This is a genomic window from uncultured Streptococcus sp. (genome assembly GCF_902463925.1).
In the GTDB taxonomy this organism is placed as follows: Bacteria; Bacillota; Bacilli; order Lactobacillales; family Streptococcaceae; genus Streptococcus.
Map to the genome: position 1 here is coordinate 57672 of NZ_CABQHE010000003.1, position 57671 is coordinate 115342.

Here is a 57671-nt window from a genome sequence, read left to right on the forward strand (position 1 = left end):
TTTACCAAAGCAATCCAAGCGTCATAGGCCTGACGACCACGATCAACTGTATTTTCCTTGAAATCAGCATAAACTTCTTTTGGAACTTCAAATGGAGCATAGTTCCAACCCAAGTTTTCTCTTGCAGCTGCTGTTTCATCTGGTCCAAGAGGAGCACCGTGAACACCGTTGGTTCCTTGTTTATTAGGAGCACCATGACCAATAACAGTCTTAACCTCAATCAAAGATGGTTTACCACTTGCTTTTGCACTTTCAATAGCGGCGTTGATAGCTTCAACATCTGTTCCATCTTGAACAAATTCAGTATTCCAACCATAAGCTTCATAACGTGCACGTACGTCTTCAGTAAATGAATCTTTAGTTTCACCGTCAAGGTTGATATCATTTGAATCGTACAAGACAATCAATTTATCCAATTTTTGAAGACCAGCATAAGATGACGCTTCGCCAGAAACGCCTTCCATAAAGCAACCATCCCCCGCAATAACATAAGTATAATGGTCAAAGATTGGGAAACCTTCCTTGTTGTAACGAGAAGCCAAGAAACGTTCCGCTTGTGCCATACCAACAGCTGTAGCAATACCTTGCCCAAGTGGACCTGAGGTAGCATCTACACCAACTGTATGACCAAATTCTGGGTGACCAGGTGTCTTAGAACCCCATTGACGGAATTGTTTAAGCTCTTCAATACTCAAATCTTTAAATCCTGACAAATGAAGGAGCGCATAAAGAAGCATTGAACCATGACCTGCTGACAAAACAAAACGGTCACGATTAATCCAATTTGGAACTTCAGGATTGACATGAATTTGCTTAGTAAACAAAGTGTAACCCATTGGTGCTGCACCCATAACCACACCAGGGTGACCAGAGTTAGCTTGGTTAATCGCATCTACCCCTAGAAAACGGATAGCATTTACTGAAAGGTTAGACATAATTTCCTCCTTAATAATATCAAGACTCTTTTAGTTATATCAATACTCCCTTAATTATATCACAGAAATGTTTTCACAATAAAGTACTTTATTGAAAAATTCATACAAATATCATTCAAAAATTGGGAATAAAAAACTAAAAAAGCTCTGAAGATGCTATAGACATCTCAGAACTCTATCGTTTATTTAGAACTCACTGAAAGACAACTTCAAATCCATGGATTGTAAAAACGCCCATGGTTAAGATAAATCAACTCCAGACTAATTCCCAATAAAAGAGTAGCTGATACGATTACAAGATAATCTTGTTTAGTCAAGGATTTGTGCACATACCATGTACGTTTTTTGTATTGACCAAATCGACGTAATTCCATAGCCGTCGATACAGTATCAATACGTTCGAGTGACGAAAAAATCAGAGGGAGAACGATTTGTAGATTCCCACGAATACGTTTGACCAGTCCCGCCTTTTGTGACAAATCCAAACCACGCGCTTCTTGAGCCTTACGAATAGTAAAGAATTCTTCTTGAACATCTGGAATATAACGCAAGGTCAAACTGACGGAGTAAGCAAATTTATAGGGAATACCAATCTGATTAAGACTAGCCGCAAACTGACTGGGATGGGTCGTCATAAGAAAAAGGATGGCAAGAGGGACTGTTGAAAAATACTTAAGCAAAAGATTTGCAAGATAAAAGAGCTCCTGACTGGTTAAATAGAAACGCCCCCATCCTTCAATCAGAACTGTCTTAGCTCCATAAATTTCTTCACCATAGCCAGGTGCGAAAAGGTAGACCATAAGTAAATTAAAAAGGGCAATCGAGCCAATGATCTTCACAACAAAAGAAATATCCCTCCAACAAATGTTAGCCAAGTTAAAGAGATAAATCGAAAGTAGACCTACTGCTAGGATAAAGCGTGGATCATAGGTGGCCATACAAGCAACTGAAACCAGGATAAAGAATAGCATCTTACTCGCCCCAGACAAATCATAGAGGAAACCTCGACCTGGTTGATAACCTATTAAACGATTAGACATAAGGCCCTCCTTTTTCTATATAATACTGGGTTACTTTTACCGGATCACATAACAACTTCTGACCTAAGCTATAAAGAGATGTCTGCTTGAGATTAGCTGACTCAAGTAGGTCCTTCTGATTAAGAATGGTAACAGGATTATCATCTGCAATGATTTTACCTTCAACTACAACGAGACAACGATCGCTATATTCCAACATGAGCTGCATGTCATGGGTAATCATCACAATGGTATGACCTTGCTTCTGAAGACTGTCCAAGAAATTCATGATATCTGTGTAAGTCTTGTAATCTTGACCAGCCGTTGGCTCATCCAAGATAATGATTTCAGGTTTCAAAACCAAGATAGATGCAATGGTCACGCGCTTTTTCTGACCAAAGGAAAGCGCAGAAATGGGCCATTTACGAAAACTATAGAGGCCACAAGTCTTCAGGACCTCATGAACACGCTCTTCAACCTCAGTCTCTTCAATTCCTCGCAAGCGCAAACCAAGAGCCACCTCATCAAAAATCATAGTTTGGCTAATCATCTGATTTGGGTTTTGCAAAACAAAGCCTATACGTTCTGAACGCTCGGCAATGCTATCCTGACTAATATCCCGACCCTTGTAAATTAATTTCCCTTGACTAGGGACAAAACCACATAGAGCCTTAGCAAGCGTCGACTTCCCAGCCCCATTTTTACCGACAATCGCTAGTCGCTCTCCTTTCTTCAAGCTAAAGGACATATCCTCTATGACTGCTGGATTATCTCCATAGGAAACGCTAAGCCCCTCAACCTTCAAAATAGAATCGGTCGAAGCTTCCATTTTATCTCTCAAAACTCTATCTGGGATACCTAATCCAGACAAATCCAAAGCATCTAGTTGGCTAAGATTTTGTGCTCTAGTTGTATCAAATCCCAACTGACGTAAAACCGTCAGATACAGGGGGTCTCGAATCCCATTTTCCAACAAAAGTGTACTCGATAAAAGCTCATCTGGCCTACCGTTAAAGAGGAGCTCTCCTTTATTGACCAGTAAAATGCGGTCAACGGGACGATAAAGAACATCTTCTAGACGATGCTCAATAATAATCGTCGTAGCTCCCACCTCCTTGTGGATCTTATCAATTAGATTAATAGTCTCCTGTCCTGATTTAGGATCTAAATTTGCTAAAGGCTCATCAAATAAAAGAATGGGGCTCTCATCAATCAAGACACCAGCCAAACTGACCCGCTGTTTTTGCCCCCCCGATAAATCTTGAGGTCGATAATTCAAAAGGGAACCCAAATCCAAGCGTTCAGCCCAGAGGGCTACCTTATCTTTCATCTCACTTTGATCAGCACAATCATTCTCCAAAGCAAAAGCCAAATCCTCGGCTACTGTTAGGCCAATAAACTGACCATCTGGATCCTGCAATACCGTCGATACCAACTGTGACTTATCATAGATAGATTGCTTGAAAATATCCTGACCATCTATCCTTACCTGGCCTTGTGCCTGTCCTTTATGAATATTAGGTATGATACCATTGAGACACTGAGCTAGGGTCGACTTTCCACTACCAGAAGGACCTAAGATGAGGACTTTTTCGCCCTTGGCAATATCAAAGCTGATATCTTTAAGCGTCGCTTCTGCTTGCGCATCATATTGAAATGTAAAGTGATTAAAACTAATGTATTTATCCATGTTTCTACTAAAAAAGAGAGGAGGTATCAAAACAAACTGACAGTCCCACTCTCCTATAAGTCATGCTAGTCTTTGGTAAGACTACCAGATTGTGTACGTGAGCTAGCATAGATTGCAAGAAGGAGGGTTCCTCCAATTGCAATTGTAATAAAGTTAGCTACGCCAGCTACAAAACTTTGTGCATAAAGGTATGACCAGGCTTGTGCAAATTGGAGTCTATCACCAATAGGGGTAACAATACCATAGGCAACGAGAAGGGCCAATGCTTGTGCTAGGTTAAACCAAATCATATTCATCAAAGAAAACTTGCCAGTTGTCACATCATATTTTTTGTTGAAGAGACCAATTACAAGACCTGTAATAGCACTTGCAAGTACCCAAGCCCATGAGATATTTCCGTATTGGATGCCATCTTTAAGCGCATGGCCAATAAAGCCCATAAAGAAACCTGTAATAGGCCCATAAATCACTGAGAATAGGGCTTGAACAGCATACTGAAGTTGGATGCTAGTATTCCCAAAAATAGGGATATTAACAAACATACCAATGATAATAAAGAGTGCTGCACCAATACCTGTCGCAACTACTGTACGAATTGAATTATTTTTCATAATCTTACTTTAATCTCCTAAACGTTTAATTTCAATGTGCCAGTTAGACCCTACACCAACATTATAGGCCTTAGCAAAAGACCCTTGGTTAATGGCTAAGCCAACACGATAGAGGGAATTGATATAAATAATTGGCTGACCAATACGAACATCCGCAAAAGATTTCCCATAGGTAACTTGGTTTTGGTAGACCAACATATCATTGTTAAAGATGGTTACTTCGAATCGATCACCAAAGTTTGGTGCCAACGCGTAAAAGTCATCACGTGTGATAGAGGTCCAAAGAGAGCCGAAACGGACATCCAAAATGTCAATAGCCCCACGAACCAAATTATCCTCTATGATGGTTTCAACCACTGGAAGTTCTAAAATTTTGTCCACAGGTAACTCAGGACCAACTTCTTCAAAACTGATATGACCAGAAGCTAATTTGGCACCTGTATAGGCATAAACATCACGACCATGGAAGGTATAGGAAAGTTCTGTATTACTACGACGATTCTCAACCTCGGAAATCTCACGAACAGCCTCGATACCAACAACCTTCTTGATATAAGAAAGTGTCCCGTTATCTGGTGTGACGATATATTGCCCCGTCTTTGTTAAGGCAACTACACTTTTACGTGAGGAACCTACACCCGGATCAACTACCGAAACAAAGGTTGTCCCCTCTGGCCAGTATTCAACGGTCTGAAACAAACGATAAGAAGCCTCAAAAGTGTTGTAGGGAGTAATATCATGTGTCAGGTGATGAACTCCCAAACTAGGTTCTTCCTGAAGGGCCACACCAATCATGGCCGAAACAGCACCATCAACCAAACCAAAATCCGATTGAAGTACTAATAGGTTATTAGTCATAAGTATCTCACCTTTTTCTATTAGAGACGTTTATTTTATCACATTTTATAGATATTTTAAAGACGACAAATTCTTGAGCTAGTTATAGCCTTTACCTATGTTTCCCTCTAAAATCAAAAAGTCAGCCCAAGAGGCTGACCATGTAGTACTTATCTAAGATTTCTTCCAACGACTTTTTTCTGCTACTGCTGTAAAAAGAACATCTGTTGACGAGTTGAGAGCTGTTTCACAAGAGTCTTGGATGACACCGACGATAAAGCCGACACCAACAACTTGCATAGCTAAATCATTTGAGATCCCAAAGAGGCTACATGCTACGGGTACCAAGAGAAGGGAACCTCCTGCAATACCTGAGGCACCGCAAGCAGAAATAGCTGAAACCACACTAAGAATAAGGGCTGTTGCAAAATCAACCCCAATTCCCAAAGTAGTCACTGCAGCAAGCGTCAAAACATTGATTGTCACAGCCGCTCCTGCCATGTTAATAGTTGACCCTAGAGGGATAGAAACAGAATAGGTATCAGGATTCAAGCCAAGGTCCTCACACAATTGAAGGTTAACGGGAATATTAGCTGCTGACGAGCGAGTAAAGAAGGCTGTAATCCCTGAATCTTTCAAACAACGGAAAACTAGTGGGAAAGGATTTTTGCCCATCATCACAAAAGCAATGATTGGATTAACAACCAAGGCAACAAAGGCCATTGTTCCCACTAAAACAAGGATTAGGACACCATAATCTGCCAAAACACCGACACCATTCTCAGAAATAGTATTAAAGACTAGACCAAGGATACCAAATGGGGCCAAGTTAATAATCCAACGAACGATTTGCGAAGTCACTTCTGCCAAAGTATTAAGCAAATCTTTCGTGTGATTGCTAGCTGTTCGCATGGCAAAACCAAAGACAACTGCCCATACCAAAACACCAATATAGTTGGCTTGAGCCAAGGCATTGACAGGGTTATCCACCATCTTAAGCAATAAATCTTTAAAAACTTCTCCCACACCTTGAGGTGCCGTCGCTTTAGTCGCCGCCGCTGCTCCCAACTTCAGAGAAATTGGAAAAATATAGTGAGAAATAACAGCCGTCAAAGCAGCCGCAAAGGTCCCAAAGAGATAAAGAACAATAACTGTCTTCATGTTGCTTTGTTGACCTTCTCGCGTTTGGGAAAGGGCATTGGCAACCAGGGCAAAGACTAAAAGTGGAGCAATTGCCTTCAAACCACCAACAAACATGTCTCCCAAGAGACCAATAACCGTAAACTTAGGAATAAGTAAACCAAGCACAGCACCCACTACCACACCAATGGCAATGCGCTTAATTAGACTGGTTCTATTCCAAGTTGAAATAAAACGTTTCATAACTCATTAACTCCTTTTTGTGGTTATCACAACCACAAAGCATTCGATAGTTTCCATATTATGATAAATTACTGAAATCGTCAAGATATGAAAAAAGTCTGTGGTAAACAGGCTTTCAAATTCTATTTATGACTCAATTTGCGGGTTAAGAAATCACCGAGAAACTGAATAAGGAAAATCAAAATCAAAATCAAGAAGGTTGCCAAGATGGTAACTGATGTACTTGAACGATTGTATCCATAATATATGGCGATGTAACCAAGACCACCTGCACCAATAGCTCCAGCCATGGCAGTTTCACCCACAAGGGAAATCAAAGTCACTGTTGATACACGAACCAATTCTGGGAGTCCTTCGCCAAGATAAACCTTAATCGTGTCCCAAAGTGTTGCTCCACTAGCTTGTGCTGCTTCAATAACGCCACGGTCAAGATCCGCAAGTACCACCTGTACTTGACGTGCAAAGAATGGGAAGGTTGCAGCTGACAATGGAACCAAGGCCGCTGTCATACCAAGGTTAGTCCCCACGATAAAGTAAGTGAATCCTTTCAAAATCGCCAAGAGGATGATGAAAGGAATGGCACGGAAGATTGAAGTGATTTTATCCAAGATTTGGAAAATAAATTTATTTTCAATGACTCCACGAGGACCTGTCAATACCAAGAAGAGGCCCATAACAAGACCAAGAAGTCCCCCAATGATGAAAGAAATAACCGTCATGTAGAGTGTCGCGTAGATGGCATCTGGCCAAGAGTTAACCCCCTGCATACCGATACGATAAATATCTGGAAAGTTTTGTTGAATCCAATCTGCCATTATTGGGCTCCTTTCTTAAGTACTTGCAAGCTGACACCTGCATTTTCAATCGCTTTTTGAGCAGCAAGAACCTTATCTGCCTCACCATCCAAGACAACGACTAATTCACCAACAGGAGTGTCACCTAGAATCTCAACATTACCATAAAGAATGTTACTTGAAACTTCGTAATCTTTGAAAATTTCAGTCAAGAGTGGCTCATCTGTTGAAGAACCTACATATTTAAGCTGAACAAGAAGTGCAGATGCAGGTAAGTTTCTCACCAAAGGTTGTGCATTAATCTTAGTCAAGGCATCCTCAATCCCTGCTGCAGTTTCAATAAATTCTTGTGTCAAATCCTCTTGTGGATTTGAGAAGATATCAAGAACACTTCCTTCTTCCAAAAGTTGTCCATTTTGCATAACAGCCACACGGTTACAAATATCTTTGACGATTTGCATTTCGTGAGTAATCATAACCACTGTCAACCCAAGTTTTTTATTCAAATCTTGCAAAAGTGAAAGGATTTGTTTAGTTGTCTTAGGGTCTAGAGCTGATGTAGACTCATCTGAAATCAAGATTTCTGGATCGTTAGCCAAGGCACGCGCAATCGCTACACGTTGTTTTTGACCACCTGACAATTGTGCAGGATAGTTTTCGGCACGATCAGCCAAATCAACCAATTCCAAAAGACCACGAATTTTTTTGTCTTTCTCTTCATTGCTTAGTTTAGAATGACGAAGGGCAAAGGCTACATTTTCATAAGCCGTCTTTTGAGACATAAGGTTAAAGTGTTGGAAAATCATCCCAATCGTTTGACGTTTCTGACGCAATTCTTTTGTCGACAATTGGACCTTACCATCTGCAAAAGTCACATCTTTACCAATAGTGATTTTACCAGCTGTAGGCACTTGCAAAAGATTAATCGCACGCACAAGCGTAGATTTACCAGCTCCTGAATAACCAACGATTCCGTAAATATCACCTTTTTCAATCTGGATAGACACATCCTTAACCGCTTGAATGGTGCGGCGTTTCTGAGTAAAGGTGATATCAATATTTTTCAAATCAATAATGACATTACTCATAACTTGCAATTAACTCCTTAATTAGTTCAATGTGGGTGTAGTAATCTGCTAGGCTAACATTTTCATCCCCACCATGGTCACGACTGTTGGCATTTCCTATACCAAAGGCTGCCATCGGAACACCCAAAGCCTGATAAATCATATGCATAGGCCCTGTACCTGCTGCCGTTGGAAGTACAGCAACACCTTCTTCATAAAAGCCTTTTGCTAACTCAATAACATTGACAATAGCTGGATCAGACATATCACTTCGATAACTTTCTTCACCAAGAGTGAAGGTTACCTTGATACGGTCAAATCCTTCTTTTTTAAGGTGAGCCTTGATACAATCCAAAACATACTCAGGTGTCAAACCAGGGACCAAGCGCATCTCCATCTTAGCTTTGGCTTGAGCTGGCAGAATGGTCTTAACACCTTGCCCTTGATAACCTGTCGAAATCCCTTCAATGGAAAGGGCAGGCTCAAAATAATAAGTTTTTAAGAAAGCACGGCGGTCACTTTCTAAAATGGGTAGTTTTAAGCCGTAAATCTTACGAAGACTATCTGCATTTTCAATGGCATAAGTTTCAATAAGATCCATCTCTCGTTCGTTTGGTTGGACAATCTTTTCATAGATGCCGTCGATAAGGATACGTCCCTGATCATCTCTCATGCTTGAAATAGCATTAAGCAAATACCATGAAGCCGATTCAATCACGGCACCAAATTTAGAATGAATATCAACATCAGCACTCTCGACAGACAAATCAAAGGTAATAATTCCCTTGTTGCCACCTGTGATTTCCAATTGACCTTTACTATTTCGATTTCCTTGCTCCCAAACCAATAGGTCTGCTGGAAGAAGGTCATCTCGGTATTTTTCCAAATATTTTTCAAGGTCGGTTGAAGCAGATTCTTCAGCGCCCTCCATCATAAATGTAATGTTTACAGGAAGGTCACCAACCTCTCGAATATATTTCCGAAGGGCTGTCAAACGAGCTGTAATATGCCCCTTATCATCATCAACACCACGACCATACATGTAGCCCTTACGAACAGTCAGACAGAAAGGGTCATCTGTCCATGGCTGATCATTATCCGCAGGAACCGTATCATAGTGTTGATAGAAAATAATTGTTTTCGCATCTGGATTTGAACTCTTGAATTTTGCCAAGACAAAAGGTGCCGTATAGGTCTCGTCAATTGTCACCTCTGCGCCAACACCAGAGAAAATCTCACCAAGGTAAGCAGCCACATCATAGAGACCAATATTTTGAGCAAAAATAGATTTTTTAGAAATCAAAGTCCGCAAAACTTCAAAATAGTGTTGAGCAGTTTCGTCATTACGGAACTTTTGTAACTGTTCTTCTTCACTAGAAAATGCCATCAAATTCGTCTCCTTCATACAAGACAAAACGGCGTGTTCTCACACGCCCTTCCGCCCTTAGCTTATTTCTTTGAATTAGCTTTCAATTGATCTTGTGTTGGTGCACCTTTCCATGCTGGAAGGTCAACCTTGTTAGATGCATCATAGATGATTTGTGCTACTTCATCATTTTGGTAAGCTTTAATCAAAACTTTGATCGCATCAGCTTTATTTGATTTTTTCCAATCTTTATTAGCTGCAATGATGTTAACCCAATCTTTCAAATCTTGACTTGGATCTTCTTGGAAGAGAGTTGTATCATAGTTAACGTTTTGTTGTTGGGCGTATGAGTTATTAACAACCGCTGCATCTACTGATGAAAGCGTTTGGGCAGCTTGTTCAGCTGAGATTTCTTTGATGTCCAATTTCTTTGGATTTTCAGAAATGTTCTTGATAGTTGCCAATTCACCTTTTTTAACATCTAATTTAATCAAACCAGCTGTTTGAAGAAGAGTCAATGCACGGCTTTCATTTGTACCATCATTAGGTACTGAGATTGTAGCTCCTTCTGGAAGCTCTTTAACATCTTTATACTTAGCTTTTCCGTTTTCAGTACCTGAGAAAAGGTGGATTGGACTAAGAAGTGTGTCAGCTACCGAAACTACATCACCTTTATTTTCTTTGTTCCAGTTGTTCAAGAAATAAATGTGTTGGAAAGCATTAACATCGATTTCGCCATTTTTAAGGGCTTCATTTGGTTGGTTGTAGTCTGTGAACTCTTTCAACTCAATAGTAACACCCTTGTCTTTAGCCAATTCTTTGACTTTATCCCACAATGGCTCAGTTGTATCATCCAAAGTCATGATACCAACTGTCAAAGTTTTATCATCTTTAGCTGATTTATTACCACCAGCACCACAAGCAGCCAAAGCTACTGTTGAAGCGACTGCCAATCCTGTAATTCCGAGAATTTTTTTAAATTTCATAACGAACTCCCTTTAATTGTTTTAAGTGTAAAATTATTATCCCATAGGATGAGAATTGTAGCAAATTGTTTATAATTGTATATATCTATAGTTTTTAACTATAATGCGTCCTAGATTTTAATTATATGAAAAAGCTGAGAATCACTCCCAGCTCCTTTCTTATTTTTTGCTTGGAACTTTCAAAGCGTCTTTAGTTGGAATATAATCTTTATTTCCAAGGAATTTTTCAGCCAATTTAGCCAAAGTACCATCTTTTTGGAGTTCTTCCAAACGTTTGTTAACAAATTTTTGAAGGTCTTTTTGGTTATCTGCGAACAAGAAGTAGATGTATGGTTGTTGATCAGATTTAAGTTCAATAGTCTTCAAGTTACTCAATTTATTATTTTTAATGATTGCATTAACAGTTGGTGCATCAAAGATCTTGAAGTCGTACTTGCCTTCATTCAAACTTGTCAACATTTGTGTAATATTTTCATTAGTATAGTTGAGTTCAACTGGCTTATCTGAATGTTTATCATTGAATTCAGTCAATTGAGTAGCTGTTGATGTTCCTTGAACAACCTGTGTTGAGTGTCCAGCGATATCATCATATTTCTTAATATTACTATCTTTTGGAACAGTCAATACAGATGGTGTGGTACCAATTGGGTATGAGAAGAGGTATTTTTGGTCACGTTCTTCTGAGTAAGAGATGTTGTTACCAGCCATTTGGTATTTAGCTGCGTCAAGACCTGTAAATACTGAAGACCATTCTGTTTTTTGGAATTTCACTTCATATTTATCAGAGTCTTTAAAGACCGCTTTAGCCACTTCCACATCGTAACCAGTTAATTTACCATTTTCTTCATATGAGAATGGTGCCGTTGTCCCAACAGTAGCAAAGTTAATTGTTTCTTTGCCACCTGAAGATTTAGATGCTTCTTTTGATGATTTAGATGAACATGCAGCAAGCAAAGCTACTGAAGCGATGGCTACACCCGTAATTCCAAGAATTTTTTTAAGTTTCATAATATTCTCCTTTGAGATTGATTGTTTTTATTGTAACAGAATTCACTAAGCTTAACTAATACTTAAATATAATCAAGGTGATAAGAAAATACTATCACCTCAAAATTTCAATTGTTTGACAAAGAAAAAGTAGAAAACCAATAACGATTTTCTACTTATCCTTGTTAATAATGTGACAAACGCTCAATCACTTGCTGGTTATTGAGCACTTCCTGAGCAGGAAAGAAATCAGCTTTGCCATCTTCAAAAAGAAGAACATCAGCCTTTTCATGATGAAGGTGCTTAAAGTGATGAGCAGACATGATAATGGTTTTCCCAGCTGAATGAAGCTCATGTAGAAGCTCCCTAAAAAATTCTTCATATTCTTTAGAAAGATTATTGAAGGGTTCATCAAGAATATAGACATCTGGATTCGTTACCATGATACTGGCAAAGGCCACTTTCTTCTTTTCTCCACCAGACAGTTTATAGGGAACGCGATTCCTTAAATCTTCAATTTTCAGCAGGGATAGTGTATCTTGAACCCGCTGTGAGACTTCTTCTTCAATCAGACCTAGCTGACGAGGACCAAAAGCAATCTCATCATAGACAGTACTATTAAATAATTGACTATCCACATCCTGAAAGAGGATTCCGAGGCGGCTATAAAAATCTCGCTTTCGACGTTTGTCCTTCAACCATTCTTTGAGGTCCTTCCCTAAGAAAAGAATGCGACCAGATTCTTCCTGCTTGAAGCCAGTTAATAAACTGATAAGACTTGATTTCCCAGTCCCATTTTCCCCCATCAACATCACATATTGTCCTTGCCCAATCTCCAAATCAAGACCAGTAAAAACCTTTTTTTGTTCATAGGCACAGGCCACTTGTTTCAATTGAAACATCTCATCCTCCTAACAGAATCTGTCCTAAAATCACTGCTACTAGACCTATCAAGGCCAGCCAGTCCTTCCATGTGAATGACTGTGATGACTTGACATACTCACCAACAAAGCAACGTGCTTCCATAGCTTGAGTCAGTTCCTCACCATAGCGTATAGCTTTAAGGTATAAAATTCCCCAGATATTACTTCCAATCCGGAAACGATGATTGCCACCAAAGCTTCGCGCTTCAATCCCTTTGAGCAAATCCATTAATTGTTTTCCAAAGACATCAATATATTTTATGGTGATATCTAACTGGAGCAGAACAAGATCAGGAAAATGCAACCCTTTTAATGCCACTAACATCTCACTTATTGTACTCGTCTCTGAATAATAAGCAATGGCTACGGCAATCAAAGGAAGTCTAAAAAGAAAGAGCGATTGACCTCCACTAAGCAAGAGATGTGGTAGGTAAAGAATTAAAGGGAAAATTAGCAAGACAACGGTCTTTTTCAAAGTTCTTACTAAAACAGAATGTGGTAAAAAAGCCACTCCAGCTCCTAAAAACAAGGCTAGAATCCACAAAACTGTGAGATTTCGGCTAATTCCCACTGAAATAAGTAAGAAAAAGAGAAGTAAAACCTTAGCTGTTGGATGAAAGACTGATGCTACTTTTAAAGGATGCGTTTCAAACTTTTGAAGCAGAGCTTCCAGATGGTGACGATTTCGGATAAGAAAGTTATTTCTACCGACTTTAATGACTACCGGACGCTCTTCCGACATCCAATTTGGCAGAATCATTTTTTAACCTTTCTACCGAAAATCAAGCGATAGAGGATGAAGAAAATCAAAACAGCAGAGGCAGCGCTCAGGATATAACCCAAGACTTCTGGAATGCCTGCGATACTATAATCTGGGAAAAGGGCATTAAATGAGAAACCATTCAACATTCCTTTTGGTGCTTGGGCTTCCACATGATAATGAGCCAATTTTTCTACCAACTCTTTGACATCCCATTCCGCAAAAGCTGTTCCCGTCGCCAATAAACCAAGTGGCGTTAAGATAATCAAGGCTAGGATAAAGAGCAATAAAGGACGTAGTTTTTTAGTTGTTAGTTCCTGAGTATTATCAATATTCAAACGTTCAATGAATTCTTGAACACCTGCTGTGAAGAATCCTTCTACCAGACCGATGAGGAGGTGAGTCAAGCCCATTACTGGAAGCGTCACTCCCAAAGGGTATGGATTGTAAAGCGGATTACCACTACCATCTTTAAAGAGAATAGGTTGTATTCCTAGTAAAACCGCAACAGTCAGAGCTGCAGCTACAATCCCAATATAACCTCCAAAAAAGCTAGCAATTATCCTGTTCTTTGTCCACTTGTTCAAGAGTTTATAAACAGCATAACCTACAAATGGCATAACAATGGCCATACAAAAGGCATTAGCACCAAAGGCCAAGATTCCACCATCACCAAAGAGCAATGCCTGCATAGCCAGGGCTACACTAACTGCTAAACAGGAAGCCCAAGGTCCTAACAATATAGCAATTAGTACTGCCCCAACAGCATGGGCACTCGTTCCACCTGGGGCTGGAAGATTAAACATCATGATAAGGAAGGACAAGGAAGTCCCGATTCCCAACATAGGAATCGTTTTTTTATCAGTATCAACTTTAACCTTCACTTCCTTGACGGCCTTATACCAAATAGGCAACATAACTGCCCCCATTGCAGCACAAGTTGTAGGGCTTAGGTAATTTTCAGGAATATGCATTTTTTATCTCCTCATATCATTTTTTCTCAAATTCAAAGTGGTTAATCCATGTATTTCTTGTCTAAAATAGTCTGCACAGGCATAAATGACGCGACGATTATCCTCAGCAGTTTTTCCTAAGATACGTAACACCAGACCTGGAATATCTAAGGATGAAATAGCAAAATCAGACTCTAAATTCATATCTTCTAAGTGCTTCTGCAAAGCCTTAACAAAAGCCTCGTCAATATTTGGTGATACCATTACCAAACTATTGTAATTACGCCATCCTTCAAAATAACCAAGTTTAAACATATCTTGTTTCTGAGGCTCTAAGAGGGTCTGATCGCTATAAACAAGCTCATTCTCTTGGTAAATTTGTGTCAAATTACGAAAATAATGGTATTGAAATGGTAAATCCTCGTGAGACCAACCTGCCGTCACACCATCTGAATAAATCAAGTGGGCAGACTTATCCATATCAATCCGACTTGTTTGGAAATAGCGTGATTTTAAATAGGGAATGACTTCATCAGCCATGTACTCCAAATAACTATTTTCTTCAAGTGAGATGGACGTATGTTGTTGTGTCAACTGTCCTCTTTCACACTTGTAAACATAGGTAGGTGTTTGAGTTGTTACCAAGGCATGAGCATCTTTATTAACATCAATGGTCACTTGATACTGCTCACCCTCGACAAAGCCCCCACCCATATTAATGAGGAAATAGTAGGGAACCCCATTGGCATCTGAATTATCTGCTGATACTCGAGAGTTGCCTTCTTGGTATTTCTTGTGGGAAATTGTACGACCATTTCGATTTGAAAATCCAAGATGGACGAAGCCATCATATGCTTGCGTCATCTTACAAATCCTCTAACAAGAAATTCTTGCGAATCCATTCTTCCACTTCCTTAACATTATCATCATTATTCAAATTTGTGAAAATGAAAGAATCCTCATTACGGAAATGAAGGGTATCTTCACGCATACGGTCTAGGTTGGCTCCAACATAAGGTGCAAGGTCAGTCTTATTGATCAAGAACAAATCACTCTTAATCATCCCTTGACCAGCCTTACGTGGGATTTTTTCACCCTGAGCAACGTCAATAATATAAATCGTAAAATCAACCAAATCAGGACTGAAGGTCGCAGCCAAGTTATCACCACCACTTTCAAGGAAAATAACATCCAAGTCATGGTTAAAGCGCTCTTGAAGAGTTTCAATCGCTTCAAAGTTCATAGAAGCATCTTCACGAATAGCAGTATGAGGACATCCACCAGTTTCTACGCCAATGATACGGTCTTCATCTAAGCTTGAATTTTTAGCCAAGAAGAGAGCATCTTCTTTTGTATAGATATCGTTAGTAATAACTGCTAAATTTAAGTCGGACATACGTCGTGTAAGACGCTCAAGCAAAAGGGTTTTACCTGAACCAACAGGTCCACCAACTCCAATAATTACAGTACGTTTTGTCATTGTTTTTTCCTCTCAACCTTGTTGATATTTTAGGACATGAATAGGCGGAAGACCTGTGTTTCATGTTTCATCTGAGCTAATTCAAGACCAGGCGTATTGGCCCCAAGGTAGGACGCGTCTAGTTCTTGAATTTCTTGTGTCATTTTTTCTAATTGTGCAAAGCCACGTAAAACAATCTCCTGTCCAGCAAACTGTCCAAGGGGAATGGCACGAACAGCATTTTGAACCATCGTCGAAATTACGCTATAGCCATAAAGTGCAATGGCTTCACTACATCCCAAACCCTTGTTAAACACATAGAGTGCAAAGACAATAGCTGGATTGCCGAAAACCTCACCCTTACGTATTTTGGACTGATAGTCATCCAATACTGGAATAGCATGGAGCCTTTGAATGAGTCGAAGCATTTGCTTAGCAATCATTTTAGTCCCCTGTCTTGTTTCACGCGCTTGCGTCGAAACTGTCAAGACCTTATCATAATGCCAAACCTGCTCTAGATTGTCTGTAGCCATAGCATCATAAACCAGTTTGATTACAAGACCTTCACCATATTTAAACTGACTAGCTAAATAGGCTTCTTGCCACTCTTCGTAACCTTTATCATCTGTTACAGTGTCTTCGCGCAGATAATTTTCCATCCCAAAAGAGTGGTTAAATGATCCAATTGGAAAAGTTGAATCGACAATTTGTACAATTTCAAGATAATCTTGCAAAGACACATTCGCAAAGGGATTAATGTTCATGGGCAGTTAAATTCACATGACGTAGGGGTTTGTCAAGGACCACTTCTTCAATCGTATAGGCAATCTCTTTTTGAGTCAAGACTTGCTCTACAACTGGGTCAACCTCTAAATAAATCTTAGCATCTTTCACCTCAATCGGTTTATGAGTATTCCCAAGAATATGAGCTGTGATTCCCATTTCATCCATATCTTTAGGTGAAATGACAATCAAATCCTGTGACTCAACCCCAATAGCTAGGACATGGTGATCATCGATAAAAAAGGCAGAGCCATTTTGCAATTTTTGTCCCTTATCAAGACGAATACCAAATTCATTCCCGTGATCACTCTTCACACGAATAATTTTTTTGTTAAGGTCATCACTCGAAAGAATGACTGTTTCAATATGGTATTTGTCCACATCGATATCTTTAACAAGAGCATCTACTTTTGTAAAAATCATACTTTTTCCTTTTCTATTACATTTTAAAAATCTAGCATCAAACTCATATAGCAACTTAATAAAGCGCTAAAAACGTTATGGCTATAAAATACAAAAGAGGTTGGAGGAAAAATTCCAGCCTCATTTATATAGCGTCTTCCTTAGAACAAGAAATAACGTTGAGACAATGATGTCGTATGGATTGGCTCACAAGTGACCAGCTCATCATCAATAAAGACATCAAAGGTCTGTGGATCGATACGGATTGTTTTTGGAGCGTAGTCATTAAGCTTCATATCACGCTTAGTCAAGTTACGCGTATTCTTAACAGGAAGAACAATCTTATTCAAACCAATTTCTTCTTTGATACCGTGATCATAAGCGTATTGAGAGACAAATGTAAGATTTGTTTCATGAACCGCTTGACCGTAAGCACCATATAATTTACGCATGATACGTGGTTGAGGTGTTGGAAGACTTGAACCAGCGTCACCCATAACACCATAAGTTAACATACCACCCTTAAGCACCAACTTAGGTTTTGCACCAAATTGTGCTGGTTCCCAGATAACCAAATCTGCAAATTTACCAACTTCTACAGAACCGATATAGTCTGCAATACCGTTGGTGATAGCAGGGTTAATTGTATATTTAGCCACGTAACGTTTGATACGGTTATTATCGTTAAATTCTGAATCGCCTTCAAGCGGACCACGCTGAGCCTTCATCTTATCAGCTAGTTGCCAACAACGCATTGCTACTTCACCGACACGTCCCATAGCCATGGCATCTGAAGTCATGATACTAAGGGCACCCATATCGTGAAGAACGTCTTCCGCAGCCACTGTTTGTTTACGTACACGTGATTCAGCAAAAGAGACGTCTTCTGGAATTTTTGGATCCAAGTGGTGGCAAACCATAACCATATCTAACAACTCACCAATAGCATTTGTAGTGTAGGGGTTGGTTGGGTTAGTTGATGATGGCAAAATATTTTCCTTACCAGCAAAGACCATGATATCTGGAGCATGTCCACCACCTGAACCTTCGGTATGGAAGGTATGAACGGTACGACCTTGGAAGGATTCCAAAGTATTTTCCATAAATCCCCCCTCATTCAAAGAGTCAGTGTGGACCGCAAAGGAAACATCGTATTTATCCGCAACTTTAAGGGAATTATCAATTCCTGCGTAAGTCGCACCCCAGTCCTCGTGTGTCTTAATTCCTGCTGCACCAGCCTTAATTTGCTCTTCAACCACTTCAGTCTCAGAACCAACACCTTTGGCAAGGAAACCAAAGTTAGCAGGCATATCGTCAACAGCTTGCAACATACGAGTGATGTGAAATTTACCTGGTGTACATGTTGTTGCATTACTTCCGTCAGCTGGACCAGTACCACCACCAAAGAGGGTAGTGATCCCATTATCCAAACCAAATTCAGGAAGATCAGCAGAAATATAGTGTACGTGAAGGTCAATACCACCAGCAGTCACAATCAAACCTTCTGCCGCAATGGCTTCTGTACTAGCACCCACAACAAAGTCCACATTGTCCATTGTATCTGGGTTACCACCGCGACCGATAGCAACAATCTTACCATCACGAATACCGATATCTGCTTTAATAATACCTGTATAGTCAATGATGGTTGCACCTGTAATAATAGTATCAACAACTGATGGATTATCACGTGTTTCCGTAGCACTAACACCCATACCATCACGCAAAACTTTACCACCACCGAACTTAGATTCCTGTCCATAAACAGTAAAGTCTTTTTCAATGGCTGCAAAAAGATTGGTATCTCCAAGACGTACGCTATCACCTACAGTTGGTCCGTAGTGTTGAGCATACTCTTCACGATCCATTTTAAAACTCATCGATTTGTCCTCTTTCTAGTCTAAGAAACCATTGACCTTGTTATTGAAACCAAAAATACGACGTTTCCCTCCAAAGTCAATAAGTTGTACTGTTTTCGTTTCGCCTGGCTCAAAACGAATGGCTGTACCTGCTGGAATATCTAGACGTTTGCCTCTCGCCTTTTCACGATCAAATTGAAGACCAGCTTCGTTTGCTTCGTAAAAATGATAGTGAGAACCCACTTGAGCAGCACGGTCACCCACATTTTTCACTTCAAGACTAATGGCTTCGTAACCACCGTTATAATCAATTGGCTCACTCGCCACATGGTATTCACCTGGAATCATTACATTTTCTCCTTACTGAATAGGATCATGAACAGTAACCAATTTTGTACTGTCTGTAAAAGTAGCTTCAACTTGAATCATTGGAATCATTTCTGCAATTCCCTCCATAACATCTTCACGTGTTAAGAGATTACGGGCTTCATCCATCAATTGCGCAACCGTCTTACCTTCTCTTGCACCTTCAAGTACATAGTCTGTAATCAAAGCGACTGCTTCCGGGTGATTCAATTTAATTCCTTTATCTTTACGTCGTTGAGCAATCATAGCCGCAAGACTAATCATCATTTTTTCCTGCTCACGCATTGTTAATTGCATCGTTTTTCCTCCTTAAATCAATGCTTACCACTTGCCCCAAAGCATCAAAAGCCCTGGAATCCAAGCTGTTATAATTCCTTCGAAAATAGCTAGGTAAGGAACAAATTTCCCTAGGTTCTTCTTAAGGTTAATTTCAATAAAGGCAGTTAGCCATAGAACTCCCCACAAGAACCAAATAATACCATACCAAGCATTACCACCGTATCCAGATGTTAAGCAAAGAATCCCTGCTGGTAGCGTATTAATTGCCACAAATAAACTAAACCATCCATACAAACGTTGATCAAAATCGAAAATCGTATTGATAGCTGAGTAAAGGTAGGTGAAGGCAAATAAAAGACCAGTGGCGCTACCATAAAACCATTCAGCGCCTTGACCTGTACAAGCTCCATAAGCAATGACAATAATGTTGAGAATCAAACCCAAACCACCTGTAAAGATATTCATAACAACATTTGATTTGTCGGGAATACCTTCCAAGCGATGAAATCCATTACTCATTAAAACCATGCCAACATAGAGTAGGATGACACCTAACATAAGAACCTCCTAAATTTTTTTATGTTAATATCATACTATTTTGACAACACATGTCAACTAATTTTCAGAATTTTCGCAACATCAACATGATATCAATATCACATAAAATGTCAAAAATAGCGTCACTTTTGACAATCAAGCCGAATGGTCCCTTAAACTATTTCGGATGAAAGTTGACAAACCATTTATAAATTAGGCAAATGCTTTTTCGAATGAGAAAGATATTGGCAGTCATTAGCCAGATTCTATCATCCGGTGTGAGAAAAATTTTTATGGGGGCATTTTATTTCTTTCTACTTCTCTAGTTCTAAGTCCATAGAGCCATTTTTAGTAATTTTACAGTTATGTAACAATTATCTTCATTTTTATGATAACGTCTTCTTTTGAGTTAAAACCTAAAGGAGAATTATGATGGAAACAAATAACTACAACACCGATTTACAGATAGTCTCTCAGGAGTATCCCTACGAAGAGGAAAGTCTGCAAACCAAATTTTATAAAAAGACACTTAAACAAAAGCTTGATGAAGAAGTCAAACGTGAAGACCAACTATACAAACGAATGATTCTCATTAGTATTATCACTGCCTTGGTACTTACTGTATTTGCTGCTAACCAGCTTAGCCAGGTCTTGCCTTCTTTCGCTCAGCTATGGCAACAAGTCTTCCAAACACTTGCTTCCCTACTTAATTGCAATATCAATTTCGAAAACAGTGGATTATTTATATCTCGTTTAGTGATAAGTCTCCCACTTGCTCTAGGGCTTTTTTCCCAACTTGTAGCAGTCTATTTGGCAAATGACAAGCCACTCAGCCAAAAGCAGTTTAGGCCAGTCTCAAAAGACTCGTCTTTTCCCAAAAACGGCAGCCTATATTGTGCTCGGAAATCTATACTTCACTTATGCACTATTTATGCTAACTGCCACTAGGCAAATGAGTGAACTCCTTTCTCTCAATCAAGCTAACATTCCGGCCTGTCAAGCCTCACACATTGCTGTTCAAGATTTCTGGCAATTGGTTCGAGTCTCTATCCTTAACTTTGCTGTTCTAGTTGGACTTTACATTTTCTCAAAAGAAGACCTCTTCACCCACAAGGGGCTTCGTTTGATTAGTATGCTACTTTTTACTTTTGCTAGCCTCTTTACCCTCATCACTGATTAGAAACTCTTTAGTATCTATATCGCACTTTATGGTATTACACCACGACGATTATTGTCAGGATGGTTTGTGACCGTGCTCTTCGTTTGGTGTATCTTTACGCTCATTCGACTCTATAAACCCACTCAAACCACTCGTCTAGCCATCTTTTATGCGACTCTAGCTAGTCTCTTGAATAGCTTTATTTTATAAGAAAAAGGAGTGAAACTAAATTTTCTAGTCTCACCCCTTTTTTCATCGGAGTTATTTTGAATCTCTTGTGGGGAAGGCATACATCACCCAAAGAGCTACCGTTAAAGGAGTTGCCTTTAAAACTATCCAAGCAACATTAAAATCAGCATCGCGTAGACGACGAATCTGAATTGCAATCGTAGGAAGTGCCGTTGCTGCTATAAATAGAATGAAAGCCGTCAATGTAAATCCAGCAGCTTTTGTTTGCCCAAGCAAGTCCATCAGTAGAAAAACCAAGCTACCGATAACGCCATTAATCAGGACAACCCACCAATAGTCTGATCGTTTTGTACGACCATAAAAATCGAGATACCCTAACCAAAAATTTTTATATGCCTCTAACATGTTTACACCTCTTAATAGTATGCTACCAGTATACTATATTAAATAGATAGGTGCAAGATGTGAATATTTAGACTTCTTAAGTTTTCTACATAATATAATAGGAAGATTATTTTAAATAAACTGGAATGGATTGAAATTAGGACTGTCTGACTCAATCTGGCCACTCACCATGGTCACTACACGACTAACATGTTGACGGACACTATTGTGGTGAGCAATAAAAATCATTGTTCGTTTAATCTTAGCAAGATTAGCCATGACCCTGCTTTCAGTATCACTATCGAGACCACTGGTAGCTTCATCAAAAATCAAGATTGGTTGCTTGGACAAGAGGGCCCTCGCTATCGCCAATCGTTGTTTTTGACCACCAGATAGACCACCATCTTCAGATACTTGGGTCTGAAAACCTAGGGGCATCTTTTGAATATCAGCCAAAATATCAGCTTGTTCACAGGCTCTTAGAATAACCTGCTCATCAACTTCTCCTTCAAGGCCTAATAACAGATTTTCTAATATTGTTCCCGTAAACACATAGGTCTGTTGTGGAACATAGGTCACCAACTGGCGCAACTCTGCTTGGCTAATAGAACCTTTGTCTAGGCTTACATGACCACTAGATTTTGTGTAATAACCTGACAAAATCTTCGCTAAAGTCGTTTTCCCAGAACCACTCTGACCCATGAGGGCGATTTTCTCTCCCTTATTAATCGTCAAATCAATATTGTGAAGTGTCTCTTGTTGGTAGCTGAAACGATGACTAACACCTTTTAAGTCTAATTGTTTAAAGGATAAATCTTTGAGTTGACCTTTTTCTTCCTTATTCACAACATAAACTTCTTGAAGACGATTATTGGCTACCTTGGCTTGCTGAATCTTAGATTGAAGATTGATAATATTAATTAAAGGAGTCGTAAAATAATTAAGTAGCATATTATAGGTAATCAACTGACCTGAAGATAGTTGTCCTTCCATAACTAATTGTGCCCCGTACCATAAGATAAAAATATTGAAAACTAACTGGACCCCTGTTTTTAAGCCATCCTGGGTTAATTGCCACTTGGCCTTAGACAAGGATTTCTTCAAATAATCATGGAATTTCACCTCAATTTCCTGATAACGCCTCTCTTCAACTCTTAAAGATTTTAAAGTTTCAATGCCACGCAAATCATCAATAACAGCGGTATTGACCTGACTATTTGCCTCCATTAATTGATAATTTTCCTTCTCAAAAAGCTTATAAAAGGCCAGAATAATCAAAACATAAAGAGGAACTACCGTTAAGGTCATCAAAAAAAGAGAACGGTTTTGTAAAATAAGAGCCACAGCTAAAGTTATCACAATGGTCACATCTAGGAAAATCGATAAGATTGTTGAAGCTAGAGCATCGATAATGGTGTTGGCATCTCCAAAACGTGACGTAATTTCACCAGTACGACGTGAACTAAAGAAACTAATGGGCAAAGAAAGCACATGCTTGATATAAGGAAGGATGACCGCAATGGACAAGTAATTACCCAATCGATGCAATAGATAATCTTTGAAGAAAGTAAAAACTTGTTGAGCTAGATAAGCGATACACAGGCCTAGAGAAATCATAGTCAGAAGAGCATAGTCTTCTTGAGGAATCAAGCGGTCAATAATAGATTGCAAATAATAAGAACCAATAATATTAACAAGCGTCACTAGAAAACTCAGCAAAACAATGACTGCTATCAATCCCTTACGACGAAATAAAATTGGTAAAAACGAAAGAAGACCAGGTACCTCTTCCTTATATTTAATGTAGTTTTCTCCTGGTTCAAAAAATAGAGCAACCCCTGTCCATTCCTTGTCAAAATCCTCTAGGGACAGTTTAATGACCTTCTTGCTAGGATCTGGATCACCAATTACAACTTGCCCCTTGTCCTTACCAAACACTGTATAATAATGTTGAAGACCACCATCCTTAACCACATGTACAATAAAAGGGTAAGATAGGTTTTCTTGTTTAAACAAGTCTAAATCTGCACGAATGGCCTGAGTTTCAAACCCCAACTGCTTGCCCGCTTCAACTAAACCAAGCGCAGAAGTGCCTTCACGAGAAGTCTGAGCTAACTCCCGCAAATAAGCCAAACTATAGGATGAATCATAGTGCTTGAGAATCATAGCTAAGGTAGCTACCCCACAATCACGCTGATCAACCTGTGAAATATATGGATATTTTGACATGATGACTCCTTATTAAAGACATCCTGCAAAATAAGGCAAGATAGCAATAAGTAGTGAAAATAATACAAATATTTTTAGTGTTTTCAAAATATAACTCCTTTTAACTTTTATTTATGTTTCTATAGTAAACATTTAACCATTAAAAAAGTAGTGACATTTATGTCACCACCATTTCTATAAACCATCTGCCAATTTTCCTGCCTTTATACTTTCCTCTAAAACCGAGTCTTCCAAAACGGAAGCAAACATTATGGCCTTATCATAATTCTCTGCAGCCTCTTTCTTGTTTTCTTTATGCAGAAGTTCATATTTAGCCTTAAGTACAAAAACACTAGGCTTGTAGCTATATAATTGTGATTTTTCTATGACAGTTAATGCTTTATCTATAACTATTAAGAAGTCTGAGAAGGACTTATGAAAAATCTTTAAAGCAGCAATAGCCATCAAATCATTAAATAAAACAATATTGTAAACATCATCTGTCCAAATTTCCTGATTTAATACTCTCTTTACAATTCTTTCAAATAGTTTTTTGTCATACTGTTTTCTCCCATAAAGATGAAAGAAATAATAGTCAATGACTAATAAATCGTTAGTCGAGAACTTCCTCTTCTTTTTGACTTGTTCAAACAAGTCCTCGTATATTTCCTCAACCTTTGGACTCTCCTCCCAGCTAGTAAAACTCAATATATTTTCGAGAATGTCTAAAGTTAATAATTCTTCTTCTGGAAGAATATCAAAAAATTTCTCATAGACTTCCTCAATTAATGCAAGTTTAGACTTTATTCTTTCGGGGTTTCTGTACGTTGGAAACTTAATTAAACGATTCTTCATTTCATAATATTCGTCAGGAATGGTAATATTGTCTTGATCCAATAAATCTGTCATACTTTTTCCTAAACGTTTAGCAATATACGATAATTTATCTAAAGATGGGAGAGACTCCCCCTTTTCAATACGAATTAACTGGCGAACAGTCAATTCCGCACCATCTAAACATAGCACTTCACGTGACATCTGCTGGTATTCACGCTCAGTTTTGATTCTTAGTCCAATGCTGTCTTTTATGCTCAAGAGAATCTCCTTTATATCAAAATTTTACAATTATTATATCACAATTGTAATATATTTAATATGCAGTTGATACGATTTTAACAGAATATTAGTCATAAATATGATATTTTTATACAAAAATAACAAAAAAATGCAGTTAAGCACTGCATTTTTTTATTTCTGTTTACTTTGAAATCGCCATTCAAAGCGAATACGGTCATAAGTTGGATAGATAACATTAAGCAAGCCAAACGCTAGGGTAAAGCCAGCTAAAACATCTGTTGGATAATGAACACCCACATAAATACGCGAAAGTCCAACAAGGAAAATCAGAAGCCCAGTAATACCATAAACTGCTATTTTAGATTCTTTTTTCGCCAAACGCTGAGCAAGGACAATGGCAATTGCTCCAAGAATCATAAAAGTTCCCAAAGAGTGACCACTAGGGAAAGAATAACCACTAGCATGCACTAAATGCGTAATTGATGGGCGTTGACGCTGATAAATATACTTCAAACTTACAATCAAGATACTAGCGAGAAGCCCACTAGCACCTACAAAGATAGCTTCTACTTTATACTGACATAGATAAAGCCAGATTACAGCTACGATTGCAATAATAGCCTGCACGGGTGTATTTCCAAGTATGGTAATCGTTTTAAAAAATCGTGTCAATCCTGCTGGTAAGTCCCCTCGAACCCAAGTTTGAATGTTGCTATCAAATCCTGTTAAGGCTTCAGGGTAGAACTTAACCATATAACCGAGAGCAACAAATAACAATAAGGCAAAAGAAGCATAAATATAATGTGTGTGTTTGTGTTTCATATTTATAATTTTACTAGAATAGACTTAAGTGGAGCATAAATCAGAGCAAAGGCTACCGCAAAAATCAATCCTTGAAGTAAATTGAAAGGTACTACCATAGCGAAAAGGTATTTATAGAGACCTATGAATTGCGCAATATCAAAGTTGGCAAATTTAGCATAGAGTGGTACTGCATAAATATAGTTAAGAATAACCATAGCAACTGTAAGCAAGACAGTCCCTAAAACAGAACCAAGAATATAATTCTTGCTTGTTTGATTTTTCTTCCAAAAATAGCTTAGGCCCCAAACAAAGACTCCTAGAGCAACGAAATTCATGGGAAGTCCAATCATTGATCCTGGACCACCATTATTTAGCAAAAGCTTCAACAATGAACGAAGCAAGAGAACACCAATGGCACTCTTAAAATCAAAGATCACCAAGGCAATAAGAACAGGAAGGATTGAAAAATCAACCTTCAAAAAGTCTGCTGCTGGAATCAATGGAAATGAAAAATAAAGCAACAAGAATGAAACTGCGGATAAAATGGCAATGTAAGCCAATTTACGTGTGTTTGTCATAAAAAAATTCCTCCAAATTTTAACAATTTGAAAGAAGTTCCCAATGGATTTGCCTATGCCAAAAAAGCCTACGCAAAAAGACTGGTCTTCTTCCATCCAGACTGTACTGTCGGTTGAGGAGTCACACCTCATCAGCTTGCGCTCGCGGACTTATCTATAGAATCACCGCCGGTCGGGAGTTTCACCCTGCCCTGAAGACCTTTTAAGAATAACATAAAAAAACCTTAGTGACAAGGTTCTTAATTTATGGATTTCTAATCTATTGATAGTCAATAACTATAATTATTATTTTAAGACAAAATGAAGTATCTATTTTAATTTATCATGTTGGTAACGGTGACTCAGCTCTAACCCCACAAACTGTTGCTGGCGAAGTGCTTCGTAAACAATCATACAAACAGTATTTGAGACATTAAGACTACGGACATGTTCATCATTCATAGGAATACGGATAGCTTTTTCAGGATGCTCACGCATAAAGTCCTCAGGTAGGCCTGTATCCTCACGACCAAACATAAAATAGTGATCCTCACCATCAGCATAGGACTCTTCTGAATAAGTCTTATCCGCAAACTTCGTTACTAGATGCAAACGACCAGCATGATTTTTAGACATAAAATCAGCTAAATCATCATAATAAGTGATATCAAGCTTATCCCAATAGTCCAGGCCTGCTCGCTTCATCTTCTTGTCATCAATTGGAAATCCCATAGGTCGAATGATATGGAGGGGGCTATTGGTTGCTGCACAGGTACGTGCAATATTTCCAGTGTTTTGTGGAATACGAGGTTCAAACAAGACAATATGATTACGTGACATCTGACTTCTCCTAGACATAAAAAATACCATGTCGCCCGGAGTCAAGCTCAGCAGACGACATGGTTGTGGACATTCATTAGCTTAAATCATGACAGGTTAGATTTAAAATAACGAATCGTTGAGTATATTCTAGCACTTTGGCTGTAAAAGTCAACACTATTAGCAGAAAAAATTAATATTTTTGACGTCGTCACCTTTTTTACAGGAATAACCTACAAAGGTAGCTGAAAAGGATGATTTTTCGGCCAAAATAGAGTATCATAGTAGTGATTATTTGGAGGTAACTCATGCGTATTATTGTCGTAGGTGCTGGTAAAGTCGGTACAGCACTCTGTCGTTCTCTTGTTAGTGAGAAACACGACGTTATCTTAATTGAAGAAAAGGAAGAGGTCCTCAAACGCCTCAGTAAACGCTACGATGTTATGGGCTTTGCTGGAAACGGGGCAAATTTCAAGATTTTGGAACAAGCCGAGGTTAGTAACTGCGATGTCTTTATCGCTATGACTGATAAAGATGAAGTAAACATGATATCAGCAGTTCTGGCAAAACAAATGGGTGCTAAAGAAACCATCGTTCGTGTACGTAACCCAGAATATTCTAATGCTTATTTCAAAGACAAAAATTTCCTTGGATTCTCATTAGTAGTTAACCCTGAACTTTTAACAGCTCGCTATATTGCCAATACAGTTGAATTTCCAAACGCCCTATCAGTTGAAACTTTTGCAAATGGACGCGTTATTCTTATGGCATTTAAGGTCACTGAAACAAGCCAATTGTCTGGTATGACTATGGAACAATTTCGTAAGAAATTCGGTAACATCTTAGTTTGTACGATTGATCGTCAAGGAGACCTCATCATTCCTGACGGGAATGCTACCATGCAAGCTGGGGATAAGATTTATGTAACTGGTAAACGTGTTGATATGGCACTTTTCCACAGTTATATCAAACCCAAAAGTATCAAAAAACTTTTGTTGATTGGTGCTGGACGTATCTCCTACTACTTACTGAATATCTTGAAAAACAACCGTATTAAGGTCAAATTGATTGAACATAAAATGGACCGTGCGCAAACTTTTAGTCAAGTATTCCCTGAAGTTTCCGTTATCTTAGGTGATGGTACTGCTAAAGATCTTCTTCTTGAAGAAAGTGCAGCTAGTTATGATGCTGTTGCTACTCTAACTGGAGTAGATGAAGAAAATATTATCACCTCTATGTTCCTTGAAAGTATTGGTATTCACAAAAACATTACCAAGGTCAACCGTACCAGTCTTTTAGAGATTGTCGATACACGTGATACAACAACAATTGTCACACCTAAGAGTATTGCTGTTGATACCGTTATGCACTTTATTCGTGGTCGCTATAACGCCAAAGATTCTAGTCTCGATGCACTTCACCACGTAGCTAATGGCCGTATTGAGACCTTACAATTCCAAATTAAGGAAAACAACAAGATCGCTGGGAAGAAACTTTCTGAACTTAATTTTGCTCATGGTGTCCTTATTGCTGCTATCATCCGTAATGGAAAATCCATCTTCCCAACTGGAGAAGATACATTAGCAATTGGTGATAAAATCGTGGTCGTTACTCTCTTGCAAAACGTGACCCACATTTACGACTTGTTGAAGAGGTAAGCTGCCATGAATCGATCTATTGTCCGTTTTCTTATTGCCAAGCTCCTGCTTATTGAGGCTGCACTCCTAGTTGTACCACTTATCGTTGCCCTCATTTATCAAGAAGATACCAAAGTATTTGCCAGCATCTTGGGTACGATGGGGATTCTCCTCTTTCTCGGAGTACTTGGTACTATCTTTAAACCGAAGAACTACCATATTTACACCAAGGAAGGGATGCTTATTGTAGCTCTCTGTTGGGTGCTTTGGTCATTCTTTGGGGGATTACCATTTGTTTTTGCGGGGCAAATCCCAAGTGTCATCGATGCCTTCTTCGAGATGAGTTCTGGCTTTACAACCACGGGGGCTACTATTCTCACAGATACTGGAGTACTTACCCACTCCCTCCTCTTCTGGCGAAGCTTCGCCCACTTGATTGGGGGGATGGGGGTATTGGTCTTTGCCCTAGCCATCATGAACAACAGTAAAAATGGTCACCATGAGGTTATGCGTGCAGAGGTGCCTGGTCCAGTTTTTGGCAAGGTCGTTGCCAAGCTCAAAAATACAGCTCAGATTCTTTACATCATCTATCTGACTATGTTTGTTATTTTTGCTGCTATCCTATGGTTCTGTGGTATGCCACTCTTTGATAGTATTGTCATTGCTATGGGAGGTGCAGGTACTGGGGGATTTGCTGTCTATAATGACTCTATCTCCCACTACCACAGCGATCTGATTACCTATGTGGTTACTGTTGGTACCCTACTCTTTGGGGTTAACTTCAACCTTTACTTTTATATTCTACTTCGTAAAATCAAGTTTTTCTTCCAAGATGAAGAACTACGTACCTACTTTGCGATTGTGGCTATTTCAACAGGTTTGATTGTCCTCAACATTTTTGGGATCTACCACAATTTGGCTGACTCTTTCAAATACTCATTTTTCGAAGTGTCAACCATCATCACAACAACTGGTTTTGGTCTAACAGATATTACCAAATGGCCACTCTTTTCTCAGTATATCCTGCTCCTCCTGATGTTTATCGGGGGATCAGCGGGTTCTACAGCTGGTGGTTTCAAGGTTATCCGTGCTATGATTATTGCTAAGATTGCACGAAATCAGACCCTGGCTAGCCTCTATCCTAATCGTATCCTGTCACTTCATATTAATGGAAGTGTTCTCGATAAAGAAACGCAGCACAGTGTTCTTAAATATTTGGCTGTATATGTACTCATTATACTAAGTTTAGTCACTATTTTGTCACTGGATAATCAAGACCTCTTGATTGTGACAAGTGCTGCTGCTTCAACCTTTAACAATATTGGACCTTTACTTGGAACGAGTGATAGCTTTGCTATTTTCAGTCCTTTCTCTAAGCTTATCATGGGATTTGCTATGATTGCAGGACGTTTGGAAATCTATCCTTTACTACTCCTCTTCCTGCCAAAAACTTGGTCAAAAACTTAAGCATAGAAAAACTCCTTTGGATTCATTTATCCAAAGGAGTTTTATTACGTTTTAGGCTAAAATAATCTGGTACTGGATCATCACCAGTCTCTGATAGGGGATGGCATCTTAAGATACGGGCAATGCCCATAAGAACTCCCTTTAAGCCATGCTTTTCTATTGCTTGGATCATATAAACCGAACAAGTTGGACGAAAACGACAAGACGGTGGAAATAGGGGAGAAATCCATCTCTGATAAGCCCTGACCAAGGCAATCAGAAATCTTTTCATTATTTAACCTTATTGACAGCAGCGTTATGAAGCTGGCTGATTTCTTTCTTATTTAGACGGCGTGATTCACCTGGACGAAGCCCTGTCAAATCAAGAGTCCCAAAACGTGTACGAGACAACTTATCAACGAGCAAGCCCACTGATTCAAACATTTTCTTAACCTGATGGTTACGCCCTTCATGAATCGTCAACTCAACGACTGATCTGTTCTTTTCATGATCCACCTTGATAATATTGTAACGTGCTGGCTTGGTTTTCTTGCCATCAATGACTACACCACGAGTCAAAGGACGAAGATTCTCCTTGGTCGCAATACCTTTGACACGCGCCAAATAAACCTTATCAATCTCATTACGTGGGTGAATCATTTTATCGGTAAAGTCACCATCATTAGTCAAAATAAGAAGACCAGTCGTATCCCAGTCAAGACGACCAACAGGATAGATACGTTCCTTAACGTGGGGCATGAGGTCAATCACCGTCTTACGATTTTTCTCATCAGATACCGAAGAAATAACCCCTCGCGGTTTATTAAGAAGATAATAGACCTTCTCTTCATTATAAATTGGACTACCATTTACCTCAACAATGTCACCATTTTTGACAATGGTTGCCAATTCCGTAACGGTCTTACCATTTAAAGTCACACGGCCTTCTTTAATCAATTCCTCAGCTTTACGACGACTAGCCACACCAGCGTGGGCAATATATTTATTAATTCGCATTCTTTTACTACAGCTTAAGCTGTATCCTTTCTACCTAGCATCTCTGCTATGTTTCTTTATTTTTTAATGATTAGTTTCAACAAGGTTTACTCTTAATTGTCCAAGGCCTCAAGCTCTTCTGAAGCATCTTCCCTAAAGAGACTCGTTTCCTGCTCTTCAAGCTCTAGTTGATCAATGGCCACAAGTTCGTCTAAACTGTTAATTCCCATATAGTCCAAGAAATAATCAGTAGTAGCATATAAGTTAGGACGACCGACAGCATCTTTTTTACCAGCTTCTTGAATGAGATCAAAGGCTTGAAGTTTAGCAATAGCACCACTAGAATTAACACCTCTAATGTCATCGACTTCAGCACGTGTAATAGGCTGTTTATAAGCAACTATAGAGAGGACCTCAAGACTCGCTCGGGATAGACTTTGGTTAATAGGCGTTTTAGAATAGTCACGAAGAAGACTTGCAAAATCTGGCTTAGTCACCAGCTTATAGGTATTTGACGATTCCAATAAACACAGAGCTGAATCCTCATCTGCCTCGTACTTGGCTTGCAATTTCTCCAAAGACTGAGTCAGACCCGTCACTGGCATTTCCAAAAGCTGTGCCATAGTACGTAGACTAAGACCATCTTCACCAGCCACAAAAAGTAGGGCTTCTAATCGTGCTAAGTGACTACTCATTCGTCCATTCCTTTCTTAATGTGATTGTTCCAAAAATTGTTTCCTGTTGTACCGATATGCGATGTACCTTAATCAATTCAAGAGTTGCCAAAAAGAGGGTGATTACTTGATTCATATCTTTAGCATCGGTGAAAAGTTCATCTAAATGTAGCTCATTTTTTGAGCCAAATGCTTCCTCAATAATCAGCATCATATCTTCAATTTTATAATCGTCACGTGCAATAGTCGTGTGATTTCGGCGAATTTCTTCCTGCTTTTCAGTCATGATTTTTGAAAAAGTCAAGAAAATGTCTTGAATAGTCTTATCCTGATTCAGCGTCACATCTTCATAAAACAATTCTACTTTTGGTTTTGAAAAATACTGAGCTCGTACCTCATGCTGCTTAGCCAACTCTTGACTAGCTGCTTTGAAGCGTGCATATTCTTCCAATTGACTCAAGAGCTCTAGTTCTGGATCATCTACTTCAGGCTCAGCTTCCACCACTGTGGGCAGAAGCTTACGACTCTTAATCAGCATAAGCTGACTAGCCATAAGCATATATTCCCCAGCAACTTCAAGCTTCATGGCTTGCAAGGTTGCCAAATAAGCCAAGTATTGCTCGATAACCTCAACAATGGGAACATCGTAAATATCTACCTCATACTTAGAAACCAGATGGAGCAACAAATCCAGTGGCCCCTCAAAATCTTTTAACTTAATATCCATTAGGTTTTATAGTATTTCTCCAAGGTCACTGGACTTTTTAGTCCCAGTAAACGAGCAAGTTCAAAGGCGCCCATTCCCTTTTCAATCTGTCTAAGAATAAATTGTTGACGCAAGACTTGAGCGGTTACATTCGATAAACCACAGTCACTAACATAAGTCTGGATTTGCTTATACAGCCATTGTCGGGTATAGACCTTACCCAAAAGCAAGCCCTGGCTGTTCGCATCCTTAATAGCCAACAAATACTGCTTCACATCTACTTCAAGTCTGAGAACACGCTTAGTGGTTGCCTTGGTCACAGTTACAACACCAAAATTCAAGTCAATATCGGCCCAGTCTAACTCCAAAATCTCTGAAGGTAAGAGCCCCAACTCTAGAATCAGCAGACAAGCCAGCTTACCAACCCCCTCACGCCCCTCGTAAAGCGATGAAAGATCCAGTATTCGCAACTGATCCTCCTGAGAAGGTAGTGTAACCGTCTCTGATAGTTTGAAAAATTTCTCTAATTCACCCTTTTGATAGAGGTATAGCAAAAATTGATTGACCGCAGAGCGCTTACGCTTTTGTACGGATGGTTTCCATTCCTTCAGTTGGTTCTCATATAGCTTAAGACTCGTTTGATCAATTTGTCCTGAAATCGACGTTGCAAACTGCCTAAGATCATAAGCATAAGCTTGCTTTGAACTCTCCGAAATGACCTTAGTAGCCAGAAAATCAGTGATCTGAGTTGTCAGTTGTTTTTGGAATGATGATATAGTCATGTGTAAAGTCATGTAAGAGGCTATTAACCGCCTTTAGAATCGATTTTCGTGTGATAATTCCTTTGAAAATACCTTGGCTGTCAACCACAGGAAGAAAAGGATTATTAACTAGCTTATGCATTACCTCATTTAGATTGGCATTATCTGTCACTGTTTCCACGACATCTGATGTCATCGGCCCGATATCACGGTTAACCATCTCCCACTCTTGCAAGTTATGTTCATCTTGATAACGCTTAATATCCGTCAAAGATATGGTCCCAAGATAATGCTTATCCTTAGTCAAAACGGGAACGCGCGAATAACCATTGCTTGTCAAAAGCAAGACCACATGATCAGCGTTGTGACTATCAATAAAAATAGCAACCTGATCTGATGGAATTAAATAATTATCTAAATGAGCCAACAAAAAATCTTCAAATTCTTTAGCAATCATCGTTCAAATTCCTGTGTAAGTTCAGAATAAAGTTCATGGTCACGTGTGTAATATTCTACACGAATTTTTGCACTGTTTATAATCACCTTAGCATAAAGTTTCTCATGGATAGGTCCACGTGGCTGTGAAACAGATCCTGGGTTGATAAACACTGTCTTACCATTTCGCCAAGCTGCTGCCGCATGCAAGTGGCCATAGAGACAAATATCTGCATCCTCTTGTTGCGCCCAAAGATCTAACTTGTCCCAGGTAAAATTAATGCCATAAAGATGACCATGTGTTTGTGCAATAATCACATCACCAAGTTTTACGACCAAACGTTCTGGATAACCTGAATCATAATCACAGTTGCCACGAACCACATGGATACCTTCCCAAACAGGATCACTTGATTCTAACTCAGAATCTCCGTTGTGGAAAATAGCATCTACCTTCCCCTGATAACGATTTTTTATATCTACTACAATGTCACGTTCTCCATGGGAGTCGCTCATTACGATTATTGTTTGTTCTGCCATGCTGGGAAGACCTCCATAAGTTTCTTAACAGCTTGTCCACGGTGAGATTGTTCATTTTTCTCTTCTGCAGAAAGCTCTGCTGCCGTTTTACCCGTATTACCAACTAAAAAGAGTGGATCATAACCAAAACCATTGTCACCTTTAGGTTCTCGGCCAATATAGCCTTTCCAGTCTGCATCAACAACCAAACTATCACGTCCAGGTGCTGCAACAACTAAAGTTGTATGGAACTGGGCTGAGCGTTTGCTATCATCAAGTACCATGGCAAGTTCATGCAGTAACTTAGCATTATTTTCAGCATCTGTGGCATCAGACCCTGCAAAGCGTGCAGACCAAACGCCTGGTAAACCTCCAAGAACATCTACCTGCAAACCAGAGTCATCTGAGAGGACCATTTTACCAGTTAATTCAGAAATAGTTTCCGCCTTCAAGCGTGCATTTTCTTCAAAGGTCATACCTGTTTCAGCAACTTCAGGAAGGTCTGGATAATCATTAAGATTCTCTACCTTAATGCCTAATTTTCCAAATAGTTTACGAAATTCCTTGGTTTTTCCTTCGTTGCGTGTCGCAATCAACAAAACATCGCCAAAGTCTGATTTATTGTCAGAACCAAAGAAATCATCCAAGGAGATACCTTCTCTAGGTACGTGGACATAGAGAAGCTTATCCCCTTCACTTACAAGCAAAGTCCCTTGATGTTGCGTAACAACCAAGTCTCGACCAAGCTCCTCTTTCAAACAATCCAAGATAAAAGACACTAAGCGAAGATCCGAAGAGTGTTTAACAACATGTAACTGAAAGCCACTAACAGCCAAGGTGTTAGTCAAGCCCTGAAAAAAGTCAACATATTGTTCATAGGCCTTATCACCGCCAAAACATGTTAAGTGATTATAGCTTCCAAAACTAGCCAAGTACCAGTCTTGATCATCCTTATATTCAAAAATTGATTTAGTCATTTTCTAACTCCTTGTCCAAATCGACATGTTGGACAGCAACTTCTTCACCTAGCCACTGTTCAGCAATTTCTTTAAAACCAAGCACACTAGCTGTGGTGTAGTATTCTTCCGTCTTTTCTTCGGCCTCACGACTACGGTTAATCTCAAAGTAATTGAGCAAGACAGAAACATCACGAACAGTTTCAGCCCCGCTATCAATTAGCTTGACACTTGGCCCCATAACGTTTTGGATAATAGGGCGTAAAAGTGGGTAATGGGTGCAGCCCAGAACCAAGGTATCTACCTTACCGACTAACGGTGCCATGCTCTCATAGACAATCTTTTTAGCCACACTTGAATTAATTTCATTAGATTCAACTATTGGGGCAAAACGGGGACAGGACAAACTCAGGACATTCATTTGTGGCGCCAGACGCTTAATTTTTTGCTCATAGATATTAGACGCAATTGTCATAGGAGTACCAATGACACCAATTTGACCAGACTGGCTAGACTTAATGGCAGCACTAGAACCAGGCAAAACCACACCTAGCACTGGAATGTCCAAAGCCTCTTTAATTTCCTCCCAAACCACTGCTGTCGCTGTATTACAAGCAATAACAATCATCTTTACGTCTTTAGTCAGGAGAAATTTAACCAACTGCCATGTATATTCTCTGATTTGTCCTGCTGGTCTAGGACCATATGGAGCCCTAGCAGAATCACCAATATAAACAATAGACTCGTGAGGCAACTGACGTTTAAGCTCACGTACTACCGTCAGGCCTCCGACACCAGAATCCAAAAATCCTATAGGTCGATTATCCATCTTGCCTCCTTATCCCCTTACATTACATGTAAAAAGCTGAGATTCACGTCCCAGCTCCCCACCATTATTTTTTCTTGCTATCTGCAAGTGCTTGTTTTTGTTGTTTAATAATCTGATTATATGTTTGACGTACTTTGGCTTCATTAGGCTTTTGGCCTGCTGCTGACATCATTGTACGAACAGCGTCCACATTCAAACGAGGATTTTCAGCTAATTCTTTCTCAATTTGTTTGCGGGCAAAGTATGCGCCTCCATAAAAACCACCCAAAAGGGCTACAAAAACAAGAATAATCCAAAGGACGGTGTTCATAAATTTAATTCTCCTATAACGTTGATTTACCTTATATTATAGCAAAAATAGGCCTTACTGACAAATAAGACGTTGGTTTCTTAACGAGTCCGCAAAAAAATTACTTCTCTAAAATACTGATAAAATGAGAGTTTCAGCTTCTTTTACTTACAACTGCGAAATACTTGTCAGATTTTCGGGAAAAATTAGGTTTTTATATAAGTCTTGAAATTATTATGTTTATATAAAGGGGGGGTATTTATGCTACAGGAATCAACTATTTCCGAACAAAAAAATTGTCAATGCATTTACTAAACTCTTAGAAGAGAGTTCACTCGAACAACTCAGCATCACAGACATCATCAAAAAGGTAAATCTCAGCAGAACAACCTTCTACTACTATTCAAATCAAGATGACTTGGTTGAAACCACCTTCTCTAAAATTTCAAGTATTCTGCAAAAGGATATGACCTATCAAGAAGGTGTTCTAACCGATATGCTACGATATCTTAAGGGAAATCATAAGCTCTCTCATATTAATGACACACATTCCAAATAGCAATAGATTAACTCGTAAGTTCATTACCGAGACCATCCTTAACTCTGATACTGAAATTGTCACAGAACTTATGGAAAAAAACTATCATATCCCAATCGAGTATTCTTTGGAAGTATACGATTAGTACCATTATCACCATTTTGACACTCTAGCTCAAGGAAGACTGTATTGAATCTCCAGAAGAGATGGCTAATATAATTCTTGAAGCAGTTATCATTATAGCAAAATAAGCTAGACCTCCTGGGTCTAGCCTATTTGTTAAATTTCAAAATCAAATCCGTCAAGTGTCGCAAAATAATCATTCATAGTCTCTGCACGGCGAATCATTCGCGCTGTTCCATCTTCTTGATAGAGGATTTCTGCCGAACGAAGACGACCATTATAGTTATAACCCATTGAAAAACCATGGGCACCAGTATCATGGATAACCAAGGTATCTCCAATACGAGCCTCAGGCAATTCACGGTTCTTAGCAAACTTGTCATTGTTTTCACAAAGCGAACCTGTGACATCAACCACTTGAATATCACCATTTGGATTAGTCATATTAGTAATGTGGTGGTAGGCATCATACATTGCTGGGCGAAGCAAGTTAACTGCAGAAGCATCAACACCAACATAACGTCGATAAGTATCCTTAATATGGAGAACCTTAGTAACAACGAGTCCGTGTGGCGCTGTCATGAAACGACCAAGTTCAGTGTAAATACTGATGTCCCCGAGATCATTTGGAACAAGGATTTCATCAAATTTAGTATGAACACCTTCACCGATAGCAGCAATATCGTTTTGCTTGTTCGCTGGCGTGTAATCTACCCCAACACCACCTGATAAGTTGATAAAGTCAAGACTGACACCAAGCTCATTCTTAATTTCTACAGCCAATTCAAAGAGTTGAGCAGCCAAGGTTGGATAGTACTCATTCGTTACTGTATTTGACGCCAAGAAGGCATGCAAACCGAATGATTTCACCCCTTTTTCTTTAAGGTAGGCATAACCTTTGAAAAGTTGCTCCTTAGTCATCCCAAATTTAGATTCTTCAGGATGATCCATAATATCTGTACCAAGTGAAAAGACACCACCTGGGTTAAAGCGTAAAGAAAGCGTTTCAGGAAGCCCTGCAGCCTCTTCCAAGAAGAAGATATCTTCGTAAGCATCAAGGTTAATTGTCGCATTAATATCACGTGCGTAAACAAATTCTTCTGCACGTGTATCATTAGACGTAAAACTAATAGCAGTGCTATCAAAACCAATTTTGTTACTCATGACAAGCTCTGTATCAGTCGCACAATCTACACCGCACCCTTCTTCCTTCAAGATTTTGAGGATTGCTGGATTAGGTGTTGCCTTTACAGCAAAGAATTCTTTAAAACCAGGATTCCATGAAAAGGCTGCATTAACTGCACGCGCTGTTTCACGAATACCTTTTTCATCGTAAAGGTGGAAAGGTGTTGGAAATTCTGCAGTGATTTGATCAAGTTTATCAGGCGTAATAAAGGGTGTTTTTGTCATTTTATTCTCCATTTTTTACAATAGTAACCTTATTATAGCATAAGAAAAGGCTTGAAACCCAAATTTCTAATAATCTCAAGGGATATTTCATAATACAATAGACGTATAACCTTAATAAAATAATGGGGATTATTTATAAAAAAATATCTTTATTCTGGGGCGATTTCTCTAATAGCCGTCTTTACATTGTCAGCATGTGCCAAACAAAAACTCGATGCTAAGCTTTCTGTTAACGACATTGTCTATATGTCTAGAAGAGGCCTCAAACTTAAAGTTGATCAAACCTTGGTTGAAGCCTCATTCAAACTTGAGAATATTTCTGAAGATATGAAAAATGAGCTAAAAACATCTGCTAAAGAATTTTTCCTCAAAGATGAGGATGGTAAAAAAGTCACAGCAAGTAAGATTGACAAAGATGACCTACCTATTCTCTTCAACAAAAATAATAACGTAGAAAGTGCTACGGATGACTTTGGAAAAGTTGAAGCTAATGACTACAAGACTGTCTCTCTTTTTCGAAGTGAACAACGATACAAAATATAAACTCTATTTTGAATCAAAAGATGAAAAGACAGAGGGGCAGACTGTTTCTACTAGTCCAAAAAATTTCGATGGTCAAACAACTACCAATGTAAAAAAATGTTGATACTTATTTCAACACAGTTCCTCTAAGTGGAGAAAGTAAAAATTACAATAAATTTGTTTCTAATGACTTAGATAAGGCTAAGAGTGAACTTAGTCAATATTTCTCAGATAGTTTTCAATATAGCTATGATGAAACTGATAATGTCAAACCAACTGGAGATGAAGTTCCAAAAGTTGCCGGATCGGTTTAAACCGATAACCGTGAACATGGTAGTTACGCTGTTGATAACATTATCATTACTAAAGATAAAACTGAGTTTAACGTTGACATGTCAACTATCAGTATGAAAGTTGCAGACCATGCATATGCGACTAACCATCCAAGTCTTACTGACGATCTAAAAAAAACACCTACAAAGCAATGGCACTAACGCTGGAAATATCGACCAATTGACTCGACAATACTACATGGAAACTTATTTACCTAATTCAATCAAAAAAGTAAGTCCATCAGTACCAAAGACAGACGAAACAAATATATTTAAGGATTACTCAGTTGAACTCACTAAGAAAGACGATAAGTGGGCCTTTTCCGACAAAGATAACTATGTCGAAAGATCGGATTACTATCTACTCTCCTACACCTATACAGGTCAACAAGAAACAATTACAAAAAATGTTAAACACAAAAAAATCAGCCGAACGGCTGATTTTTTAACTAGTCACGACTTGCAAAGATTCGCAAGATATTCAAGAACAAGTTAATAAAATCCAAGTAGAGACTGAGCGCCATAGAAACCGCCCATCCATCTGTAACTTGACCATTAGTACTATAATAAATCTTTTTAATTAACTGATTGTCATAAGCAATTAAGCCAGAGAAAATGAGAACTGATACAATACTAATCACAAAACTCATCGTGCTACTTGCAAAGAAAATATTAACTAAGCTAGCCACAATGATTCCAATCAAAGCTGCCATAAGGAATTTGACTATTCCTGACAAATCACGCTTAATAGAAACTCCGATAAGTGCCATGACAAAAAAGACAATGGCAGTACTAATAAAAGCTTGGAAAACATTAGCCTGAGTGTATTGAACAATGATAAAACTTAATGTAAAACCATTCAAGGCTGAATAAACTAAGAATAAGGGCAGAGCCACAGGTGTGTTCTTTCGTGCAGCACCACTAGCCAAAAAAACCAAAGCTAACTCAACAAAAATAGCTGCCGTATAAACCCAAGAATAATTCATCAAAATATTAACAAAAAGATGAGAGAGAGGGAATAACATCAGATAAGAAATGACTGCTGAAATCCCTACCCCAATACCAACAAGACCATAAATCTTCCCGAAAAAGCGATTTAAGCCTGCATCACTAGTTGTATAAATTACATTTGATTCCATAAATATCTCCTACGTTTAATAAATTAATGGTGATGACTTTGTAGAGTCTTGCGACGGAAAAACTTACGATTTTTAATGCGATTTCGTAAAGGTGTCACTGCTTCTTTAACAGCCCAGTACTTATCCACCATGGTAACGATATAAGATTCCTTATACTTTGGCGGTGCAATAGTTGCTCCCCACATATGTTTGAGGATGATATCCTCTTCTTTTTTGTTTAAATTAACAAGCTTTCTGGCATTACGAACAGCAATCCGTGGGTGCACCCAAGCATGACTCTTATTAAATTTGGTTACTCGCCAATCATAATAGAAAAAGTCATGCAAGAGGCCACCTCGAGCAGTGCTCTTAGCATCCCAGCCAAATTTTTTAGCAATCTTGTAGCTAGTATAACTAACATTAACCGAGTGTTCCAAACGTGTCGAATGATGGTGTTGGACAATCCCAGCCAATTTTTGAAAACGTGGGTGTGAAATCAAATGTCCAACAACTTCCATGAATTCTTTATCATCTTCTGGTCGCTTCATAATAATACCTCATTAATGTTTCTAACGCTTCTTCATTATACCACTAGAGCTTAAATTTATTTTAAAAGGCGAATATTTTCCAATAAAATCAGCCTTAGGACCTAGAGACTAAACATGATAATCCCTGCAGCAACAGCAACATTGAGACTCTCTGCCTGGCCCGGCATGTTAATATGTACCAGTTGATCAGCGGACTCAGCCATCTCCTTACTGATTCCCTGACCTTCATTTCCCATCACTAGGGCAAAATTACCGTCTGTCTTAACTGCTTTATAGTCAACGGAAACCTCCGAGAGAGTCGTTGCCAAGACTGTTAAATCATGTTTTTTACAAGTTTCAACCATCTCAAGAATCGGTCCACGGTAGATTGGCAGATGAAAATGACTTCCCTGCATAGAACGTAAGGTCTTCTGATTATAAATATCAGCTGATTTATCTGATAAAAAGACCCCATCATAACCTGCAGCATCCGCTGTTCGAATCATTGTCCCAACGTTACCAGGATCCTGAACATCCTCCAAGAGAAGGTACTTACCTGAAAGAGAGTTTGGCAAAGCTTGAGTTTGTTTAGCAACTTCTGCAACAATCCCTTGAGGCGTCTGAGTTTCACAGAGCTCCTTAAGCACCTCCGGACTAACCAACTTAACCTTAGACATATTAGCTACACGGTCAGCCATTTCCTCAAGCACGAAAACTTGCAGAATATCCGCACCACTTGCCTTTGCTTCCTCAAAAAGATGCCATCCTTCTAAAAGATAACTAGTTTTACGGTGCTTGCGCTGCAATAATTTTCTAGCAGACTTAATGCTAGCATTTTGCTTTGATTGAATGATTTCCATACACTCATTATAGCAGAAATTCCTTGATAAATCTTGGACTTGACCCACTTTATAGTAAGGATTATACTGAAAGAAAGAGGTTTCAAAAGGAGGTCATGGGCCATGCAAAAAGTAAGATTATTAGTCTCAGGAAGAGTCCAAGGTGTTGGTTTTCGTTATTCAACCTATGCATTAGCACTCGAAATTGGAGATATTTACGGTCGAGTCTGGAACAACGATAATGGAACTGTTGAAATTCTAGCACAATCAGATAAGCCTGCTAAGTTAGCTAAGTTTATCCAAGAAGTTCGAAAAGGGCCTTCAAAATGGTCTAATGTAACCTATGTCGATGTAACTATGGCAAACTTCTCAAATTACAGTGATTTTCGCATTGCAAATTAAGATGATGCCTCCGTTTTTAGCTTGTTCTCTTCCTTAAAAAAGGGTAAAATAGACAAGTATAACTAAAAAACAAAAGGAATGATATTGTGAATAAAAATCAAAAACGTCTAGCCCTGATGGGGCTTGCTGCCAGCATGCTTTTCTTCCTATCAGGATGTGTGAGCCTTGATAAGTCTGGTAATCCCACTGGTTGGGTCTGGAACCTACTTGGTCGTCCTATGAGCCACGTCATCACCTACTTCGCAAATAATCTTGGTCTGGGATTTGGGCTTGGTATTATCTTCGTAACCATCATTGTTCGTTTGATTATCTTACCACTTGGTCTTCACCAATCTCGTAGTGCAGCCTACCAATCAGCAAAACGTGAGTACCTTGCTCCTATCTTGGAACCAATCAACGAACGTTTGCGTAACGCTGAAACTCAAGAAGAAAAAATGGCTGCTCAGTCTGAACTCATGCAAGCTCAGCGTGAAAACGGTCTTAGTTTGATGGGGGGTGTTGGATGTCTTCCTCTATTGATTCAGTTTCCATTCTTCTCAGCGCTTTACTACGCAGCTCGTTACACTCCTGGTGTACTCAAGGATGACTTCCTCTGGTTTAACCTCGGTCATCGTGACTTCCCATTGATTATCATCATTGCCGCTCTGTACTATTTCCAATCTTGGTTGTCTATTCAACAAGTTCCTGAGGAGCAACGTAAGCAAATGGCGGCGACTATGTACAGCATGCCAATCATGATGATTTTCTTTGGTATTAGCTCACCTGCAGCCGTAATCCTTTACTGGTTCGTTGGTGGTATCTTCTCTATTATCCAGCAGTTGATTACTAACTATATCATCAAACCTCGCTTAAAAGAGAAAGTTGCTGAAGAGTTCAAAAAGAATCCTCCAAAAGCCCCTCGTACAACACCAAACAAGCGTAAAGATGTTACTCCAAAAAATACCCAAGCAATTGCAGATAAACCCCAAAAAAATCGTAACGCTGGTAAACAAAATCGTAAATAAGCTACAAAGCACTCTTGGCAAATGCCAAGAGTGCTTTTCTCATAGATTAATTCAGACCAGCCTAACTCCTAATATCCCTGGTAACTAAAAAAGGAGTAAGACAGAACAAACGTTCTGCCTCACTCCCACAAGGATCAAACAACTACTACATCATGTAGGTATTTCGATGTTTGTTCAAATACTGGACAATTTTGTCCTAACATTTGCTTAGGCTGTTTTTTCTACACTAAGGATTTCAACAGAGTAGCTACCTGCTGGTGATTCGATAGCTACTTTATCTCCAACTTTCTTACCAATCAAGGCTTGAGCAATTGGGCTTTCATTTGAAATTTTACCTGAGAAAATATCAGCACCGGCTGCACCAACGATATGGTAAGTATCTTTGTCGCTTGTACCAACTTCTTGCACAACAACTGTTTTACCAATCGCAACTTCGTCATTAGCAACAGCATCACTATCAACGATTTCTGCGTAACGAATCTTTGTTTCAAGAATTTGAATTTGACCTTCAACAAAGGCTTGCTCATCTTTAGCCGCCTCATACTCAGAGTTTTCTGAAAGGTCACCATAAGAACGGGCAATCTTGATTCGTTCTACAACTTCTGGACGACGTACGAGTTTGTACTCCTCCAATTCTGCTTCAAGTTGTTCTTTTTCTGCTAGGGTCATTACATATGTTTTTTCTGCCATTTTTTTCTCTTTCCTATTTTTTAGCCAGTCGGTTTAAAATCAAACTCAGTAGTCAGTTACAAAATTTTAATTAACCAATCAGACTATTTATCTTTTAGTTTGCTATTAATATAAGTTTCAACATTGTGCTGGTGCTCTTCATAGCTCTCAGCAAAATAGACATTACCAGTGGATACATCCGCCACAAAGTACATGTACTTGGTAGAAGATGGATTGATAACCGCTTCTATTGCCGACAGACTAGGACTATCTACAGGACCAGGCATCAACCCTTTATGAACATAATCATTATAAAGGGAGTCAATATTCGTATCAATCGTTACATCTTCTTTCAAGGTCGTTTCTTGACCAAGTTTTCCAAGAGCATAAAGAACTGCGATATTACTTTGCAAGGCCATGTCTGAATCAAGACGATTATAGAAAACGCTAGCAATGTTTTTACGGTCATCGTCAGTTGCTCCCTCTTTTTCAACAAGAGAAGCTAAAGTCAAGATCTCATTAACATTGTGGTTACTTGATGAGATTGTTGCATAGTATGGTGATAGGTAGGTGTCCATCGTAGAGAGCATTTCCTCTGCCAAAGATTCCACCGTCGTATCGTCATGAATGTTATAAGTCGCTGGGAACAGATAACCCTCTAGGACATACTTAGCATCTGTATCCTTCGGAAGGTTTGCCAACAAGGTTGGGTACTTCGCTTTCATCTTAGTAAGAAAAACATCATCCTTCATAAGTTTCAAGAAATCTTTTGCCTTAAGTCCAGTAGATGAATGTTTACCTTTTTTAGCTGATGAATTAACTTCAATCGCCTTGGCGATTTGCTCAATGGTGTATCCTTCTTTAACCAAGACTGTACCCAGAGATGGTTCCTGAGGCTTATCACTTCCTTTTTTCTGAAGTGCCTCAATAATTTCATCCATAGTCATACTAGGCTGAAGGTTATAGTAACCACTTTTTAGATTTGAAATGTTCTTAAATTTGGTATAGTAATTAAAGACTTTACCAGATTTAATGACACCAGCTGATTCCAACAACTGACCGATGTAACTGCTACCTGAATTTTCAGGAATTTCAACACTAATAAACTTAGTCGACTTGACATCTTTTGCACCAACTGCATCACTAACATATCGATAACCAAAGAATCCAGCTAATGATAAGATAAGAATCAAGAAGACAATGATGTTTCTTGCAATTCGTCCTGCACGACGATTATTTTTATTGCGTTTTTGATTTCGGTTGGAGCGTGAAATTGGTTCTTCGTCGATGATTTCGTCCTGTTTAACATCTTTTGGCGAAGACTTTTTCTTCTTCACTTTCTTACGTTTCTTTTTGTTAGCTTTTCCAGAGGCTGCTAAAGCAATACTCTCATCACCCTCATTGTCATCAGTTACTAGGTCTGACTGAACTCTTACTGGTTCAGAGTGATTACTTGCTGTATGATGTTCCTGCAAAAATGCTTTTTTTTGACGTTCTGATGTCATCTTGGACACCAATTCTTTAGGATCCGTGTAGATAGATTCTTTAGCCTTAGCTTCAATGAGCTCCTTAGCAACATATGCAGGAATATATTCTTCCTCTAATTCCGCGTTAAGACTAGTTTCCCAAACTGGACGTTTAAAACGACGTTTCGACAATTCAGTCTCCTGAGGAATAATTAAATTTTTCTCCTTATCAACTTGTTCTTTAGGACTTGATATTACGTTTGAATGGACATCAGGAGCTAAAGAGTCAGCTTGAGAATTAGAAGACAAGTCAACACTATCTTGAAAATCTCGAGCCGTCTCAGAAGTCATAGTTTTAGCTATAGCACTATGAGCAACAGAATGAGAACTCAAATTTTGGTTACTTACTTTATTTGACGCTGATCCAGAATCGATTGCATGGCTATCAGCTGACATTGAAAGTGGTGTCTCGGGCATAGTTGCACTTTTTTTATACTCCTCCTCACGAAGAGAACGGAGCCGTGTCGCTTCTTGTAAATCTCGAAGAAGCTGATTTTTAAAGCTTAGGCTATCTTCAGCAGATTCAGAGTGTTCGTTATACTTGTCCGTCAAGGCATACCTCCTCTATAGTAACAAACGCCATTATATCTTAAAAAGTCAGTTAATGCAAATCAATTGGTTCTTTGTCACAGTAACGTAACACTGGCATTACTAGCCTTCTGGGTTCTCCCAGACCATATTATACCAGATGCTACCGCCATGGTTTGATTTGGATTCTCCTTCGTCAATGAAACCATTCATCTCATAGTAGGTAATCAGGTAATCATGACAAGTCAAGCTAATCCCTTGACGTTTTTGAGCAATAGCTAGGTCTTTAAGAGCTGCAATCAAGGATGTTCCAACACCTTGCCCTTTAAAGTCTTTGGAGATAGATAAACTAGTAACTGCGATATAGCCTCCTTGACTAGCATTAGGAGCCACTTTATGGAACAGGTCATCTGTGAGATAACGTTCCGCAATCACAGGTCCTTCTATATAACCAGCTACAATTCCATCAATTTCAGCAATTAGGAAGGTATCGCAAATTGTCTCTAAACGCTCTGCAATAGCCTCTGGTGTAGCAGCCTCTTCAGGCGAAAAATTATCTTGTTCGATACGAACAACATCAGTCCAATCATTCGTTCTAGCGTGTCGAATAATCATCTAAAATCCCTTTCTATCCAAGAGAAAGAGCTGAGCGAAATCGCTACAGCCCTAATATATTACATGTGGGTTTGCAAGCTTGCTAGGAGCTCTTCAAATGAACGTTCATAAAGTTGGATGTCTCCAGCTCCCATAAAGACATAGACAGCATTGTCATGGTCAAGGAGAGGTGAGACATTTTCAACTGTAACCACTTTGGCAGGTTTATTGATCTTAGCAGCAAGATCTTCAACCTTAACATCACCATGGTCAACCTCACGCGCTGAACCGTAAATTTGTGCCAAATAAACAGCATCTGCTTCGTTCAAAGCTTCAGCAAATTCATCAAGAAGGGCGATGGTACGTGTGAAGGTATGTGGTTGGAAAATAGCAACAATCTCTTTAGATGGGTACTTTTGACGTGCTGCATCTAGCGTTGCAATAATTTCAGTTGGGTGGTGAGCAAAGTCATCGATGATAACAGTATCACTAATAATTTTCTCTGTGAAACGGCGTTTAACCCCAGAGAAAGTTTTTAGATGTTCCGCAACTAAGGCCATGTCAAAACCAGCTACATACAAGTTAGCAATAACCGCAGTTGCATTCAAGATATTGTGACGACCATAAGCTGGCACATGGAATTCCCCTATAATGTGTCCATCATGTTTCACCTTGAAGTTAGACCCCGTCGTTGTACGAACAATCTCTGCTGCCATGAAGTCATCATTTTCTTCAAAGCCATAATAATAGATTGGTGCATTGGATGTAATTTTACGGAGGTTAGAATCCTCACCGTAAACAAAGAGCCCTTTTTGTACTTGCTTTGCATAATCATCGAATGCTGAGAAAACATCATCAATACTTGTAAAGTAATCTGGATGGTCAAAGTCAATGTTCGTGATAATTGAGTAAGCAGGATGGTACGGCATGAAATGACGTTCATATTCATCTGCTTCAAAGACAAAGTATTGTGCATTGGCAGAACCATGTCCTGTTCCATCACCAATAAGGTATGACGTATCTGTGATGTTTTTCATAGCGTGTGACAAGAGTCCTGTCGTAGAGGTCTTACCATGTGCACCAGCCACACCAAAGCTAGTGAACTGATTCATGAAATGACCCAAAAATTCATGGTAACGCTTAAACTTATAACCATTTTTAATGGCATAAGCAATTTCAACGTTGTTATCTTCACGAAAAGCATTCCCAGCAATCAATTCAACATCTTCAGTGATGTTTTTTTCATCGAAAGGAAGGATTGGAATACCCGCTTGCTCAAGACCACGTTGGGTGAAGTAGTATTTTTCCACATCGGAGCCTTGAACCTTGTGTCCCATTTGATGAAGCATCAAAGCCAAAGCCGACATACCAGATCCTTTAATTCCAATAAAATGATAAGTTTTTGACATAGTTTCTCCTTGCAATTAAACTGCGATTAATTTGCATCTTCTAAATGCGTCAAATTTAGTTCTTGAGCAATTCGGTGTTCACGGTGAGCTTGACGTTCTGGGTAATTATAAACCTGGCTACGTTTCAAGAAGTCATAGCTATTTTTCTTAACGTTCTTACGAGATGGGTTACTAGGTTGTTGATAAGTTGGAGCCACTTCTGCCAAGATATAAGTATCCTGTTTCAGACGATTTGCCAAGTGATGGATTTTTGAGTGTTTCCCATTAGGTGCTAATGTTCTCTTAATAGCACTCACAGGAGCTTCCAAGATAGACGCCGTCACTGGCTCCTTATCCGTTGTTACAGCAACCGCCTCAACAGTAGCCTCAAAGCTTGGTTTATTTTCTACCTTAGGCTTAGCAGCTAGTGAACGGATATTCGTAGATTTAGTTGATTGAACTTCTTGGCGTAGATATTTTTGGCGTTTATCACGTACGTCACGTTTCGCCTTTTCACGGGCTTCTTCAGCATAAGTCATTCCATCCTCTTGTGTTTCAGCTCGGTTTGGAGCCTGCTTACGTTTATGAGCCTTAGCTGACAAGAATTCATGGTCCAGCAAGAAATCGTTATAGTCCTTATCCTGATAAGGACCACGGATATTAGTGATTAAATCTTCATTTTCATATAGACGCATAGAGATAGGTTCTTGCAAGCAAGATTCTCCGTCCGGAATCAGCGGAAATTGTCGTCTTTGGCGATGCATAAAAGACTTCCTTTCGTTTTCGAGATGATGCGTATCTTAATATAAACAATCGGGAATGGGGAGATACGTCTTGCAATATTCTATTATAGCCTAATTCAAAAGATTTGCCTAGTGTCATTTTTATATTTTAGTATTCCAATATTAAATATAACAGATTAAGATATTGCAATACCAAGAATTTCTTTAATATCCTCAACTGTCATGCTAGCACGGCTTTCATTGCCATCTAATACTGTTGTAACGAGATTTTTCTTACCTTCTTGAAGCTCAAGAATCTTCTCTTCGATAGTACCTCTTGTAATCAAACGGAAAACTTCGACATTTTGTTCCTGACCTATACGATGAGCACGACTAATAGCCTGCATTTCCACCGCTGGATTCCACCAAAGGTCAATCAGAATAACTGTATCAGCACCAGTCAAGTTGAGCCCCACACCCCCTGCTTTTAAAGAAATCAAAAAGGCATCTCGACTCCCCTGATTGAAGGCTCTGGTCATCTCCTGACGACTATCAGATGGGGTAGACCCCGTTAATTTATAAGAGGAAATACCCAATTCTTCCAAAAGGCCTTCTGTAATATCTAACATCCCACGAAATTGTGAAAAAATAAGGACACGATGGTCTGATTCCTTAATTTGACTAAGTAGGTCTCTAAGACTATCTAATTTCCCACTATCACCAGCGTAATCCATAAAGAGGGCTGGGGTATCACAGATTTGTCGTAAGCGGGTAATTCCTGACAAGATTTCCACCTTATGACGGTTGATTTCCTGATCACTTGCCGAAATTAATCCTTGTTGCATCTGTTGCAATTGTGCTAAATAGATAGCCTTTTGAGCATCTGACAATTCACTTTGGTGAGTGATTTCAATCAAATCTGGTAGATCAGGAAGAACCTCTTCTTTTTTACGTCTTAGAATAAAGGGAGAAATATACCTAGCCACTTCCTTAGGTGTTAACTTAAGAAACGTTTTCTTAGCTGGTAAAAGTCCTGGTAGAATAATCTGGAAAATAGACCAAATCTCCAACAAATGATTTTCAATAGGCGTTCCAGATAGTGCTAAGCAATGTGGAACAGAAAAATCACGTAGATATTGGGCAATCTTTGTCTGTGTATTCTTCATGACCTGAGCCTCATCGAGAATGAGATAGTCATATTTGCCAGCCTTATAAGCATCAAAATCCTGACGGAAGGAAGCGTAGCTTGTAATGATAATCTGGTGGTCTTCGGCAATGATGTCATCACGTTTTGGCTTGAGTCCATAAGAAACCTCCACATCTAACTGAGGAGCGAACTTTTTAAACTCATCCTGCCAATTGTAAATCAGGCTTGATGGTGACAAAACCAAAACTCGTTGTCCTTCTTCTAAATGTGCAGAGAGATAGGCAATAGTTTGCAAAGTTTTCCCCAACCCCATATCATCGGCTAAGATACCCCCAAAACCATAGTGATGCAACATAGATAGCCACTGAACACCTTTTTCCTGGTAGGGACGAAGACCAGCTTCTACCTTATAGGTTGGCAAATCAAAGGTCTCTGGCTTACTCAAATGTTGCGTTAAGAGTTGGAAATCTTTTGAAAAACGAACAGAATCACTTTCTGAAAGAGCATCCATCAATTGATAGGCAGTTAATTGATGGAGTTCTAGGTGACCTTTTCCTGAATAACGAGCTCTCAGAGTTTTGAGACTCTCACTAATACGATGCGTCGCTTCGTCAAAAACAATCAACTGACCACTACGATTGATAAAATAGGGCGAGCTTTCCATCAAGGCTGCTAAAGCATGATCCACATCTTCGTCGTCAAGACTTGAAAAATCAAAGGAAATATCTAATAAATTTCCCTGACGCTCTACCTGAACCTGTGGACTCTGCTCAACCCGTAAGTCACGTAACTCTTGTCCAATCAGAACCGTTCCTGCATTTTCAAAATCTGGTAGAGTATTCGCAAAGAAATCATAGAGCTCTTGACTGCTACTTAATCGTTTAGATGACTGAAAATCAGGGGTGAATCCATGCTTAGACATCAAACGAAAAACAGCCTGCTCATGACGATAGTTACTAGTAAATCCTAAACGGCTCAACTCTTGGCGATCATGTACCAAAAAACCATCAAAATCAAAGGCTAATGTAAGAATAACCTCACTGTCACCTTTCAGATTAAAGCGAAACCTCGGTGTAAAATCCTTGATATTAAAAGCTTTTGGTGCCTTAACCGGCCCCATAGTCTTAAAATCAAAAAGACTAGCAGCCAAGATAGCTTGTTCATCGAGATTAAAGCTGACGTGCTTATTCAAATCGCTTCCGATTGGAAGAGAGCGTAAGCCAACCAAAAGTTTTTGTTGTTTTCTATTCAGACGATAAAAAACACCTTGATAAAAGAGAATACGATTATTAAAAAAGGCCTGACTATTCTTCTCAGCGACAGTCAATTCAATCATCTTGGGCTCGACACAAATATCAAACGAGAAGAGATTGGCATCAGCAGTCAAATCCTCGACCAAAAGTTGGCGGTATTCAGTTCCTTCCCATTCAAACCTAAAGCCATCCAAATCTTGCATCCGTCTCAAACCTTCCTCAAAAAAACCGTAGGGGAGACAAAGGTGACGTGCATTATTCGGTAAAATAAAGTCTAAATTAGTCTTGGCTTCATCCGGAATCATCCGTCCTAGGTAGTTTAAAAATGCCTGTGAAGCCTGGTCAAATTGAATAAGTGATAGGGGTTCATAGTAGTTCTTACCTATCTGATAATAACCCTCAGCCTCTACAAGTTTGAGAAAGGCAGGAATATCTCGAATAACATAAGAACGTTCATCTGGTAAGCGACGTAAACGTATACTCCACCAAATTTCTGAACCAAAGGTAGACTCCTCTCCCTCTACCATCAAGCTATATCTAACGGTATCATCTTCATTCAGGGAAATCCCTTCTAAAAATAAACCACCAAAAGAGTGACCTCGCTCTTGACCTTGAGAGGACTCTTGTTCCTCTTCCAGTTCTGCCAAGAGGTGCTGGCCTTCTTTATCATTTTTTAGATAATACTCAACCGCCGCCAAATGGGGACAATAGCCTTTTTGAGCGAAATAATCACAGTCACACGTGATTTCAGAATCATCAAGCGCATAAATTAAATGATGTTGGCCAACTGTCGTGTCCAACTGAGTTTCTGAGACCTGATGAATGGCAATTAGACCCTTTTCAAAAAGTTTAATCCCCTCATTACGGACCCTACCCGGCATCAATTTCGCCATAGTATTCACCCCTATCTTATCCCTCTATTATAGCACAAAATTCTTATAAACTCGGCCTTCACCAAGATAAAACAAAAAACACTCCCTAGGGAGTGTCATCGATTATTATTAATAATCAAGTTTATCTGAGTGACCTGAACCATTACCAACATAGTAACCTGTCTTACAGTTGATACTAAAGAGATAAGTTCCATCTGGAAGGTACATGTTGTAGTAACCATTTCCGTTGATGATGTTGACTGGCTCAAGGATAAAGTTATCTCCTGAGAAGTACCCGCGTGAGTGAGATGTTGCAATAATCTTATCAAGAACACCATTAGCCCAAGTCCAAGCTGGATTACTTGTATCCGCTACTACGTTTGCATTATAAGGCACACGAGAGCGATCACGTTGAAGGATAGATGGATTGTAATTTACGATGCCTCGTGTCACAACTGTTGAAGTTGCAGCTGTACCACCAGTAGTTCCTCCAGTCGCACCAGTTGAACCAGTTGCACCTGAGTTAGCTGATCCAGATGTGTTATCTCCCGAAGGAGTAGCAGTATTAACACTTTCAGAAGCTGTCGCTGCAGACGTTGCACTTGCAGCTTTAGCCTTTTCTTCAATCTGTGTTTTACCGCCCTTAATGGCTTCTTGGATAGTGCTATCAAGACTAGCATTGCCAGTATTTGTTACACGTTCTGAAAGATCATTAAAGTTTGCATCAGATTTAACTGAGATAGAGGCATTATAGCTACCGTCTACAAGAGCATCTGATTCATACTTACTATTGACTTTTTCAATAGCTTCGATTTGTTTCTTCAAGTTATCGTATTTGGCCTTAGCTGCATCATAATACTTGGTTTTTTCCAATTTTTTAAGTAGTTTTTCCAAGTCTGATAGCTTACCAAATTGATCATTAGCTAGTTTTGTCTGCTCATCATCTGTGAAGAAATTCTTATACATGTCTTCGAAGGCTTTATTATCAGAAGTTGATGCATCCTTGCTTGATGATGGTATTACTGCTGAAGAAGCAGTGCTTGTAGTTTTCGCAGATTGGCTATGTGTTCCTTTATAAAGAGCATAGCCACCACCAATTATAGCTAGAGCAAGAACCGTGAGAGCAGCGATAACAACACCCTTACGGCGATAAAGTGGAATATCACCATCAAAGAAACCCTTATGAGATGGAGAATTAGACCCTGAAGAGATTCTATCTTCTTCTGATGGATGATTAACTGTCATAGACACTTTTGGTGTCGCTTTTGCTTCATCAGCTTTAACTCCTGTTACACCAGCAACTGTTGTGGCAATAGCTTCTAAGTCGATTGTTTCTGAGACTTCGACATCTTCCAACAGAGGTTTAGAGTCTTGTGGCTCAGAAGCCTTGTCATCAGCAGGTAAGGTACTTCCTGGTTCCGAATCATCAATATTGTCTACCATATCAGCGTTATCAACTTGTTGATTAGTTGATCTAGCCGTTGCAGCAAGGGCTTCACCAAGATCGAATTTTTCTGCTTCTGACGTGATAAAACGATCAGCATTAGTTGATGTTATTATGGTTTCAGAGCTTTGACTTTCTGGTTTCACAGTGATTTCAGGTTCAACAGAAGCTTGAGTATCATCTTCCTTAGCGTCAGTTGTGCCCGAACCAAAAGTCATAGGTGTTACTGTTTCATCAGCAGTCGTTGAGTTGGTTGCCTCATTAGCCATTGATTGAGCAATCAGACCTGAATCAGCAAATTCCTGACGTTGCTTTTGAATGAAGGCATACAAGGGTGATGTATCGCCATCTGCTTCAATTTTCTTTGAAAATTTTTGTGAGGTAACTTCCTCACGATGTTGCTTAATATACTTATCCAAAATACTATCTGTTTCGGTTACACCAGCATTAATCTCAGCTTCTTTGCGGACAGCCTCACCGACTGTCATTTCCTTGGCATCTTGGAAATCTAACTCTTGGCTTTCTTCATAGCCATCTTGTGTTTTATCTTCTGACACGTTTAATTTACCTTTCTAGCCTCAGAACGGCGAACACGCTCTCCAAAATATTGATACAAATCAACGCGAAGAGTCCCGTTATAAAGCTTACGTTTTTTATCAGCTTTCATGCCGTATTTACTTTCAAATTGTTCATCACTGGTCAAGATAAACTTGCTCCACGTTTTAAGCGGCACAAAAGTTTGACCCATTTCATTATACAAGATATCCACAGCCTTGTCATCCAACAAGCGCTCCCCATAAGGAGGATTTGAAATAATGACACCGTTGATTTTATCTGTTTTCAAGTCCTGTAAACGCATTTGTTTCAATTTAACAACATCTTCAAGTCCAGCTTCGCGAGCATTAGCCTTAGCAATCTCAACCATACGGCTATCAATATCACAACCCATAATGTCTAATTCAACATCGTAATTTGCCTTGTTGTCTGCTTCATCACGTACCGACTGTACTAAATCTTTATCTACCCAATTCCATGCTTCAAAGGCAAAATCACGATTAAATCCTGGTGCAATGTTCATACCAATCATTGCAGCCTCAATACAGAAGGTCCCTGAACCACAAGTCGGGTCAATCAACGGTTTATCCGGATACCAGTTACTAAGTTCAAGGATAGCAGCCGCCATATTTTCCTTAATAGGTGCCCCACCTTTATCAGTACGGTAGCCACGCTTAAAGAGACTAGCACCTGTGGTATCAATCAAAACCGTAGCCTTATCCTTTAAAATAGAAACTTCAATCTTAAATTCCGCTCCTGTTTCTTGAAGAGGCACTCCTTCCGGACGGTGGAAATACTTCTGTAATTTTTTAACGACAGCTTTTTTTGAAATTGCCTGAACAGACGGCTCATTATGGAGCTTTGATTTAACACATTTAGCTTTTGAAATTGGGAACTTTGCACCTAAGGGAAGATAATTTTCCCAGTCCAAGGCATAAACTCCTTGAAAAAGCTCCTCAAAAGTACGTGCTGGAAACTCTCCCACCACAATCTTGATACGGTCTGCAGCTCTCAACCAAAGGTTAGTTTCAGCAATTGCACGAACATCTCCTTGGAAACGCACCTTACCATTTTCAACCTGAGTCTCATACCCCAACTCACGTAGTTCTCGTCCAACCACAGCTTCAAGTCCGGCTGCAGCAGTTGCTACTAATGTAAATGTTTCTTTCATTGTCATCCTGTTACCTAACTATTACAAGTACAAACTCCCCTAAACTATAGCTTATTGTTCACTCTTGCCCTTAGTTGGTAGACGCAAAAGAGACGTTTCTTGCTAAAAGAAGGCTGAGACATTTGCCCCAGCCTCACCTATATGCAATTTTCTATAAGCCATGTTTTGTTCCAGAAGTGACTAGGTACCACTTCCTTCGATAATCATCTGTCTACTGCATAGCAGTCAGAATGGTCCGTTCGTTTCCAGCCATCCCATGCCCCTACCAAAGTTTGGGTTGCTAGCTTGAGGGGTTTACCGCGTTCCACTTTTTAGGTTTCCCTAAAAACTCCGTCACTGTGGCACTTTCAGAGCTACTAAAACTTATCCTAAGACTTAGCTAGTTCGCTCGCCGTAACTTGAAAATCAAGTCCCTAGGCTTATTGATTCACCTAGCACAAACACTACTGGCATCACAGCCAGTGCTAGCATGGACTTTCCTCATGGAAGACTAGCAACCATGCGATTATCCAAAAATTGCACAAAACCATTTTTATTCGACGATTTGTTTTCCAAAGACCTCTTTTTCCAAGCGACTGATACGTTTTAAGATATCATAGTTTGAAGCCGAAGCAATATTGGCAGTGGCATATGGTGGTTCACTTGTCGCACTTGCATATGCGGGACGTCTTGCAGGAGCTGATGTCTCCTTAGCCTTCAGTTTTGCATTTTCCTCTTGCAATTCTTTAACTAGAGCAATGTAGACACCGTAATCTTTGATCACATCATCTAAAAACTCATCAACTTCTGTTTTATCATATCCACGCATGCTTGTTTTAAATTCTTGTTCGTAGATTTTCTTGGGCGTTAAATTAATCTTAGCCATTATTCTTCTCCAATACTTATCTTATCTAACTTACTAATACTTTACAGTCTAATGCTTTCATGATACAGAAAAAAATATAAAAATGCAAGTTTAAAACTCAATTATGTCCTATTCCGACATGACTTCATTGAGGTCATCAAAAGTCAATCGAAATAAGGGATAATCGCTTGCATCTATTATCATATTGTAAAAATATTTCAAATTTGTTTCATTTTCAGGCTCATAAAATAAATAAGCTTGGTCTGTATTATCGATGAGAAACTGGTTAAATTGTTTGAACTGAGCTGGCGATTGATAAGCTGGAAAACTATACTTTACGAAATCAACTTGTTTAAAGGTTGCCAATTTTGCTTGGTTAGCTTCATTCCAATTCTGACCGTGTGTTTCAAATGGAAATAATGTCGCTAACCTCAAAGGATAGTCTTTCTGAAGTTCCTTAGCCACTTCCAGCGCCCAAAATTCAAAACCAAGGTTCCCAGTAAAAATCATCCAATCCACACCTTCATCTAAAAAACGTTTAAGATCACGTTTGATTGCCTTCTTAATGATGTTTACCTTAGGGTCCTTGTCTTTAAAAATACCAAGTTCAAAGCTCTTATAGCCTGTTATGAGTAGTGATGTCATTTATTGTTTTCCTCGTTCATTTTATGGTATAATGAAATAGTCTTTATGCATATCTTATAAAGAGGAAGGGAAAGAAATGGTAAACTATCCCCATCAGATATCTCGTAAGATAGCACAAGTACGTACTAAAAAATCGAATAGAGTTGACTTTGCCAATCGGGGAATGAACTTTGAATCTGCTATTAATGCGACTAATGATTACTATTTGTCGCGTGGCTTAGCTGTTATTCATAAGAAACCTACACCTATTCAGATCGTCAAAGTCGATTATCCAAAACGCTCACGAGCAAAGATTGTAGAAGCTTACTTTAGGCAAGCCTCAACTACCGACTACTCTGGTGTCTACAAAGGATACTATATTGATTTTGAAGCCAAAGAGACACGGCAAAAGACATCTATGCCTATGAAAAACTTTCATGCGCATCAAATTGAGCACATGTCTCAGGTCATCAATCAAGATGGAATCTGCTTCGTGCTACTTCACTTTTCAACGCTTAAGGAAACCTACCTTCTGCCTGCCAAAGACTTAATCGCTTTTTATCGAATTGATAAGGGGACAAAATCAATGCCTCTTGATTATATCAAAAAAAGAGGTTATGCAATCGCAGAGGCAGCTTATCCTCAAGTTCCTTATTTAGAAATCATTGAAAAATTATTAGGTGGTAACACATAATGGCTAAATTTAATTTCAGCAACTTTAAAGAATCACTTAACGGTTTAACTAAACGTGCTAAACACACACAGGTTAAACGTTCAGATTCTTCTCGCTATAGCAAAGGAAAACGCTCAGCTGCTTCAGATCAAAGTTTAGGATGGCGTATTGTAAAATACGGTTTTATTGGACTACTGACTTTCTTTGTAATCTGTGTCATTGCTGGTGGTGGACTCTTTGCTTACTATGTTAGCAGTGTTCCTAAACTTACCGAGAATAAGTTGCAATCAACAAACTCAAGTAAGATTTACGATGGTAATGGTAGTCTTATTGCTGACTTGGGATCCGAAAAACGTGAAAGTGCATCAACAGATGAGATTCCTACAACCCTAGTCAATGCAATTA

The 57671-nt window shown here is 39.1% G+C and carries 62 protein-coding genes, 1 other RNA gene and 1 riboswitch (2 of these 64 cut by a window edge); of the genes, 10 read left to right on the plus strand and 53 right to left on the minus strand.

Annotated features, from left to right (window positions below):
* The 22 genes from tkt to RDY04_RS03270 all read right to left on the minus strand — a co-directional run.
* Nucleotides 1-935, minus strand: the 5' portion of a protein-coding gene (gene tkt, locus RDY04_RS03165) for a transketolase (protein WP_303952032.1). Its footprint begins 1042 nt before the window's first position; 935 of the gene's 1977 nt are visible here — the first part of the coding sequence; the start codon lies at nucleotides 933-935; its stop codon lies beyond the left edge, outside the window.
* A gap of 209 nt (nucleotides 936-1144) precedes the next feature.
* Complete coding sequence (locus RDY04_RS03170) at nucleotides 1145-1975, minus strand: energy-coupling factor transporter transmembrane protein EcfT (RefSeq protein ID WP_303952034.1); 831 nt, start codon at nucleotides 1973-1975, stop codon at nucleotides 1145-1147.
* Nucleotides 1968-3644 (minus strand): ABC transporter ATP-binding protein, encoded by a 1677-nt coding sequence (locus RDY04_RS03175; protein ID WP_303952036.1) that lies wholly within the window; start codon nucleotides 3642-3644, stop codon nucleotides 1968-1970. Before RDY04_RS03175 ends, RDY04_RS03170 begins: the two co-directional genes overlap by 8 nt.
* Nucleotides 3645-3709: 65 nt before the next feature.
* Nucleotides 3710-4255, minus strand: a complete 546-nt coding sequence (locus tag RDY04_RS03180) for an ECF-type riboflavin transporter substrate-binding protein (protein WP_303952037.1) — start codon at nucleotides 4253-4255, stop codon at nucleotides 3710-3712.
* A gap of 9 nt (nucleotides 4256-4264) precedes the next feature.
* A complete protein-coding gene (locus tag RDY04_RS03185; protein ID WP_295493013.1) occupies nucleotides 4265-5113 on the minus strand; it encodes an S-adenosyl-l-methionine hydroxide adenosyltransferase family protein in 849 nt (282 codons plus the stop codon).
* 153 nt (nucleotides 5114-5266) lie between these two features.
* Entirely contained in the window at nucleotides 5267-6475 is a 1209-nt protein-coding gene (gene sstT / locus RDY04_RS03190) for a serine/threonine transporter SstT (protein WP_303952040.1), read from the minus strand.
* Between the two features lie 122 nt (nucleotides 6476-6597).
* Complete coding sequence (locus RDY04_RS03195; protein WP_303952041.1) at nucleotides 6598-7290, minus strand: methionine ABC transporter permease; 693 nt, start codon at nucleotides 7288-7290, stop codon at nucleotides 6598-6600.
* Nucleotides 7290-8357, minus strand: coding sequence for a methionine ABC transporter ATP-binding protein (locus tag RDY04_RS03200; protein ID WP_303952043.1), 1068 nt, complete (start codon nucleotides 8355-8357; stop codon nucleotides 7290-7292). Before RDY04_RS03200 ends, RDY04_RS03195 begins: the two co-directional genes overlap by 1 nt.
* Complete coding sequence (locus RDY04_RS03205; protein ID WP_303952045.1) at nucleotides 8350-9723, minus strand: M20/M25/M40 family metallo-hydrolase; 1374 nt, start codon at nucleotides 9721-9723, stop codon at nucleotides 8350-8352. The genes RDY04_RS03200 and RDY04_RS03205 overlap by 8 nt, the downstream gene beginning before the upstream one ends.
* A gap of 62 nt (nucleotides 9724-9785) precedes the next feature.
* Nucleotides 9786-10688: a MetQ/NlpA family ABC transporter substrate-binding protein gene (locus tag RDY04_RS03210; protein WP_303952046.1), complete on the minus strand. Its 903-nt coding sequence runs from the start codon at nucleotides 10686-10688 to the stop codon at nucleotides 9786-9788.
* 159 nt (nucleotides 10689-10847) lie between these two features.
* Nucleotides 10848-11696 carry an amino acid ABC transporter substrate-binding protein gene (locus RDY04_RS03215; protein ID WP_303952047.1) on the minus strand — a complete coding sequence of 283 codons (849 nt, stop codon included), beginning with the start codon at nucleotides 11694-11696 and terminating at the stop codon, nucleotides 10848-10850.
* Nucleotides 11697-11860: 164 nt separating this feature from the next.
* Entirely contained in the window at nucleotides 11861-12577 is a 717-nt protein-coding gene (locus tag RDY04_RS03220; RefSeq protein ID WP_303952049.1) for an ABC transporter ATP-binding protein, read from the minus strand.
* Between the two features lies 1 nt (nucleotide 12578).
* Nucleotides 12579-13358, minus strand: a complete 780-nt coding sequence (locus tag RDY04_RS03225; protein WP_303952051.1) for an energy-coupling factor transporter transmembrane component T — start codon at nucleotides 13356-13358, stop codon at nucleotides 12579-12581.
* A complete protein-coding gene (cbiM, locus tag RDY04_RS03230; RefSeq protein ID WP_303952053.1) occupies nucleotides 13355-14332 on the minus strand; it encodes a cobalt transporter CbiM in 978 nt (325 codons plus the stop codon). Before cbiM ends, RDY04_RS03225 begins: the two co-directional genes overlap by 4 nt.
* A gap of 3 nt (nucleotides 14333-14335) precedes the next feature.
* Nucleotides 14336-15175, minus strand: a complete 840-nt coding sequence (locus RDY04_RS03235) for an urease accessory protein UreD (protein WP_303952055.1) — start codon at nucleotides 15173-15175, stop codon at nucleotides 14336-14338.
* A gap of 1 nt (nucleotide 15176) precedes the next feature.
* Nucleotides 15177-15791 carry an urease accessory protein UreG gene (gene ureG / locus RDY04_RS03240; RefSeq protein ID WP_002889928.1) on the minus strand — a complete coding sequence of 205 codons (615 nt, stop codon included), beginning with the start codon at nucleotides 15789-15791 and terminating at the stop codon, nucleotides 15177-15179.
* A gap of 29 nt (nucleotides 15792-15820) precedes the next feature.
* Nucleotides 15821-16534, minus strand: coding sequence for an urease accessory protein UreF (locus RDY04_RS03245; RefSeq protein ID WP_303952070.1), 714 nt, complete (start codon nucleotides 16532-16534; stop codon nucleotides 15821-15823).
* Entirely contained in the window at nucleotides 16524-16976 is a 453-nt protein-coding gene (gene ureE / locus RDY04_RS03250) for an urease accessory protein UreE (RefSeq protein WP_002949549.1), read from the minus strand. Before ureE ends, RDY04_RS03245 begins: the two co-directional genes overlap by 11 nt.
* Before the next feature lie 140 nt (nucleotides 16977-17116).
* Nucleotides 17117-18835 (minus strand): urease subunit alpha, encoded by a 1719-nt coding sequence (gene ureC / locus RDY04_RS03255; protein ID WP_002886560.1) that lies wholly within the window; start codon nucleotides 18833-18835, stop codon nucleotides 17117-17119.
* A gap of 15 nt (nucleotides 18836-18850) precedes the next feature.
* Complete coding sequence (locus RDY04_RS03260) at nucleotides 18851-19162, minus strand: urease subunit beta (RefSeq protein WP_002886559.1); 312 nt, start codon at nucleotides 19160-19162, stop codon at nucleotides 18851-18853.
* Nucleotides 19163-19174: 12 nt separating this feature from the next.
* Complete coding sequence (locus RDY04_RS03265; protein ID WP_002886558.1) at nucleotides 19175-19477, minus strand: urease subunit gamma; 303 nt, start codon at nucleotides 19475-19477, stop codon at nucleotides 19175-19177.
* A 24-nt stretch (nucleotides 19478-19501) separates the two neighbouring features.
* Entirely contained in the window at nucleotides 19502-20017 is a 516-nt protein-coding gene (locus tag RDY04_RS03270) for an AmiS/UreI family transporter (RefSeq protein ID WP_295493065.1), read from the minus strand.
* 408 nt (nucleotides 20018-20425) lie between these two features.
* Between RDY04_RS03270 and RDY04_RS03275 the strand changes: the two genes are divergently transcribed.
* Entirely contained in the window at nucleotides 20426-20944 is a 519-nt protein-coding gene (locus RDY04_RS03275) for a hypothetical protein (protein WP_303952076.1), read from the plus strand.
* A 4-nt stretch (nucleotides 20945-20948) separates the two neighbouring features.
* Nucleotides 20949-21176 carry an ure cluster protein gene (locus RDY04_RS03280; RefSeq protein ID WP_303952078.1) on the plus strand — a complete coding sequence of 76 codons (228 nt, stop codon included), beginning with the start codon at nucleotides 20949-20951 and terminating at the stop codon, nucleotides 21174-21176.
* Between the two features lie 240 nt (nucleotides 21177-21416).
* On the opposite strand, the gene RDY04_RS03285 is transcribed toward RDY04_RS03280, so the two are convergent.
* The 6 genes from RDY04_RS03285 to RDY04_RS03310 all read right to left on the minus strand — a co-directional run bounded on the left by RDY04_RS03285 (nucleotide 21417) and on the right by RDY04_RS03310 (nucleotide 27244).
* Nucleotides 21417-21749, minus strand: a complete 333-nt coding sequence (locus RDY04_RS03285) for a DUF805 domain-containing protein (RefSeq protein WP_303952079.1) — start codon at nucleotides 21747-21749, stop codon at nucleotides 21417-21419.
* A gap of 111 nt (nucleotides 21750-21860) precedes the next feature.
* Nucleotides 21861-23957 (minus strand): peptide cleavage/export ABC transporter, encoded by a 2097-nt coding sequence (locus tag RDY04_RS03290; RefSeq protein ID WP_303952081.1) that lies wholly within the window; start codon nucleotides 23955-23957, stop codon nucleotides 21861-21863.
* Nucleotides 23958-24131: 174 nt separating this feature from the next.
* Nucleotides 24132-25031, minus strand: a complete 900-nt coding sequence (locus tag RDY04_RS03295) for a helix-turn-helix transcriptional regulator (protein WP_154864193.1) — start codon at nucleotides 25029-25031, stop codon at nucleotides 24132-24134.
* Nucleotides 25032-25184: 153 nt separating this feature from the next.
* On the minus strand, nucleotides 25185-25835 hold the full coding sequence (locus tag RDY04_RS03300) for a phosphatase PAP2 family protein (protein ID WP_303952083.1): 651 nt from the start codon (nucleotides 25833-25835) through the stop codon (nucleotides 25185-25187).
* Between the two features lie 2 nt (nucleotides 25836-25837).
* The gene (locus RDY04_RS03305; protein WP_303952085.1) at nucleotides 25838-26395 is read right to left on the minus strand and encodes an ECF transporter S component; all 558 of its coding nucleotides are present in this window, start codon (nucleotides 26393-26395) and stop codon (nucleotides 25838-25840) included.
* An 80-nt stretch (nucleotides 26396-26475) separates the two neighbouring features.
* Nucleotides 26476-26598: riboswitch (FMN riboswitch) on the minus strand.
* A gap of 106 nt (nucleotides 26599-26704) precedes the next feature.
* On the minus strand, nucleotides 26705-27244 hold the full coding sequence (locus tag RDY04_RS03310) for a tRNA (cytidine(34)-2'-O)-methyltransferase (RefSeq protein WP_374110360.1): 540 nt from the start codon (nucleotides 27242-27244) through the stop codon (nucleotides 26705-26707).
* Between the two features lie 257 nt (nucleotides 27245-27501).
* Between RDY04_RS03310 and trkA the strand changes: the two genes are divergently transcribed.
* A complete protein-coding gene (gene trkA, locus RDY04_RS03315) occupies nucleotides 27502-28851 on the plus strand; it encodes a Trk system potassium transporter TrkA (protein WP_303952087.1) in 1350 nt (449 codons plus the stop codon).
* 6 nt (nucleotides 28852-28857) lie between these two features.
* On the plus strand, nucleotides 28858-30297 hold the full coding sequence (locus tag RDY04_RS03320) for a TrkH family potassium uptake protein (RefSeq protein WP_303952089.1): 1440 nt from the start codon (nucleotides 28858-28860) through the stop codon (nucleotides 30295-30297).
* 22 nt (nucleotides 30298-30319) lie between these two features.
* Here the strand turns inward: RDY04_RS03320 and yidD are convergent, their stop codons facing one another.
* The 10 genes from yidD to RDY04_RS03370 all read right to left on the minus strand — a co-directional run bounded on the left by yidD (nucleotide 30320) and on the right by RDY04_RS03370 (nucleotide 36462).
* A complete protein-coding gene (gene yidD, locus RDY04_RS03325; protein WP_013990033.1) occupies nucleotides 30320-30568 on the minus strand; it encodes a membrane protein insertion efficiency factor YidD in 249 nt (82 codons plus the stop codon).
* The gene (locus RDY04_RS03330) at nucleotides 30568-31293 is read right to left on the minus strand and encodes a pseudouridine synthase (protein ID WP_002883686.1); all 726 of its coding nucleotides are present in this window, start codon (nucleotides 31291-31293) and stop codon (nucleotides 30568-30570) included. Before RDY04_RS03330 ends, yidD begins: the two co-directional genes overlap by 1 nt.
* 92 nt (nucleotides 31294-31385) lie before the next feature.
* Nucleotides 31386-31967, minus strand: coding sequence for an SMC-Scp complex subunit ScpB (gene scpB, locus RDY04_RS03335; RefSeq protein WP_303952093.1), 582 nt, complete (start codon nucleotides 31965-31967; stop codon nucleotides 31386-31388).
* On the minus strand, nucleotides 31960-32673 hold the full coding sequence (locus tag RDY04_RS03340) for a segregation/condensation protein A (RefSeq protein ID WP_303952095.1): 714 nt from the start codon (nucleotides 32671-32673) through the stop codon (nucleotides 31960-31962). The genes scpB and RDY04_RS03340 overlap by 8 nt, the downstream gene beginning before the upstream one ends.
* Nucleotides 32673-33434: a site-specific tyrosine recombinase XerD gene (gene xerD / locus RDY04_RS03345; RefSeq protein WP_303952097.1), complete on the minus strand. Its 762-nt coding sequence runs from the start codon at nucleotides 33432-33434 to the stop codon at nucleotides 32673-32675. The genes RDY04_RS03340 and xerD overlap by 1 nt, the downstream gene beginning before the upstream one ends.
* Entirely contained in the window at nucleotides 33388-33870 is a 483-nt protein-coding gene (gene cbpB, locus RDY04_RS03350; RefSeq protein ID WP_303952099.1) for a cyclic-di-AMP-binding protein CbpB, read from the minus strand. The genes xerD and cbpB overlap by 47 nt, the downstream gene beginning before the upstream one ends.
* Nucleotides 33867-34388: a metallophosphoesterase gene (locus tag RDY04_RS03355; RefSeq protein ID WP_002883595.1), complete on the minus strand. Its 522-nt coding sequence runs from the start codon at nucleotides 34386-34388 to the stop codon at nucleotides 33867-33869. Before RDY04_RS03355 ends, cbpB begins: the two co-directional genes overlap by 4 nt.
* Nucleotides 34370-35344 carry a nucleoside-triphosphate diphosphatase gene (locus RDY04_RS03360; protein WP_303952102.1) on the minus strand — a complete coding sequence of 325 codons (975 nt, stop codon included), beginning with the start codon at nucleotides 35342-35344 and terminating at the stop codon, nucleotides 34370-34372. Before RDY04_RS03360 ends, RDY04_RS03355 begins: the two co-directional genes overlap by 19 nt.
* A complete protein-coding gene (gene racE / locus RDY04_RS03365) occupies nucleotides 35337-36152 on the minus strand; it encodes a glutamate racemase (RefSeq protein ID WP_303952103.1) in 816 nt (271 codons plus the stop codon). The genes RDY04_RS03360 and racE overlap by 8 nt, the downstream gene beginning before the upstream one ends.
* Before the next feature lie 64 nt (nucleotides 36153-36216).
* Complete coding sequence (locus RDY04_RS03370; protein ID WP_003098017.1) at nucleotides 36217-36462, minus strand: YneF family protein; 246 nt, start codon at nucleotides 36460-36462, stop codon at nucleotides 36217-36219.
* A gap of 518 nt (nucleotides 36463-36980) precedes the next feature.
* On the opposite strand from RDY04_RS03370, the gene RDY04_RS03375 reads away from it, so the two are divergent.
* Complete coding sequence (locus RDY04_RS03375; RefSeq protein ID WP_308000821.1) at nucleotides 36981-37124, plus strand: hypothetical protein; 144 nt, start codon at nucleotides 36981-36983, stop codon at nucleotides 37122-37124.
* Nucleotides 37125-37258: 134 nt separating this feature from the next.
* On the opposite strand, the gene RDY04_RS03380 is transcribed toward RDY04_RS03375, so the two are convergent.
* Nucleotides 37259-38512 (minus strand): diaminopimelate decarboxylase, encoded by a 1254-nt coding sequence (locus RDY04_RS03380; protein WP_303952105.1) that lies wholly within the window; start codon nucleotides 38510-38512, stop codon nucleotides 37259-37261.
* Between the two features lie 246 nt (nucleotides 38513-38758).
* On the opposite strand from RDY04_RS03380, the gene RDY04_RS03385 reads away from it, so the two are divergent.
* Nucleotides 38759-39055 (plus strand): hypothetical protein, encoded by a 297-nt coding sequence (locus RDY04_RS03385; protein ID WP_303952107.1) that lies wholly within the window; start codon nucleotides 38759-38761, stop codon nucleotides 39053-39055.
* 760 nt (nucleotides 39056-39815) lie between these two features.
* Here RDY04_RS03385 and RDY04_RS03390 read toward each other — a convergent pair.
* The 3 genes from RDY04_RS03390 to RDY04_RS03400 form a co-directional block, all read right to left on the minus strand.
* The gene (locus RDY04_RS03390; RefSeq protein WP_303952109.1) at nucleotides 39816-40505 is read right to left on the minus strand and encodes a Bax inhibitor-1/YccA family protein; all 690 of its coding nucleotides are present in this window, start codon (nucleotides 40503-40505) and stop codon (nucleotides 39816-39818) included.
* A 23-nt stretch (nucleotides 40506-40528) separates the two neighbouring features.
* Complete coding sequence (locus tag RDY04_RS03395) at nucleotides 40529-41032, minus strand: HD domain-containing protein (RefSeq protein ID WP_303952110.1); 504 nt, start codon at nucleotides 41030-41032, stop codon at nucleotides 40529-40531.
* Between the two features lie 101 nt (nucleotides 41033-41133).
* Nucleotides 41134-41871: an RNA methyltransferase gene (locus RDY04_RS03400; RefSeq protein WP_303952112.1), complete on the minus strand. Its 738-nt coding sequence runs from the start codon at nucleotides 41869-41871 to the stop codon at nucleotides 41134-41136.
* A 102-nt stretch (nucleotides 41872-41973) separates the two neighbouring features.
* Here RDY04_RS03400 and RDY04_RS03405 point away from each other — a divergent pair, with 102 nt between their 5' ends.
* Together RDY04_RS03405 and yidC are read left to right on the plus strand one after the other, a co-directional pair.
* On the plus strand, nucleotides 41974-42252 hold the full coding sequence (locus tag RDY04_RS03405; RefSeq protein ID WP_002949463.1) for an acylphosphatase: 279 nt from the start codon (nucleotides 41974-41976) through the stop codon (nucleotides 42250-42252).
* Nucleotides 42253-42338: 86 nt separating this feature from the next.
* Nucleotides 42339-43256: a membrane protein insertase YidC gene (gene yidC, locus RDY04_RS03410; RefSeq protein ID WP_303952115.1), complete on the plus strand. Its 918-nt coding sequence runs from the start codon at nucleotides 42339-42341 to the stop codon at nucleotides 43254-43256.
* Nucleotides 43257-43463: 207 nt separating this feature from the next.
* Here the strand turns inward: yidC and greA are convergent, their stop codons facing one another.
* The 11 genes from greA to RDY04_RS03465 form a co-directional block, all read right to left on the minus strand.
* Entirely contained in the window at nucleotides 43464-43946 is a 483-nt protein-coding gene (gene greA, locus RDY04_RS03415; protein WP_003095077.1) for a transcription elongation factor GreA, read from the minus strand.
* A gap of 83 nt (nucleotides 43947-44029) precedes the next feature.
* Nucleotides 44030-46003 carry an endolytic transglycosylase MltG gene (gene mltG / locus RDY04_RS03420; protein WP_303952117.1) on the minus strand — a complete coding sequence of 658 codons (1974 nt, stop codon included), beginning with the start codon at nucleotides 46001-46003 and terminating at the stop codon, nucleotides 44030-44032.
* 99 nt (nucleotides 46004-46102) lie between these two features.
* Nucleotides 46103-46594, minus strand: coding sequence for a GNAT family N-acetyltransferase (locus RDY04_RS03425; RefSeq protein WP_303952119.1), 492 nt, complete (start codon nucleotides 46592-46594; stop codon nucleotides 46103-46105).
* Between the two features lie 59 nt (nucleotides 46595-46653).
* Nucleotides 46654-47982: a UDP-N-acetylmuramate--L-alanine ligase gene (murC, locus tag RDY04_RS03430; protein WP_303952121.1), complete on the minus strand. Its 1329-nt coding sequence runs from the start codon at nucleotides 47980-47982 to the stop codon at nucleotides 46654-46656.
* Nucleotides 47983-48008: 26 nt separating this feature from the next.
* Nucleotides 48009-48725 carry a hypothetical protein gene (locus RDY04_RS03435; RefSeq protein WP_295493680.1) on the minus strand — a complete coding sequence of 239 codons (717 nt, stop codon included), beginning with the start codon at nucleotides 48723-48725 and terminating at the stop codon, nucleotides 48009-48011.
* Between the two features lie 155 nt (nucleotides 48726-48880).
* On the minus strand, nucleotides 48881-51976 hold the full coding sequence (locus tag RDY04_RS03440; protein ID WP_303952139.1) for a DEAD/DEAH box helicase: 3096 nt from the start codon (nucleotides 51974-51976) through the stop codon (nucleotides 48881-48883).
* A gap of 108 nt (nucleotides 51977-52084) precedes the next feature.
* The gene (locus RDY04_RS03445; RefSeq protein ID WP_303952141.1) at nucleotides 52085-53956 is read right to left on the minus strand and encodes a cell division site-positioning protein MapZ family protein; all 1872 of its coding nucleotides are present in this window, start codon (nucleotides 53954-53956) and stop codon (nucleotides 52085-52087) included.
* A gap of 2 nt (nucleotides 53957-53958) precedes the next feature.
* On the minus strand, nucleotides 53959-55125 hold the full coding sequence (locus RDY04_RS03450; protein WP_303952143.1) for a class I SAM-dependent RNA methyltransferase: 1167 nt from the start codon (nucleotides 55123-55125) through the stop codon (nucleotides 53959-53961).
* Nucleotides 55126-55274: 149 nt separating this feature from the next.
* An RNA gene (rnpB, locus tag RDY04_RS03455) (RNase P RNA component class B) lies at nucleotides 55275-55642 on the minus strand.
* A gap of 15 nt (nucleotides 55643-55657) precedes the next feature.
* Nucleotides 55658-55990, minus strand: a complete 333-nt coding sequence (gene gpsB, locus RDY04_RS03460) for a cell division regulator GpsB (RefSeq protein WP_003095155.1) — start codon at nucleotides 55988-55990, stop codon at nucleotides 55658-55660.
* 108 nt (nucleotides 55991-56098) lie between these two features.
* Complete coding sequence (locus RDY04_RS03465; RefSeq protein WP_303952145.1) at nucleotides 56099-56614, minus strand: DUF1273 domain-containing protein; 516 nt, start codon at nucleotides 56612-56614, stop codon at nucleotides 56099-56101.
* Between the two features lie 76 nt (nucleotides 56615-56690).
* On the opposite strand from RDY04_RS03465, the gene recU reads away from it, so the two are divergent.
* A complete protein-coding gene (recU, locus tag RDY04_RS03470) occupies nucleotides 56691-57287 on the plus strand; it encodes a Holliday junction resolvase RecU (RefSeq protein ID WP_295493692.1) in 597 nt (198 codons plus the stop codon).
* Nucleotides 57287-57671, plus strand: partial view of a penicillin-binding protein PBP1A gene (pbp1a, locus tag RDY04_RS03475; protein ID WP_303952148.1) — the 5' portion only. Its footprint extends 1907 nt past the window's final position; the window shows 385 of its 2292 coding nt (coding positions 1-385); its start codon is at nucleotides 57287-57289; the stop codon falls past the right edge of the window. The genes recU and pbp1a overlap by 1 nt, the downstream gene beginning before the upstream one ends.

Bases quoted from the DNA above. Each gene is read 5' to 3' on its own strand.
- RDY04_RS03170 (WP_303952034.1), bottom strand. From the start codon at position 1,975: ATGTCTAATCGTTTAATAGGTTATCAACCAGGTCGAGGTTTCCTCTAT.
- RDY04_RS03175 (WP_303952036.1), bottom strand. From the start codon at position 3,644: ATGGATAAATACATTAGTTTTAATCACTTTACATTTCAATATGATGCG.
- RDY04_RS03180 (WP_303952037.1), bottom strand. From the start codon at position 4,255: ATGAAAAATAATTCAATTCGTACAGTAGTTGCGACAGGTATTGGTGCA.
- RDY04_RS03185 (WP_295493013.1), bottom strand. From the start codon at position 5,113: ATGACTAATAACCTATTAGTACTTCAATCGGATTTTGGTTTGGTTGAT.
- sstT (WP_303952040.1), bottom strand. From the start codon at position 6,475: ATGAAACGTTTTATTTCAACTTGGAATAGAACCAGTCTAATTAAGCGC.
- RDY04_RS03195 (WP_303952041.1), bottom strand. From the start codon at position 7,290: ATGGCAGATTGGATTCAACAAAACTTTCCAGATATTTATCGTATCGGT.
- RDY04_RS03200 (WP_303952043.1), bottom strand. From the start codon at position 8,357: ATGAGTAATGTCATTATTGATTTGAAAAATATTGATATCACCTTTACT.
- RDY04_RS03205 (WP_303952045.1), bottom strand. From the start codon at position 9,723: ATGGCATTTTCTAGTGAAGAAGAACAGTTACAAAAGTTCCGTAATGAC.
- RDY04_RS03210 (WP_303952046.1), bottom strand. From the start codon at position 10,688: ATGAAATTTAAAAAAATTCTCGGAATTACAGGATTGGCAGTCGCTTCA.
- RDY04_RS03215 (WP_303952047.1), bottom strand. From the start codon at position 11,696: ATGAAACTTAAAAAAATTCTTGGAATTACGGGTGTAGCCATCGCTTCA.
- RDY04_RS03220 (WP_303952049.1), bottom strand. From the start codon at position 12,577: ATGTTTCAATTGAAACAAGTGGCCTGTGCCTATGAACAAAAAAAGGTT.
- RDY04_RS03225 (WP_303952051.1), bottom strand. From the start codon at position 13,358: ATGATTCTGCCAAATTGGATGTCGGAAGAGCGTCCGGTAGTCATTAAA.
- cbiM (WP_303952053.1), bottom strand. From the start codon at position 14,332: ATGCATATTCCTGAAAATTACCTAAGCCCTACAACTTGTGCTGCAATG.
- RDY04_RS03235 (WP_303952055.1), bottom strand. From the start codon at position 15,175: ATGACGCAAGCATATGATGGCTTCGTCCATCTTGGATTTTCAAATCGA.
- ureG (WP_002889928.1), bottom strand. From the start codon at position 15,791: ATGACAAAACGTACTGTAATTATTGGAGTTGGTGGACCTGTTGGTTCA.
- RDY04_RS03245 (WP_303952070.1), bottom strand. From the start codon at position 16,534: ATGAACATTAATCCCTTTGCGAATGTGTCTTTGCAAGATTATCTTGAA.
- ureE (WP_002949549.1), bottom strand. From the start codon at position 16,976: ATGATTTTTACAAAAGTAGATGCTCTTGTTAAAGATATCGATGTGGAC.
- ureC (WP_002886560.1), bottom strand. From the start codon at position 18,835: ATGAGTTTTAAAATGGATCGTGAAGAGTATGCTCAACACTACGGACCA.
- RDY04_RS03260 (WP_002886559.1), bottom strand. From the start codon at position 19,162: ATGATTCCAGGTGAATACCATGTGGCGAGTGAGCCAATTGATTATAAC.
- RDY04_RS03265 (WP_002886558.1), bottom strand. From the start codon at position 19,477: ATGCAATTAACAATGCGTGAGCAGGAAAAAATGATGATTAGTCTTGCG.
- RDY04_RS03270 (WP_295493065.1), bottom strand. From the start codon at position 20,017: ATGTTAGGTGTCATCCTACTCTATGTTGGCATGGTTTTAATGAGTAAT.
- RDY04_RS03275 (WP_303952076.1), top strand. From the start codon at position 20,426: ATGATGGAAACAAATAACTACAACACCGATTTACAGATAGTCTCTCAG.
- RDY04_RS03280 (WP_303952078.1), top strand. From the start codon at position 20,949: ATGAGTGAACTCCTTTCTCTCAATCAAGCTAACATTCCGGCCTGTCAA.
- RDY04_RS03285 (WP_303952079.1), bottom strand. From the start codon at position 21,749: ATGTTAGAGGCATATAAAAATTTTTGGTTAGGGTATCTCGATTTTTAT.
- RDY04_RS03290 (WP_303952081.1), bottom strand. From the start codon at position 23,957: ATGTCAAAATATCCATATATTTCACAGGTTGATCAGCGTGATTGTGGG.
- RDY04_RS03300 (WP_303952083.1), bottom strand. From the start codon at position 25,835: ATGAAACACAAACACACACATTATATTTATGCTTCTTTTGCCTTATTG.
- RDY04_RS03305 (WP_303952085.1), bottom strand. From the start codon at position 26,395: ATGACAAACACACGTAAATTGGCTTACATTGCCATTTTATCCGCAGTT.
- RDY04_RS03310 (WP_374110360.1), bottom strand. From the start codon at position 27,244: ATGGTATTTTTTATGTCTAGGAGAAGTCAGATGTCACGTAATCATATT.
- trkA (WP_303952087.1), top strand. From the start codon at position 27,502: ATGCGTATTATTGTCGTAGGTGCTGGTAAAGTCGGTACAGCACTCTGT.
- RDY04_RS03320 (WP_303952089.1), top strand. From the start codon at position 28,858: ATGAATCGATCTATTGTCCGTTTTCTTATTGCCAAGCTCCTGCTTATT.
- yidD (WP_013990033.1), bottom strand. From the start codon at position 30,568: ATGAAAAGATTTCTGATTGCCTTGGTCAGGGCTTATCAGAGATGGATT.
- RDY04_RS03330 (WP_002883686.1), bottom strand. From the start codon at position 31,293: ATGCGAATTAATAAATATATTGCCCACGCTGGTGTGGCTAGTCGTCGT.
- scpB (WP_303952093.1), bottom strand. From the start codon at position 31,967: ATGAGTAGTCACTTAGCACGATTAGAAGCCCTACTTTTTGTGGCTGGT.
- RDY04_RS03340 (WP_303952095.1), bottom strand. From the start codon at position 32,673: ATGGATATTAAGTTAAAAGATTTTGAGGGGCCACTGGATTTGTTGCTC.
- xerD (WP_303952097.1), bottom strand. From the start codon at position 33,434: ATGACTATATCATCATTCCAAAAACAACTGACAACTCAGATCACTGAT.
- cbpB (WP_303952099.1), bottom strand. From the start codon at position 33,870: ATGATTGCTAAAGAATTTGAAGATTTTTTGTTGGCTCATTTAGATAAT.
- RDY04_RS03355 (WP_002883595.1), bottom strand. From the start codon at position 34,388: ATGGCAGAACAAACAATAATCGTAATGAGCGACTCCCATGGAGAACGT.
- RDY04_RS03360 (WP_303952102.1), bottom strand. From the start codon at position 35,344: ATGACTAAATCAATTTTTGAATATAAGGATGATCAAGACTGGTACTTG.
- racE (WP_303952103.1), bottom strand. From the start codon at position 36,152: ATGGATAATCGACCTATAGGATTTTTGGATTCTGGTGTCGGAGGCCTG.
- RDY04_RS03370 (WP_003098017.1), bottom strand. From the start codon at position 36,462: ATGAACACCGTCCTTTGGATTATTCTTGTTTTTGTAGCCCTTTTGGGT.
- RDY04_RS03375 (WP_308000821.1), top strand. From the start codon at position 36,981: ATGACACACATTCCAAATAGCAATAGATTAACTCGTAAGTTCATTACC.
- RDY04_RS03380 (WP_303952105.1), bottom strand. From the start codon at position 38,512: ATGACAAAAACACCCTTTATTACGCCTGATAAACTTGATCAAATCACT.
- RDY04_RS03385 (WP_303952107.1), top strand. From the start codon at position 38,759: ATGTCTAGAAGAGGCCTCAAACTTAAAGTTGATCAAACCTTGGTTGAA.
- RDY04_RS03390 (WP_303952109.1), bottom strand. From the start codon at position 40,505: ATGGAATCAAATGTAATTTATACAACTAGTGATGCAGGCTTAAATCGC.
- RDY04_RS03395 (WP_303952110.1), bottom strand. From the start codon at position 41,032: ATGAAGCGACCAGAAGATGATAAAGAATTCATGGAAGTTGTTGGACAT.
- RDY04_RS03400 (WP_303952112.1), bottom strand. From the start codon at position 41,871: ATGGAAATCATTCAATCAAAGCAAAATGCTAGCATTAAGTCTGCTAGA.
- RDY04_RS03405 (WP_002949463.1), top strand. From the start codon at position 41,974: ATGCAAAAAGTAAGATTATTAGTCTCAGGAAGAGTCCAAGGTGTTGGT.
- greA (WP_003095077.1), bottom strand. From the start codon at position 43,946: ATGGCAGAAAAAACATATGTAATGACCCTAGCAGAAAAAGAACAACTT.
- RDY04_RS03425 (WP_303952119.1), bottom strand. From the start codon at position 46,594: ATGATTATTCGACACGCTAGAACGAATGATTGGACTGATGTTGTTCGT.
- murC (WP_303952121.1), bottom strand. From the start codon at position 47,982: ATGTCAAAAACTTATCATTTTATTGGAATTAAAGGATCTGGTATGTCG.
- RDY04_RS03435 (WP_295493680.1), bottom strand. From the start codon at position 48,725: ATGCATCGCCAAAGACGACAATTTCCGCTGATTCCGGACGGAGAATCT.
- RDY04_RS03440 (WP_303952139.1), bottom strand. From the start codon at position 51,976: ATGGCGAAATTGATGCCGGGTAGGGTCCGTAATGAGGGGATTAAACTT.
- RDY04_RS03450 (WP_303952143.1), bottom strand. From the start codon at position 55,125: ATGAAAGAAACATTTACATTAGTAGCAACTGCTGCAGCCGGACTTGAA.
- gpsB (WP_003095155.1), bottom strand. From the start codon at position 55,990: ATGGCTAAGATTAATTTAACGCCCAAGAAAATCTACGAACAAGAATTT.
- RDY04_RS03465 (WP_303952145.1), bottom strand. From the start codon at position 56,614: ATGACATCACTACTCATAACAGGCTATAAGAGCTTTGAACTTGGTATT.
- recU (WP_295493692.1), top strand. From the start codon at position 56,691: ATGGTAAACTATCCCCATCAGATATCTCGTAAGATAGCACAAGTACGT.